The following is a 47159-nucleotide window of genomic DNA, read 5'->3' on the forward strand; positions in this document are numbered from 1 at the left end:
AACGAGCCCATTATGCGGGTGCGGGGGCCGCTACTGCAGGCCCAGCTGCTGGAAACGGCCCTGCTCACGCTCATCAACTTCCAAACGCTGGTGGCTACCAAGGCCGCCCGCATCCGCGAAGCCGCCGGGCCGAGCGACCAGGTTTTGGAGTTTGGCCTGCGACGAGCCCAAGGGTTCGATGGCGGCCTGGGCGCCAGCCGCGCTGCTTACCTCGGCGGCGGCGACGCTACCAGCAACCTGCTGGCCGGGCAGCGGTACGGCATTCCGGTACGCGGCACCCATGCCCACAGTTGGGTGCAGGCGTTTGGCGATGAAACGCAGGCGTTTTCGGCCTATGCGCAGGCCTTCCCCGACGACTCGGTGTTTCTGGTCGATACCTACGACACGCTGGAGGGCGTGCGCCGCGCCATTCACGTGGCCCGCGAGATGCGCGCTAACGGCCACGAGCTGGCTGGCATCCGCCTCGACTCCGGCGACCTGGCCTACCTTAGCCGGGAGGCCCGCGCCGTGCTCGACGAGGCCGGGTTTACGAAAACCCGCATTGTGGCCAGCAACGACCTGGAGGAAAACCTAATCACCAGCCTTAAGCAACAAGGCGCCCGCATCGATACGTGGGGTGTGGGCACGCAGCTCGTTACGGCCTACAACCAAGCGGCCCTCGGCGGCGTGTATAAGCTGGCCGCCCTGCGCAAAGCCGACGACTCGGGCTGGGACTTCACCCTCAAGCTCTCGGAGCAAGTAGCCAAAACCAGCATTCCGGGCATTTTGCAGGTGCGCCGCTACCTCAACGAGTACAGCAAGCCGCGCGCCGACATGCTCTACAATACCGCCGAGCCCCTCCCCGACCAACTCATCATGGTTGACCCGCTCGATGCCACCCGCCGCCTGCTCGTCAAGCCCGAAACCAAGTTTCGCGAATTGCTGGAGCCGGTTTTCCGCCAGGGCCAGCGCGTGCTCGAGTTGCCTACCCTCACCGAAAGCCGCGCGCACGCCCAGCGCGAAGTACAAAGCCTGGACCCCAGCATCCGCCGCTTTCTTAACCCGCATACCTACCCTGTGGGGCTGGAAAAGACGCTGTATGACTACCGTACGGAGTTGATTTTGGAGAAGCGGCCGGTGCGGGGAGCGTAGCGGCACGCACTTCTTGTAACGGAGAGAATAATTAAAGACCCGGCCCGGAATCAGATGACCTCCCCGTAACTGGTGATACCAGTGCGAGAAGGCCATCGAATTAGGGCCGGGCTGACGTTGCTTCTACCAAGCTGGCAAGCACGGCTGATTGCTTATTGGTGGTTGCAAAGCATCAATTCAAAGCCTTCAACCGATTGATTAAAGACGGGCGGTACCCTAATACTGCCTTTGCTTCGTCGGCGGTCCACCCCAGTTGCCGCACCACGTCGGCCCGGTCTTTCAGGCCGCGTAAGTAGTCAATATCTACTAGAAAGCGATACGGACGGTGCAGGTACTCTGTGTCGGTGTCTTCGGCTTTGTGCCGCAGGGCGTAACGACGTACCCGCCAAGGAGCAGTTTTCGCTACCGGTCCCTTAGCGGCTTCCTCCAACATCAACCCCGGCAGGTGGGTAAACACCCCGTTTAAGTTGGCCACGATATCGGCCAGCACCTTGCGCGGCCCCCATATATAAGTGGGGTCGTCGGGGGAAATGTACTCAAGCGGATTTTCCAGCGGCAACCGGCGCAGGCCCCGCAACAGAATCCCTCCATGGATACCTTTTTGGCGGTCACCAAAGGTCAGGTCTAGCCCGTCGGCATCGTTAAAAAACCATTTGCCGAACTCCATCTGCCCGCTCTTGCCGTGCGGATACGGGTCGAGATGGCCTTTGCGCCGGTAATAAAACTCCAGCTCTGTGATTTGATACCGCTGCTTGCCTACCCGCAGCAGCAGGTGGTTTTGCAGCAAATCGGCCATTTGTGCCATCATCAAATCCACATCCTCGGTTGCGGCGTCGTGAATTTGCTCCATCAAATACCGTAATTGCTCCAATGCTAATTTGTTGGGCCGTGTTTTCTGCGCGAGCATCAGGCAAAATTCGGAGGCGTAAGGCACACCAGCTTGCACCAGTTTGCGGGTATTGCTAAGCCGATGGGCAAGCCCGTCATACGGTAAATGCCATAAAATGTACCCTGTGCCACTGTCGCTGGAAATCGCATCAATGGCTTGGAGCATTTCATCCAAAGAAGCTTGGCCGGTCAACCAAAACTTATCCCAAACGAACTCTAAATACGTGCTAACAGCTAGTTGTAACTTGGGCAAAATTTGCTCAGCAGGCATATTAGCCAGCTTTGCTATTTGTATTTTTTCGTGAATAGGAGACGTTATTTCAAATAACATAGTTTGATAATGAGAAGATGGAATGCAATGATAAGCGCCCTTCACTGCTTTTCCTAAAAGTTAACCTCCCATTTCCTACGTGACTGCTTGTTGATTATAAATACATTACCCCAGTGCAAACTTATTGATAAATAATATTTTGATAATTTAATTATAAATCAAATTCGAAGATGTGGTTATCCAGCGCTGGACATCTGCCAATTGTAGAATAGAGCGTTCGCGCACTGTACCCGTTTGATTCTGGAGAAGCGGCCGGTGCGCGGGGCGTAGATGAGTCCCCAGTTAATTAAAGTTCCATTCTCACCAGAAATGGAAGCCTTGGCTATTCAGCTCAATCCTGTCTTTTTCATCGAGCCCCATGACCACATAATCTTCATGAGTTATTGTTCCGAGAAGAAGTATGTCTTTCTGATAAAACGCAGGGTCTTCTGAATCGTAATTATCCCAATCCTTGTACGTTTTGCTTTTTATCTCAGCAATTACCTCTGGTGTCAACAAAAAGCGGTGAGTAGCTGCATAAGGCCTATCAATATGCTGGGGCAAAGGCACTGCTGCAGCGGCTAGTACATCCGAAAAGGGTGTTTCTGAGAATAAACGGCTTACTTCCAAATGTGTCGCATTCCCAATAGTTCTATCCAGCAACGAATGCCACGCTTTTTCAGGGAGCTGGCCGAAGTTATCGTGACAATAGTATTTCATTTTCGTTGTTTAGCAACCCGCCCTACGCTCATCCTGAGCTTGTCGAAGCATCTCTACCGCAGTAGCAATCGATGCTGAAACAACGAAGTGGTAGAGATGCTTCGACAAGCTCAGCATGACGTTCTAATTAGATTCAGTGGATTACTAAACAGCTCACATCCATTGACAAGCAAGTGCTTACAAGCAATAGCACCTAGAAGGCGTACCGTAACTCCCCTGCGCCCACGCGCAACGTCACGCCGCTTTCAACTGTGAGGTAGCCTGCTACCTGCGCATCATACCCACTGGCTTGCAGCGAGGCCACCACCGCAGCGGCGGAAGATTCTTCCGTCACGAGAAGCATGCCGGTGCCCATATTCCAGTAGAGGTAGGCGGTTTCGGGGGGGAGGGCGCCGACTTCGCAGAGGCGCCGCATGGCGGGCAAGGGCTCAAATAGGTTATCAAGCATCGCGCCAAGGCCGTTTTTGAGGACGCGCTGGAAGTTGTCGGCCACGCCGCCACCGGTGATGTGGGCCACGCCATGCAGCGGCAGGCCGGCATCGAGCAGGGCGGCTACGCCGGGGGCGTAGATGAGCGAGGGCGCGAGCATGGCCTCGCCCCAGGTGGCGTATTGGTCGGCGTCGGTGCCGTCGTAGGGGGCTTCGTGCCAGTTTTCGCCGAAGAGGCGCTCCAAGGTTTTGCGGGCCAGGGAGTAGCCGTTGGAGCGGAACGAAGGCGAGCGCAGGGCCACCACCACGTGGCCGGCCTGGGCGGTTTTGCCACTCAGGGGCTGGACCAGGCTGGGGTGCAGCACACCGATGGCTGTGGAACACCAGTTGAAATTCATTTTGGCGCCGGGCCAGCCGCCAATGCGGTTGCCCAGCTCGGCGATTTCGCCACCGGTGATGGCCAGTTGAGCAAAGTTGGCGGCGTCGTGCAGGCCGCGCATCATCTCGTCCACCACGCCGTAGTCGAGGTGGTTCACGTCGATGATGTTGGAGAGGTTGGTGGGCACGAAACCGGCGGCAATGAGGTCGTCGGCCGTCATGGCGATGAGGTCGTAGCCAAGGGTGTCGTACTTGTTCAAGCGCTCGGCCACTTCGATTTTGGTGCCAATGCCGTCGGAGCTGATGCCGAGTCGCTCGGCTCCGAAGCGGATTTCATTGGAGAAGCCGCCGTCGAGGTCCTGGGCGGGTTCGCCGGGCTTGCCGCTGCGGTTGGCGAAGGTCTTCTTCGACCAGTTGTAGGCGTTGCGCGAGGCGGCGTTGCCTTCTTCGATGGAGTAGCCGGCGGGGTTGTTTTGGGTGTCGTTCATGCGGAGGGCCTCACCCCCAGCCCCTATCCGATTGAGACGGGAGCCGAAGCGGTGCGGGTGTTAAATTGATTTAACAGTTGATTGAATCAAGAATTGACTTGTGGTGATTCAGGTCTAATAGCAATGGCTTTAGGAACCCTATCGCGGTATATAAAACCACTTATGCTACCGTTATAGGTTTTTCCGTCGTACCGATTCTTTATGTATGGCCGCCCGCCATCACCGGGAGAGAATTCCGTCTTTAAATAGGCTTGCTCCTTATCATTTAATTCGCGCACAGCTCCATCAGATTCAACATATACAAATGGGAATCCCTGCTCTCTCCGCAATGGGACCAAGTACCTTAAATAACCGAACACTGCACCAACTACCGCTAGAACAATTATTATGGCAATTAAATAAAGTGATGCTGTTTTCAGGAATATGAATGGGTGTTCCAAACTAATAAATGCCCTGATAATAGCCATGCCAATAACCGATGCAAGCACATTACCAATGACCTTTTTCGCGAACCAGCCCATTACTAAAACCTAGCTTAATGCTCGGTGGGCTCGGGCGCTTTGGCGCTTACGGACAGGTTTTTCTTGCCTTTTTCGGGGCGGTGGCTGGCCCTCTCTTCCTGCACGTGGCGCAGATAGTGGGTTACGTCACCCGTTGGGTACTTGCCCGAGAAACAGGCAAAGCAGCTGCCGCCGTGGCCTTTTTCTTCGGAAAACAACTCTTGCAAGTCTTCTAAGTCTTGGTAGATAACCCGGTCGGCTTCGATGTAGTGGCAGATTTCCTCCTCGGTGTAGTTGGCCGCAATCAGCTCAGTACTCATGGCCATGTCGATGCCATAGATGCAGGGCGACACGATGGGCGGCGCGCTGGAGATGAAGTAAACCTCGGTAGCGCCGGCATCGCGCAGGAGGCGCACGATGCGGCGCGACGTGGTGCCACGCACAATGCTGTCGTCGACTACGGCCACTTTCTTGCCCTCTACAAACTCGCGGATGGGGTTGAGCTTCTTCTTCACCACGTCCTCGCGCCCCGCTTGGGTGGCCACAATGAACGAGCGGCCCATGTGGTTGTTTTTCACCAGAGCGCGGCGGTAGGGCACGCCAATGGCCTCGGCCAACCCAGAAGCGGCGAAGTAGCCCGATGAGGGCACATCAATTACCATGTCGGGCTTCAGGCCAGCGTCGGCTACTTTGCGGGCCAAGCGCTTGCCTAGGCGCACCCGCTCACGGGCCACCAGCCGGCCATGAATCGTGGAGTCTTCGCGCGCAAAATAAATTTGCTCGAAGGCGCAGAAGTTCTTCGGCAGCTCGTACGGGTTCTTGTAGTGAACCTGGTAGTTATTGTCGATGAATATGGCTTGGCCCGGACCAACATTCTCCACAAACTTAAAACCCAAGAAATCGAAGCAAGTGCTTTCCGAAGCAAAAGCATACACCGGCCCAGCAGACGTGTCACGCCGGCCCAGCACCAGCGGTCGGATGGCCAGCGGGTCGGTAAAGGCCAGCAGGCCGTGCCCTGCTATTAGCGTGATGGTAGCATAGGCACCCTCCACCAATTCCTGGGTGGTTTCCACAGCGTCGAAAATGTCGACTACCGAGAGGTGGTCGAGGTCTTTCACGCGCAGCTCCGAAGCGAAGGTGTACATGATAAGTTCGAGGTCGTTGGTGGTTTTGGGCAGCACGTGGTACTTCTCGTGCAGGCGCTTGGCCACGTCGCGGAAGTTGATGACGTTGCCGTTGTGCACCATGGCCAAGCCAAACGGGTAGCTCGTGGTGAAGGGCTGGGCGAGGTTTGAGTCGTTGGCGCCCTGCGTGGTGTAGCGCACGTGGCCGATGCCACTGTTGCCTTTCAGCTTCTTCAGGTGCTTCTTCTTAAACACGTCGTTGACCAGGCCCTGCCCCTTATGCAGGTGGAACGAGGTGCCGTCGAACGTGGCGATGCCGGCTGCGTCCTGCCCCCGGTGCTGCAGGGCGGTGAGGCCCACCACCATGTCGGCAACGACATCATCGGGGCCATGAAAACCTACTATTCCACACATATCTTTTTCCGATTACTTATTTCCAGAAGGAACGTCACGCTAAGCCTGCCGAAGCATCTCTATTGCGCAACTAATCCTGTTGATTGATTTACGATTGAGGTAGAGATGCTTCGGCTGAGCTCAGCATGAGGTTCTTTTTTGTAAGATTAATTCCGCCAGTGTTTGGGCATAAAGCCGGTGCTCAACGGCCAAGCCGCGGCGCTCGACTTCAGATAAAGTGTTGGCCCCGCGCAAATCCACGGGTTCCTGGGCGAGAATGGGGCCGGTGTCAAGGCCCTCATCTACAAGATGAACTGTAATTTTAGTTTCCTGCAGCTTGTTATCGAAGGCCCATTCATAAGCGTGCAGGCCCTGGTGTTGGTGAGTATCGGCGGGGTGAATATTGAGAATGCGCCCCGCAAACGGCTGAATGAAGGCCGGTGATAAGATGCGCATGTACCCCGCCAGCACCACAAAATCGGGCTGATACTGCTGCAGCAATGCGGCGGCTTCCGTATCAAAAGCTTCCCGCTTGCGGCCTTGGCTGGACAAGGAAGCTACTGGACAACCCTGGGCAGCGGCAAGTTCCAAACCGGGTGCATCGGGCTTATTGCTGAACACCACGGCCACTTCTGCCAAGTCTTTCAGAACCCCATGTTGGGTAGCCTGCACCAAGGAGAGCATGTTGGAGCCGCGGCCCGATATTAAAATGGCCAGGCGGGCCAACCTCCTCCCCCCAGCCCCCAGCCGGGCACGGCCCCTCTCCGCAGAAGGAGGAGTCTGGCGATTTTGCTCTTGGGGTTCAAAGGTGCTCATGGTCATTTCGTCGCTTCAATTTACGGCGCTTGCGCTTAACACCGGCGCCGGGCGTTGGGCAATGTCGGTGCGGAAATAGGCGTCTTGGAACGTGACCCTGGCGCAGGCCTCGTAGGCGCGGGCGGTGGCCGTTTCTAAATCGGGGCCGTGGGCGGTGAGCACGAGCACCCGGCCGCCGTTCGTTACCAACTGGCCCTCGTCGTCCAACTGGGTAGCGCCGTGGTAAGCACGGGTATGGGCCGGCAAGTCCTGCAAGCCAGTAATGGGAAAGCCTGTTGGGAATTTTGGCGCCGGGTAGCCACCAGAGGCCAGCACCACGCCCACAAAAGCACCCGGGCGCTGCCGCACGGTTTGCTTGGCCAGCGTGCCATCTAAGGTCGCTTCAATCAGGGTAAGCAGGCTGCTGTCCAGAGCGGGAAGCAATACTTCCGCTTCGGGGTCGCCGAGGCGCACGTTGTACTCCAGCAGCTTGGGGCCGCTGGGCGTGAGCATGATGCCGAAATACAGGAAGCCGTGAAACGCGAATTGCTCGTTTTGCAGTCCGCGCAGCGTCGGGTCCACAATGTCGCGGCGGATGGCGGCTAGCACGTTGTCGTTGGCGAAGGGCACGGGGCAGTAGGCGCCCATGCCGCCAGTGTTGGGCCCCTGGTCGCCGGCCAGCAGCTGCTTGTGGTCCTGCGAAGTGGCCAGCATCTTGATTTCGAGGCCATCGGTGAGGCCAATAATGCTGATTTCAGGACCGGTCAGCTTTTCTTCGAGCAGAAAGGAAAACCAACCCGTGAACTGCGTTTGCAGCTCGTTCAAGGCAGCTTCTGCTTCCTCAAGGGAGGAGCATACGTACACGCCTTTGCCAGCGGCGAGGCCATCGTACTTCACGACCACGTGCCCGCCCAGCTCGGCGGCTTTGGTGCGGGCGGCCTCAATGTTGTCGCTGCGGAACTGCCAGGCTTGCGCCGTGGCCACGCCGTGGCGGCGCATGAAATCCTTGCTCCACACCTTCGAGCTTTCCAGCCGGGCTGCAGCGCGCGTTGGGCCAAAAACCTTGATGTCGGACCCAGCAAAAAAGTCGGTGATGCCAGCGGCCAGCGGGGCCTCCGGCCCTACTACAATCAGCTTGGCATCGTGGGCTTGGGCGAAGGCCCGCACCGCCTCAAAATCGAGGGGATTGACGTCGGGGTGGCTATTGTGAATGCCGGCGTTGCCGGGCAGCACGTGCACCGTGGCCCCGTCGCGGGTCAGCTTTTCGGCTAGGGCGTGCTCGCGGGCTCCAGAGCCGAGGAGAAGAAGGGTTTTGGATTCAGTCAAGGGGATGGGAGCTTAAGCGGGCGATGGTTCTTAGCTAATGTCTTCGATGGAGATGATTTTGCCGTGTGCGAATCGGAAAACGGACTTGCCCTGCAAGTGCAGCGTGTCGCCAGTTTTTAAACCATTGGGGAAATCGACGGCCGCAACCGCACTATAGTCAACGGCTACTTCTGCCTTGTTGCCGGTTACCTGCCAGTCAATAATGCGCTGCTCCCGCTGGGAGAAATACTGGCTGGCCTCCTCGGCCTGGCGGCGAAATTCCTCTTTGCCGGTCGTGGTCAAGTTGACTTCGCCGTTGGAAATGTTCTTGAAAACTACCGCGTCGTGCAAAGGCACCAGCATCCTGCCTACATCAAAGCGGTTGTAGGCTTCGATGTAGGCAGTAACTAATTCCTTGAACGCGGCAAACTCCATCGATTTTTTGGTTTTTACAACACCCGAAACTCAGCGTCGGCCGCTCTTAGCTTGGCTTTGGTGGCTTTGATGTCCTGGCTCAGGCGCTCACGCAGGCGGGGCAGGTTCAGGGCGCGCAAAGCACCTTGAGCGGCATTGTCGGAGCGCACTACGGTGAGGTTGGGCGTGCCGCTGGGCATGATGACCGACGAGTTCAGGTTCATGGCCAGTTCGGCGTAGTCCTTATAGGGCGGGCAGCTAATGACGGGGACGTTCACGTTGGCCGCCAAGGCACCGCCGAGGCCATTGCTCAGGCCGGCCACGGCGATGATGACGCCAGGTTCCAGGCTGTTGTTCCAGACGTCTGCCATGCCGGCAATTTCCTCGCCGTTTTTGTAGGCCGAGGTCACGCGCAGCTGGGTGAAAACGTCATAGCCTTCGAACTGCTGGCGGATTTCTTCGCAGTGCTCTATGTCGGAGGGCGAGCCCATCACGATGTTCACCCAAGCGTCCTTCACCAAGCCGGCCTGTACCAGGTTGGCCAGCAAGCGGGCGCGGGCATCGTGGCGGCCGGAGCCGGGGGCATCGACTGCGGTGGTTTCAGCGGTGGGCAGGGCCTCGCCGGTGATGCGCTGGTAGATGTCGAGGTAGCGGCGGCTGGCTTCCTGAGCTACTTCCGGCGTGAGGGCGCGGGGGTACTGGCCGTCCTTTTTGTTGGCGATGAGCCATTGGCGGACGTACTCCTTGTCCATCTGCTCAGCCGTCTCAGGGTTACGGGTGTAGTCCTCGGCCGACCAGAAACGCGAAGAGTCCGGCGTGTGCATCTCGTCAATGAGAATCAGCTTGCCGTTGAGCAAGCCAAACTCATACTTGGTATCTACTAGAATAATGCCCTTTTCGGCCAACAGCTGCGAGCCCACGGCAAACAGCATCTGGGACTTCACGGCCATCTGGTCGTAGAGTTCCTTGGTCACCCAGCCTTCGCTCACCAGGTTTTCGGGAGTTATTTCGCGGTCCGATTCCTCCTTGGTGGTCGGCGTTACAATGGCATGCGGGAAGGACTCGTGCTTGGTCATGCCATCGGGCACCGTCACGCCCGAGAAGGTGCGCTGGCCGGCCTGGTAGCCGCGCCACATCGAGCCGGTCAGGTATTGCCGCACAACCATCTCCACTTTAATGGGCTCGGCCTCTTTCACCAGCATGGCGTTGGCATCCACGAGCTTGATAACGTGGTTGGGAATGATATGGGCCGTCTTCTCAAACCAGAAGTTCGCCAGACCGTTGAGCACCGCTCCTTTGTGGGGAATGGCCGTTTCCAGCACGCTATCGAAGGCGGAGAGGCGGTCCGTCACAATAATGAGACGGTCGCCACTGGGGGCACGGAGGCTGTCGCGAACCTTGCCGCGGTGCAGGAGGCGGAGTTGGGGGGAAGCGAAGTGGGTGAGCGTGTTCATTAGCAACTTTTAAGGAGACTAGTCCCGAGTGGCAAATTCCGCGGCGGGAGCGGCCGCGGTACGCGTGTGGGCAATGTGCTCCACGATGTTCTTGAAAATTTGAAGGCCCTCCCCTTCCTCGGAGGCGCCGGGGTTTTGGCGACGCCGCCGTGCCCAGTCGGGGTGGTTGTAGGCCGATAAAAACGCTTCTGGGTGCGGCATCAGGCCGAATACCTGGCCGGTGGGGTCGGTGAGGCCGGCGCAGTTCAGGGCGGCGCCGTTGGGGTTGAAGGGGTACACGCCGGTGCCGTCGCCGTTGGCGTCGAGGTAGCTCAGGCAGTTGAGGCCCGCGGCTTCGATGCGCTGCTGTACGGCGGCATCCGAAATCACGAGGCGGCCTTCGCCGTGGCGCACGGGCACTTCCATCTTGTCGATGCCTTTGAGGAAGGGTGTGTTGGACTTGGGGTTCACGCGCAGCGTCACCCACCGGTCTTCGTAGCGGCCGCTGGCGTTGTGGGTCAGCGTGACTTCGGGCGTCACCTCGCCGCTCAGGTTGGGCAGCAGGCCCAGCTTCACCAGCACCTGAAAGCCGTTGCAGATGCCCAGCACGAACTTGCCATCGGCGATAAATTGCTTGATGTCGTCGAGCAGCGTGCGGCCGTTGGCGCCGGTTTGGCGGTAGCGCAGCTTGTTGGCTAGCACCACGCCCGAGCCCAAGTCATCGCCGAAAGAGAAGCCACCAGGGAAGTTGAGCGTGTCGAAATCATGAATGCTCACCTGCCCATGCAACACCTGGTTGAGGTGCACAATGGTGGGTTCGGCGCCGGCCATGTGGTAAGCAGCAGCGAATTCCTCTTCGCAGTTAATGCCAAAACCGGTCAGAATCAGGGCCCGCACGGCACCAACCCGTTTGGGCTCGCCAGCTTGTGCCTCGTTTTGAACTTTATGTACTATCCGAGTGGCATCTTGTACCATCTCAAAAGGCTTTTGGGCCGGAGGAAATGAATCTTGTGCCATTATAGTGAAGTTGAATGTGAGATATTGGCCACGTCGCCCACGCCGAGCAGCTGATTTACAGCCCCGTTGGTCCATATACTCCGTAGCACATCAGAATCGGCCGAAATCACTTCCTGGCTGCCGTGGCAAACCACCAAGCGGGCCTCTTTGGTAACCACGCCGAGGCGAGTCGCCCGGTTGCCTAGTAGCTGCTCAAAGGCGACGACATCTTCAGGCGCCACCGTGGCGAGGAAGCGGGAGTGCGACTCCGAGAACAATTGCACTGGTAGCGCTAGACCCGTTTCAGGCAAGGCTATGCTGGCGCCGCAATTGTAGCCAAATGTGCATTCGGCCAGCGCCACGGCGAGGCCGCCGTCGCTCAAATCGTGGCAGGACTGAATCAGGCCTTGGTCGTTGGCCTGGCCCACTAGGGTATACAGCGCCTTGGCTTTTTCGAAATCAACTTTGGGCACATTGGCACCCAGTTGGCCGTGCAGCGCATAAAACTCGGACCCGCCTAGCTCGTCGTGGGTTTCGCCGAGCAGGTACACCACGTCGTCGGCCTGCTTGAAGTCCGAGGTTACGGCGCGGCGCACGTCCTCCATTTTGGCAGTCATGGAGTAGAGCACAGTGGGCGGCACCGAAATCTTCACACCATCGGCTTTGAAGTCGTTTTTCATGCTGTCCTTCCCGCTGGTGAGCGGGATGCAGTAGGCGGCCGTGGCGTCGCGCAGAGCTTCGCACATGCGCACCAGCTTGGCCAGCTTCTGTTTGCCGTCGGGGTTGCTGACGGGGTCATACACCGAATCGGGCACGCAGAAGTTGTCGTTCACTGACCAGAAAATTCCGTCGCCGGGCGTCAGGTTGGGGAGCTTCCCTCCCACTGCGATAATCTGGCGCACGGCCTCGTCAAACGCGCCGGCCGACATGTGGTAGGCGTCCAAGTCGCCGTAGCGCGGCAGGATGCCATTGCTCACGGCCACGCCCTCCCAGCTCTCAAAATTGAAGCGTACCACGGCAGCATCCTGCGGCGCCTGACCGGTCGCGCCCATCAGGGGCTTCACAATAGTGCGGCCCTTCACTTCGTGGTCGTACTGACGGATAACCGACTCGCGCGAGCAGATATTGAGGGAGCCTAGCAACTGGCCCAGCGTGGCCGTGTAGTCCGTAGCCGCCGGAATCTCCGGCTCGGCAGCGGCGGGCTTGGTCCACTCAGCTTCCAAGATTTTGCGCGGCACACCCTCGTGCAGGAATTCCATGTTCAGGCGGGCTACTGGCGCACCATCGAAGCGCACGTCTAGGAAACCGTCGGCAGTGAAGTGGCCGATATCAGTCAGCTCCACTTCCATTTCCTGGCCCAGAGCCAGCAGCTCGGCCATTTTGTTGGGCTCTACTACCAGTGTGAACCGTTCCTGTGATTCGCTCACGAAAATTTCCCAAGGCCGCAAGCCAGGGTACTTCAGCGGCACGCGCTCCAGTTCTACAACCGCGCCGCCCGAAATGCCCGCCAGCTCGCCCACGGACGACGAGAGGCCGCCCGCGCCGTTGTCGGTGCTGCACTTGAGCAGGCCGCGGCGCGAGGCCAGCATCAGGAAATCCATCGCCAGCTTCTGGGTGATGGGCGAGCCGATTTGCACGGCCGTCGCCGGGGCGGTTTCATCTAATTCAATGGAGGAAAACGTAGCGCCGTGGATGCCGTCCTTGCCCACCCGGCCACCGGCCATGATAATGCGGTCACCTGCATCAATGATTTTCTCCCAGGAGTCTTTGCCCGCGAACTGCATTGGCATCACGGCGCCGGTGCCACAGTACACCAGCGGCTTGCCGGCGTACCGGTCGTCGAACACAATGGCGCCGTTTACTGTGGGCACGCCCGACTTATTGCCGCCGTCCTCAATGCCCTTGCGCACGCCTTCCAGAATGCGGCGTGGGTGCAGCTGGCCAGTAAGCAGCGGCCCGTCATACTGCGGGTTGCCAAAGCAAAGCACGTTGGTATTGAACAGCAGCTGCGCACCGCCGATGCCCGTAGCCAAGGGGTCGCGGTTATTACCCAAAATACCCGTAATGGCCCCACCATACGGGTCAATGGCCGAGGGCGAATTGTGCGTTTCCACCTTCCACACGAAGAGCGAATTGGCGTTGATGCGCACGGCACCGGCGTTGTCCGAAAACACCTTTACCAGCCAGTCGTTGCCGTTGGCGCGGAGCTGGCGGTCTACTTCGGAGGTAGCGTCTTTAATGTATGTTTTGAAGAGCGAATCAACCTGCTTTTCCTCCCCCGTTCCCAGGTCTTTGTAGTTGATGAGGGCCGAAAACTCCTTGTGCTTGCAGTGCTCCGACCAGGTTTGGGCGATGATTTCCAGCTCGCAGTCTGTGGGGTCAGCGGGCAGGCCGGCGGCCTGACGCTCGGCCTGGGTTTCGGGGGCAGCGAAGTAGTCGCGCACAGCCCGCATTTCTTCCAGGTTCAGCGCGTAGATATTGTCCTTCGACAGCTGCACCAGCTCGGCGTCGCTGCGGTCGGTCAGCTTGATAATTTCGGTAATGGCCTCGGCGCCGCCACCAGGCCGGGGCGTGTAGTCGCGGATGCCATCGGCTACGCGGCCTACCTCGAGCCAGTTGATGAGTTTATTACCCAGCAGCTCTTCCGCAATGCGACGCAGGTCGTCGGCGGGCAGGTCGTTTTCGAGCAGGTAAAGGCGTTTGCTGAAGATGTGCTGGGTATGCGTATCCAGCGGCTCATTCAGGAGGTCGGCCAAGGCGTTTTGGGCGGAAGTGCCTTCGTCGTCGGTCACGCCGGGGCGGCGCGCTACCAAGATGTAAGTGGCGAATCCTTCAGCGGCGATTAGCTCATTCAGGCGCACGTCGTGCAGCACCGGGTCGGCGAGGCAGCGGGAGGCGAAATCACTCAGCTGCGTTTCACTGAGCGGGTAGCGCACCGTGTAGAGGGCGGCGCTGCGCACGCGGCCCGTGGTCAGGCCCAGGTGGCGAGTGGCAGCTTCGGCTACGCGCTGGCCGTCGCCATCGTGTTGGCCGGGTTTCAGCGTGAGCTGGATGGTGTGGGTGGTATCGGACATTATTTAAATAGGCAACGAAACAATCCAGCACGTCATGCTGAGCTTGTCGAAGCATCTCTACCGCTTCGTTGCATTAGGTATTGATTACTCTCGTGGCAGAGATGCTTCGACAAGCTCAGCATGACGACCTTTTCCTTTTCTAAACAAACGCTAACACACAGCGCCTAAAACGCTTTTTCTGGACGACTGCCAGGCTTTACTACCGGCTCGCCCGCCGCGCAGAGCGGACAGGCCTCCGGTGCAAAGGTCGCTGCTGATACTGAAAGCAGCGCGAAATGCGGGAAATCAAGTCCTCCCTTTCCGCCGGTGCGGTCAATCAGAGAAGCCACGGCCAGCACTTCGGCGCCTAGTGCGCGCAGCAGTTTAGCGACTTCCAGGGTGCTTTTGCCGGTGGTCACCACGTCTTCGGCGATGATGATTTTTTCGCCCGGCGTCACCGTGAAACCGCGGCGTAGGGTCATCTGCCCATCGGCGTCGCGCTCCGTGAAAATGCCTGGCACACCCAGCTGCCGGGCCAGCTCGTAGCCTATCACCACGCCGCCCATGGCGGGGCCTACCACCACATCAGCCTGCAATCCAGCTTCCCGAATTTGGATAGCTAGCGCGGCCGCAGCTGGCGCGGCCAAATCGGGCCGGCGCAGGAAACGGGCGCACTGCACGTAGGTATCGGAGTGCAGCCCCGACGACAGCCGAAAGTGCCCGCGCAGCAGCGCATCTTCCTGCACCAGTTGCTGCTCCAGCAAGCCAGCTGCGAGAACGGTGGAAGTATCAATATTAGGCAGTGAATTCATTTCTTGCAGATAATATCTATGCAAAAAGCCGCAGTAAAGCGGCTTTTTAGGTTAGGCGTGGTCCGGGCTTGCTACGGTCCGGAATTGGTTGATTTGCTCCATCAATTCGCGGGCGGCGGCTCCGGCGTTTTTGGCCTGCCAGATACTCCGTGAGGAATTTATCAACAGGCCGCTACCATCGGTGCGGAGGCCGGCGCGCAACGTGGCCGACAAGTCGCCGCCCTGCGCCCCAATGCCGGGCACTAGGAACCACTGCTCCGGGCAGGCGGCCCGCACTTTGGCCACGGTTTCTGGCTCCGAGGCGCCCACCACCAAGCCGATGGTCGAGTCGGCCAGCTCCTCGTCCATCAGACGGGCCAGGCGGGCAGCCCAGTCGCTGATGGAGCCGCCACGGGTCATGGCGGCGTCTTGCAGGCCATGCTGCGGCTTATTGGACGTTTTGGCCAGGGAAAACACCATCTTGCCGGGACGAGCAAAGGGCCGGATGGTGTCGTCGCCCATGTAGGGGTTCACCGTCACGGCATCGGCTCCGATGATGTCGTAGGCGAAGCTGGCGTAATGCTCCGCGGTGCTGGAGATGTCGCCGAATTTGCCATCCAGAATCACAGGGATTTCGGATGGGATGCGGCGCACGGTTTTTTCAAGTAAGGCAACTCCGTTTTCGCGGCTCAGAAAGAAGGCAAGGTTAGGTTTAAAAGCGGCGGCATAGTCCGAAGTTTCGGTTACTACTTCGTGCAGGCGCCGGATGACGGTCGCATCATCGCCCGTGGGGTCGAGTCCCACGCAGAGCAGGGAATTGAGCGTTTTAACGCGGGTGAGGAGCTTTTGCATCGGGACAGCGGGAATTGTGGATGAAAAAGAAATACGAATTGGGTTAACGGGTCACGGTTGCTTTACGGGCGACTTCCGAAGCCAACCGAGCAGAGAGGCCCGGCGACAACCATTCGCCACTGGCTACCTGCACCGCATTGGCTCCCACGCGGAGGTAGTCTTCCACGTCGCTGAGCGTGAAAATACCGCCCGTTCCGAAGATGGGCAACTGCAGCTTCTCGTCGTTGGCCAGCTCCCACACGCAGCGTAGGGCCAGCGGCCGCAGGGCTTCACCGGAAAGGCCGCCTACCAGCGGGGCATCGGCGGCGTTGGCAGGCAGGTGCAGCACTTTCAGGGTATTGGTGGCGGCCAGCGCGGTGGCACCGCCTTCCTGCGCGCCCAGGGCCAGGCCCCGGATGTGGTCGGGCCACGGTGGCAGCTTTACAATGACGGCCGCGTCGTCACGCAATTCGGTGCGCACGGCTTCGGTGGCTTCGCGCACGTGGCGGGCCGTTATGTCGGGCCCCGCGCCGGAATTCGGGGCCGTGATGTACACTTCTAAACCGGCCAATTGGTCGCCGGCCTCGCGCTGCAGGTAGCGCGCTATTTTGCGGAAGCCCGGCACACCGGGCGCCGTGATGCTAACAAATACCGGCACGCCGAAACGGCGCAGGCGCGGCAGGTGCTCCTGCACCAGCAGCTCGGCCCCTTCGGTGCGAAGGTCGGTGCGGTTGAGCAGGGTTTGGTCGGCTACTTGCAGTATGCCTTCGTCGCCGGGCAGGCCGGCACGGGGCTCCATGGTCACGGTTTTGGTAAAAATCGCGCCCAGGTGCTCGTAGCCAGGCCCGTCGAGCTCCCAAGGAGCCGTGGCCAAACACACGGAGTTCTGTAACGTAATGGCGCCGAGTTTCATAGGTTTTGCTTGAGTAAAAGAAACGAACTTCCCCCGTTGGCCGGAACCAACGGGGGGTGACGTTCGGCTGGCGAACCAGCTATTGGCTACTTAAATTACGTTATCGCGGTTAATCAGGAAAGGCACGCACTCGCACATGTCCGTCTGGCCGAGGATAACTGGGCAACGCGGGCCATGCCCACGCCAGCACCCGAGTGCAGCTGCACGTCGTGCTCCTCGTGGAAGCCGAGGTACCACTCGAAGTCTTCAATTTTCATGCCCTGGCGGATGAGTCCTTCTAGTATCGAGCTGGGTCGACTGGGGCAGGAACATCATCTTGCCGTCGTACCAGTCCAGAGTGAACAGGGTGTCGGTGTTCTCGCAAGCGCCGGTCACGCCCACAATGTGGGGCATGTTGTGAACGGTCACGAACCCTTCCTGCTCACAATACTTGCGGGCGCCGCGCATCATGGCGTCCCAGACTTTGATTACCGCCATGCGCTTGGGGTCGGTGCTCAGGTTGCGGTTGCCGGCGTGAGCCGAGGGGAGGGTGGCAACCGCCACTTTGGGAACGAGGGTGTTGGTGTCCATTTTTCTTTTGTGTGGGCGCTAAAAGAGAGTTGAGATTAGCTGGGGCAGCTGAACCGATTGGACATAAAAAAACCGTTTCGAATCACGAAACGGCAGCGGGGCAGCAACCAGAAAAAACAAACTGAAAAACGGAAAAACCCACGGAGAACAAGACCTTTTGGTCTCGCTGCGGAGCGTTCGTAAGCGTCCCGCACTTCATCAACTGGTGTTTGGATTGAAGCACGATGCAAAATTACGAAATCATTTCGCCGGGCAAATCCAGGGTAATGTTAACTTTTTATTGAGCCTTTTTTTTCAAATTTTTTTCGCGCTTCATTTTCTGCGAATCGGAAGAGATAGTCGGGATTTTCAGCAGGTATCGTGCTGTAAATCTTTTTATAACAAAATTTAATACTTGCGCTGCATTTGGGTAAAGCCGTAACTTTGACTCTTTATTTCGAGATAAAAAGCCCTTAGGCTTTCGGACACAAAAAAGCCCGTGGTACTCGCTTGAGTACCACGGGCTTTTTCAATTACAACGGCGTACGCCGCCGGGGTTGGCTCAGCTGGTAGGGCCGGTATCCACTTTGGCTTCAATGACGTCTTGCACGGCGATTGATACGGCCGACATGATGTTGTAGCCCGTGGCCGACTCAATCGAATTGACCGTGCAGCGGTAGGTGCCCCAGTCCGTGTTAATGGACTGGGAGTTGGGCATGTTCACAGCAATGATGCGGGTGCTAGTGCTCACTCGGCCGGCATCGCTGCTGCCTTCGGGAAGTACCACGATGACTTTCCAGGTGCGGGCGGGTACGGTCACGCGGCCGGCGTCGATGGTGGTGGCGTAGCCGTTAAGGCCATCGCCACCCTTGCCGTAGCTCCCGCAGATGATGTAGAGCTCCTTGCCCTCGCTCACTAGCTTGCGGCTGTAGTTCTCCAAGTTCGCCCAGGTTCTCTGGTTGTTGTTGGCGGCCTGAGGAATCATGTTGGTCATGAGGAACGTGGCCGAGTTGTCGGTGGTGGAACCGGTGCGGTCAGCGCTGGGGCACATGTGGCCGCGGTCGAAGCCTGAGCCGCTGTAGCTGCTACCGCCCACGCGGTACCAGCCGCTGGGCAGGGTGGCGTCAGCGCGGAAATCGTCCTGGCGCGGGGTGCTGCCCAGCCAAGCGCTGCTCAGGTGCCAGCTCACCCAGTTGGGCGTGCCGCGGTCGCGGTGATACGACATGGCATACTGGCTTTTCTGCATCAGGTAGTTCCAGTAGTAGTATGAATCGGCCACGGCGCCGCTAGGGTTGCCCATGGCCAGGTGGTTGTCGCGGGTGGCATCCTGAGATACCACAGCTGCGATGGGTACGGCGGTGGGGGTTAATTCCTGTTTTGAACACGAGGTGGCTATGGCCACGAGCAGCATCATGCTGCTGATTCGAGTAATAGCAAGCTTCATAGATGAATGGAACAGGAAAAAGTGGGGATGAATGGTGCCGACAAATTTCCTTGGCAGGAGTTGCCTCACCAATATGGCGTTGTTACGCAAATATTATTATAATTCTTGTTAAAATATCCGTATTAAATTGTATGTTTTCAAATAAAACAGGTTGAATAATTAAAAATTAATATGATTAGTCCTTGTGCTGTTGACCTTAATTTCCATTCTTTTCACGCCTTATCGTTGTATTGCCTACCCGGTGTCAGCATCGCAAACGAAAGCCCTGCTGGCAATGCCAGCGGGGCTTTCGTTTGCAGAAAAGTAAAGGTGACCAAGTGGTTTCCGAATTACCAGGCGCGAAGCAGTAGCAGCCAATAGCGCACCACCGCTACTACCCACGAAAAGACTTGGGTTCTGTCTACATCAACTTGACAGAGGCGATAGTAGAGTACGGCCATGCCCTGGGTTCCGGCGTAGCGTGTAGGTTTTGGCGCTGGAGGTGTTGACGGCGGCCTGCACCTTGCCCACGGCTCGAAACACCGCATCGCGGCCGGTAAAGCGCTCCACCACAAAGGCTGCCCGAAAACAGGCCAACCGTGAGCAAACAAATCCAAAACCCAGCAAAGGCGAGCAGCAAATAGTAGAAGCTTGCATGGCGAACAAAAAATATTTGGGTTTTAGGCGAAGCTTCTTGCCCAGGCATGCAATTCCGCGGCCATCCCGTGTCTCTTTGCTTCGGCAGTTAAGAACCAGGAACATAAGAATCGATGGTTATCGACGAGTTATCCCATTTTGAGAATTTATTCTAAAAACTAGAATCACATAGAAAACATGGTTAAACCCCAGCATTGGCGAGTCGCGTATATGCTCTGTTTCACCCTCGTTTTAGACAAAAACAGGGTTACCCGTCTATTTTTGTAATATAATATTCCCAATGGCGACCGAGTGTTAAGGTTCAGCTTAGACTGCCATTACTTGATTATTTATTGAGAAGAAGCTTCTACCCGAGTGTATCTACCATGACAGCTGTTCTACCTTTTAAAATCTTTGTAGTTGAAGACAACGCGTGGTATGGGGAATTGCTAGCACACCGTTTAGGCCAGAACCCCGGCCACAGCGTGCAGCGTTTTTCCACCGCCCGCGCCTGTCTCGACCAGCTAAGCGAGCAACCCGATTTTATCACGCTCGATTATTCGCTGCCCGACGCCAAAGGCGAGCAGGTGCTACAGCGGATTCGTGAGCGGCTGCCCAACGCCGAGGTTATTGTGATATCGGGCCAGGAAGACGTGAGCACCGCCGTGAGCATGCTGCGCCAGGGCGCCTACGACTACTTGGTGAAGGACGAACACACGCTAGACCGGCTGTGGAATATAGTGGGCAAGGTGGAGCAGCAAGTGCGCCTGCGCCACGACAACAACCAGCTGCGCAAACACATCGGCACCCGCCTTGGCCGCGAGCAGGCTATTTTGGGCGAGCACCCTTCTGTGCAGCTGGTGCACACGCTCATTGCCAAAGCGGCCCGCGCCACCATCACGGTGAGCGTGAGCGGCGAAATTGGCACTGGCAAAGAACTGGTGGCCAAAGCCATTCATTACCAGTCAAGCCGGGCGGCCCAGCCGTTTGTAGCTGTCAACATGGCTGCCATCCCACGCAAACTGGTGGAGAGCGAGCTGTTCGGGCACGAAAAGGGGGCTTTCACCGGGGCCAGTGCACGCCGGGTGGGCCGGCTAGAGGAAGCCAACGGCGGTACGCTGTTTCTGAATGAAATCGCTGACCTCGGCCCAAGCCTGCAAGCCAAGCTGCTGCGCGTGCTGCAGGAACGTGAGGTGACGCGCGTAGGGGGCACCCAGGCCGTGGAATTTGATGTGCGCCTGATTGTGGCCACCCACCGCGACCTGCTGGCCGAAGTGGAGGCCGGCCGTTTCCGCGAAGACCTGTACTACCGCCTGCTGGGCCTCCCCATTGTGCTGCCGCCGCTACGCCAGCGCGGCAACGACGTCTTGCTGCTGGCCAGGGCGTTTGTGCACAACTTTTGTATCCTCAACAACCTGCCGCTGCGCCAGCTCACTGATGACGCCTGCGCCCGGCTCCTAGCCCATCCTTTTCCGGGCAACGTGCGCGAATTGAAAGCCGTGGTGGAGCTGGCCACTGTGCTGGCCGACGGCGAGCAGATTCAGGCCGAAGACCTGCCGCTACGTGCGGGACGGGCCGAGAGGGACTCCACCCGCCAGCTTTCGCTGCGCGACCAAACCACGGCCATCGTGCAAAGCTGCCTCGACGAAATGGGAGGCGATGTGCTGGCCGTGGCGGCGCGGCTCCGCATTGGCAAGTCCACGGTGTATCGCATGATACAGCAACGGGAAGTACACATCGGCTAACATCAGAACTGTATGACTGCTACAGTGTTTATTTGTTACTAGCACTTCTCTTCTACCGCCTCGCTTCCCTTCATGATGCGCTCTTCTCGTTTTCCCCGCCTGGCTCGCCGGGCGGCCGTGCCGGCTGTACGCCGGGTGGCCGAACGAGCGGCCCGCCAAGCGCATGCCCACCCCCACCCCTCGCCGGAGAGTACCGCGCCGCCACCGGAACATGGCTTGGCCGACAAGGTGCCCCTAATCTTGTTCAGCTACAACCTGCGCCACCGCCAGTTGGTGCAGTGCAACCAACACTGCCAGAGCGTGCTGGGCTACAGCAGCCAGGAACTCTTGGCCATGGGCGCGTCGCTCGGCTGCCTGCTGCACCCCGACTCCCGGCAGCAGCTCCACCGCAACGATCTGGAAGAACTGTTGGCGGGCGGGCAGGGCCTAAGCTGGGACTGTCGCCTGCGCCACCGCGACGGCAGCTGGCGGTGGCTGCGCATTCGCCTGCGGGCCAGCGCGCACACCCCCACTGGGCAGGTGCTGGAAATACTGGGCAGTGCCGAGGACGTGACGCGACACCGCGCCGCCGTGGAGGAGCTGCGCCAAAGCCGGCACCTGCTGCGGCAGGTGCTCGACCTAGTGCCAAACCTCATTTTCATTTACGACCTGGGCCAAAAGCGCAACACTTACTCGAACCGTCACAGCGAGCAGGTGCTGGGCTATACCAGCGATGAGCTGCTAGCTTACGCTGAGAACTCCCTCCTGCCCAACCTCGTGCCGGCTCCTGCCTTGGAGCAGCTGCGCGAGCATTTCGACCGGGTGGCCCAACTGCCCGACGGCGAAACGCTGACGCTGGAATTTAGTGTGCGCCACCGCGACGGCAGCCTGCGCTGGCTGCGCAGCACGCACACCCCATTTGCCCGCAACGCCAAGGGACAGGTGAGCAGCATTATTGGCGTCGCCGAAAACATCACCGAGCGGCGCGTGTCGGAGGAGCGCAGCCAAGCGGCCACGGCGCACTTGGCCGAGCAGCACCGCCTATTCCGGCAGGTGATTGATGCGCTGCCGCACCCCATCTACTTGAAAGATGACCAGGGCAACTATTTATTGGCGAACAAGGCCGTGGCGGCCCTGTTTGGCCTGACGCCCGAAGAGCTGGTGCATTACGGCACCAGCCGCCCCCCCGCCCTGACCACTGCCGAAACTGACCACTACCGGGCCCAGGACCAGCAAGTGCTGACCACCGGGCAGGATTTGACCCTGCAGGAGACCCACACTTACCCCGGCGGCCAGGTGGCCTGGTTCAGCAGCGTGAAGCGGCTTTTTGTGCGGGCCGACGGCACGGCCCAGGTGCTGGGCATCGACAGCAACATTACCGAGCTTAAACAAACCCAGCAGGCTCTGGAAGCCGCCATTGCCGCGGCCGAGGTCGACGCGCAGGCCAAGCAGGACTTCTTGGCCAACATGAGCCACGAAATCCGCACGCCGCTGCACGGCATTCTGGGATTGACCGGGGTGCTGTCGAAAACCACGCTCAGCCGCAGCCAGCACGACTACCTGCGCCTGCTGGGCGAGTCGGCCGACCACCTGCTCATGGTGCTCAACGATGTGCTGACCACGGCCCGCCTCGGCGCCGGCAAGCTGAGCTCCGAAACCTCGCCCTTCGACCCCGCCGAGTTGCTCAGGGGCTGCGCAGCCCTGCTGCGGCCCCGCGCCCGCGAAAAAGGCCTGCGCCTGCGCCTAGTCAAGCCCGCCATGCTGCCCCTGGTGCTCGGCGATGCCCACCGTCTGCGCCAGGTATTGCTCAACTTGGTCAGCAACGCCATCAAGTTCACCGAAACCGGCCAGGTGATGCTGCGCTGCCGGACGGTAGCAGCGCCGCATTCCCAGACCGAGCCGCCGGGCACGGTGTGGCTGCAGTTTACCGTGGCCGATACCGGCGTGGGCATGACGCCGGCCACCCTCGAGAAAGTGTTTGAGCCGTTTGCGCAGGCCGCAGCCAGTACCGACCGCGAATACGGCGGCACGGGCCTAGGCCTGAGCATTTCAGAGGGCCTTGTCCGGCTGATGGGCGGCGTGCTGCTAGTGAGCAGTGAAATAGGGCAAGGCAGCACGTTTGCCTTCACCCTGGCTTTCCCGCCCGTGCCGGCTGCCGTTTCTCCTTACTCCCTGAGCACACCCAATGCCCACGTGGACGTCACCGGTGGGCGCATTCTGCTGGTCGAAGACAATCTGGTGAATAGCCTGTTGGCCGAAACCGTGCTGCGCAACTGGGGCTGGCAGGTAACCACGGCCGCCAATGGCCCGGCCGCCATTCAGCTCTTTGAGCACCGTCCGTTCGACCTAGTACTCATGGACATCCAGATGCCCGGCATGGACGGCGAAACGGCTGCCCGCTTCCTGCGCGAGCACCCCGAGCCCATTCGGGCCTCTACCCCCATCATTGCCCTCACCGCCCGCGCCCAGACCGGAGAAGCCGAGCGGCTGCAAGCAGCCGGTTTTGACGGCTATCTTGCCAAACCCTACCGCGAACAACAGCTGCTTGACACCATGCAGGATGTCCTGACCCGCCAGCAGGTGCTTGCCGAACCCACGCTCCCTTATTCTACCCCGCTTACCATGCCTTCTGTCAAACCCCTCTACGACCTAAGCAACGTGCGCCAACTGGTGCGGCAAGACGAAAAAATTGTGCGCCGCCTGGCCTGGGCTTTTATCGAAACCACGCCCGCTATTCTAACTGCCCTGGACGAAGCCCTAACCCGTGGCAACTGGGAGGAAGTAGGTGATGCCGCCCACCACCTCAAAAGCTCCCTCGATGGGCTGGGCGTCGAGAGCCTGCGCCTCGTTATCCGCGAAATTGAGAGCTACGGCGCCACGCCCCCCACGCCCAGCCACGCGGCCCAGCAAGTAGCCCTGGTGCGTGCCACGACCGAACAGGTAATGGCCGACCTGCGCACCGAATTCCCCGAACAGCAGCAACAGCAGTAGCCCATGGCTCAATCCGACCCGGCCACGCCTGTACCGGTTATCAGCACCGACACCATCGTCATTGGGGCGGGGCAGGCTGGGTTGGCCGCGGCGTATTACCTGCAGCAGCACAACGTTGACTTTCGTATTCTGGACGCTGCTCCCGCTGCCGGTGCGGCCTGGGCGGCCCGCTACGATTCGTTGCGCTTGTTTTCGCCAGCCTGGGCCAGCGGACTGCCGGGGCGGCCCTGGCCCGGCCCGGCCCGGCGCTACCCCTCCCGCGACGAAACCATTGCCTACCTGCGCGACTATGCCGCGCACTTCAAGTTCCCGCTGGAAACCAACAGTCACGTAACCCGCCTGGCTGCCGCGCCTTCCGGCACCGGCTACGTGGTGGAAACCACGTCAGGCCAAGGCTACGCCGCCCGGCGCGTGATTGTGGCCACCGGCCCCTACACCTCGCCCAAGGTGCCGGCATGGGCGGCTCAGCTGCCCGCCGCCGTGCTGCAGCTGCCCAGCCGCGACTACCAACGCCCAGCTCAGGTGCCGGGTAGCGGGCCGGTGGCGGTGGTGGGCAGCGGCAATTCGGCCCTGCAAATAGCAGCCGACCTGGCCGCAACGGGCCGCCCGGTGTTTGTTGCTTTTGATGAAAAGACGCCGGCCATGCCCAACAACGAGGTAATGTGGGCTTTTCTGGTCAGCACCGGTTTGCTGGGCGTTTCGCGGCACTCGGCGCTGGGCCGCCACATGTTCAGGAGCCCCGAGCCAGTGGTAAGCGGCGATTTGGCCAAGCTGCGGCGCTGGGCTAGTGCCCACTTCATTGGCCGGGCCGAGGCAGCCTTGCCATCGGGAGCCATTCGGGGCCGGCGGGCGGCCACGCCCCCGCTCGAGGCCGTGGTGTGGGCCACCGGCTACCGCCCCGACTATGACTGGATAGACCTGCCCATTATTGCCACCGATGGCAGCCCGCAGCACCACCGGGGCCTTACCAAGGCGCCGGGCGTGGCTTTCCTGGGCCTCAACTGGCTGGACAGCCGCCGCTCTGCCCTGCTCAATGGCGCCGGCCCCGACGCCCGCCGTGTGGTGACGGCGCTGCTCACAATGCCGTAATCTTGTTGAAACCCCGGCACGCTTTTAGGGGTTGAATAGGCATGATGCTGCTCCCCGCAAGGAGCTATTTTTTATCCACCCGCCTTTTCTCTAGTCTTATGTTTATTTTCATGCTCGGCCTCATAGCGGTCACCGTTTTCCTTGCCCTCAACACGGTATCGAACGTAAAAGAAATGCTGGCCCCCGTGCCGGTTCGCGTGAAGTAGTTTCTTCCGTTTTTTGCCCATAAAAAAAGCAGCTCTCGAGCTGCTTTTTTTATGGGCAAAAATCAGGGTCGTGTGCATATTAGCGAATCACTAGCTTGCAAATCTGGCTCGTGTTGTCGGCTTCCAGCCGCACGTAGTACAAGCCGTTGGCAAATTTACTGAGGTCAAGCATTTTGGTATACCGGTCGTTCATCTCCGTGAGCGTTTCGCGGTACATAACCGAGCCAATAACATTCAACACGCTCAACTCTACCTTTTTGCCTTGCAGGTTATTGATGGTTAAGTGCACAATGCCCGTTGTGGGGTTCGGGTACACAAGCAGCGTGCGGTCATCGCCCGGCTTGGTTTGGTAGCCAGGCCCGCTGCTGGTAGCGGCCGAGGCCACCGGCAACATGTTTATCCAGGGCCCAACGCTGAGGCTCAGGCAAGCAAATAATAGCAGTGAAAAAAGTAACCGTTGCATCATAGTAATAATTAGTGGGCGGCAGAAACAAGCGCAGGGCGCTAAGACTTAACGAATGCGGCCAATTTTAGTTGGCAAAGGTACAACTGAGGAGGCAGCACGCCTAAAAGTATATACTAAAAGTGCGATAAATCACCTCGGTTTCGCTTCTATCTTTCTCATTTTCTTGGCTTAAAGAGTGGATATCATACTTATTGGAGGAGGCTTGGCTGGCTTAGCCGCGGCCCTGGACCTGGCGGGCCGCGGGCACCGGGTGGCGGTGGTTGAGCGCAAGCGCTACCCGTTCCATAAAGTGTGCGGCGAATACGTGAGCAACGAGGTGCTGCCCTACTTACACCGGCTGCACGCCGACCCTGCCGCGCTGGCCCCGGCCGCCATCCGTAAGTTTATGCTGACCTCGCCGGCCGGCCGCAGCCTCACGGCCACCCTGGACCTGGGCGGATTTGGCGTGAGCCGCTATTCCCTGGACAACTTTTTGTACCGCTTGGCCGAGGCGCGGGGCGTCACGTTTTACTTGCAAAACACGGTAACCGACGTGGCATACGACACCACCACCGACCAGCACCGCGTGGCCCTGGCCGATGGCCGCGAGCTAACGTCCCGCGTGGTGCTGGGCACCTACGGCAAGCGCGCCAACCTCGACCGGCAGCTGCAACGCTCGTTTTTCACGCAGCGCTCGCCCTACCTCGGCGTGAAGTATCACCTGCGCCTGCCCGGCTTCCCGCGCGACCTGATTGCGCTGCACAACTTCGCCGACGGCTACGCCGGCATTTCGGCCATTGAGGAGGACAAGCTGTGTTTTTGCTACCTCACCTCGCGCCAGAACCTGAAACGCCACGGCACCATTGCAGCCATGGAGCAGGCGGTGCTGGCCCAAAACCCGCACCTGCGCGAGATTCTGGGGTCGGCCGAAATGCTTTACCCACAGCCGGAAGTCATCAACGAGATTTCCTTCGCTCCCAAGCAGCCCGTGGAGCAGCACGTGCTCATGTGCGGCGACGCCGCGGGCCTGATTACCCCGCTCTGCGGCAACGGCATGGCCATGGCCTTGCACGGCGCGGCGCTGGCCGCCGGCGCAGCGCACGACTTTCTGAGCAAGAAAACCACGCGGGCCGCGATGGAAACGGCCTACTCCAGGGCCTGGCACGCGCAGTTTGGGGCGCGGCTGCGGGTGGGCCGGGCAGTACAGCGGCTATTCGGCGGGCCGGTGCTCAGCGAAGTGGTGGTGGGCGGTTTGCGGCATTGGCCGGGTGCCGTGCAGGCCCTGATGCGCCGCACGCACGGCCAGGAGTTTTAACGAAATTGACAGCAGGCGCAGCAGGCCGGACCGCCCACTCGAATGAGGTGGCAGACCGAACGCCAGAATGTTATTATCCTGATTTTGCCTAAGCAAAGCGCAAAAGCGTTTGTTATACCGTAAGTAGTGGGACTGATGAGCCTGCCCTGCGTACATTCATCAGCCGAGATACCTGACTATTGACCAAATCTGAAATCGTAATTACTCCCGGAATGCCGAGTTATTTAGGTGCCATCGGCACAGCTAACCCTGTCCACCGCATAGCGCAGCCTCAGATTGCCGACTTCATGGCCCAGGCCCTGGCTTTCGGTGAGGGCGACGCGCGCAAACTTCGGGCGCTGTACCGGGTGTCGGGGATTGAGCAACGCTACTCGGTAGTGCCCGACTATGGCCGGGTCAATGGCGAATACACATTTTTCCCAAATACTCCCGATTTAGAGCCTTTTCCGAGCGTGGGCCAGCGCATGGCGGTGTACCGCCGCGAGGCCCTGCCGCTGGCCACCGAAGCTGTGCGCGACTGCTTGCGCCAAGTGCCTGACGTGGCCCCGGCCAGCATCACGCACCTCGTGACGGTAAGCTGCACGGGCATGTACGCCCCGGGCCTCGACATTGAGCTGGTGAAAGCGCTGGGCCTGCGGCCCGACGTGCGCCGCACCTGCGTGAATTTTATGGGTTGCTACGCGGCCGTGAACGCCGTAAAGCTGGCCGATGCCTTTTGCCTGGCCGATGTCAACGCCCGTGTGCTCATTGTGAGCGTGGAGCTGTGCACCCTGCATTTTCAGAAAAGCGCTGAGGAAGACCACCTCGTCAGCAACGCACTGTTTGGCGACGGCGCCGCCGCCTGTCTGGTGCAAGCGAAGCCCCTGCCCAATGGCGCGCCCAGCCTGGCCCTGCAAGCCTTTCACTGTGGCCTGGAGCCCGATGGGCACGACGACATGGCGTGGCACATCAATGACTTCGGGTTTGAGATGACGCTGTCGAGCTACGTACCGAAGCTGATTCAGCGCGGCATTGGCAGCCTCACCGAGGGGCTGCTGAGCAGCCTGCCTGTGCAGCTGGCCGATATCCACCACTTCGCCATTCACCCCGGAGGGCGTAAGATTCTCGAGACCATTGAAACCGCGCTGGGCCTGACCCGCGAGGATAACCGCCACGCCTACCGCGTGCTGCGCGACTATGGCAACATGTCGTCGGCCACGGTGCTGTATGTGTTGCGCGACGTGCTGGCGCACTCCTCCCCCGCCGACCACGGCGCCCCGGTGCTCAGCTTCGCATTTGGCCCCGGGCTAACCATGGAAGCTATGCTCTTACAGTTAACAGTCGGCAATAACCAATTAGCATTTAATCGGTTAGAAGAAATCAACGAGCCTGAAGGCGTACTTGCTGAAGCAGCACTGGCTGTTAAATGAGAATTGCTAAATGTTAAATGAGCGCGCTTCCGGCCCCGAGTTGATGGACGACCTGACGCTGGCCACCGACGCCCTGCGCCAGAACCTCGACGAGTTGGAAACCATCAATACCTGGCTGGGTGGCTACGCCCCGGTGCTGAATGCACTGCAGCGCCTGCGGCCGCAGTTTCCGGGCAACCGGCCCCTGCGCTTGGCCGACCTGGGCAGCGGCGGCGGCGACACCCTGCGCCACGTGGCCCGCTGGGCCCGCAAAAACGGGGTTTCAGTGGAATTGACGGGCATTGACGCCAACCAGTTTATGCTGGACTATGCTGCTACCAAAAGCCAGGGCTACCCCGAGATTAGCTACCAACGGTTCGATATTTTTTCGTCGGAATTTCAGGCGCAGCCCTACGACATTCTCACCTGCAGCCTGTTTTGCCACCATTTCAGCGACAATGAGCTGGTGGCGCTGCTGCGGCAATGGCAGCGGCAAGCGCAGGTGGCCGTGGTCATCAACGACTTGCACCGGCACTGGCTGGCCTATCACAGCATTAAGTGGCTGACGCGGCTGCTGGGCGGCTCGTACCTGGTGCAGCACGACGCGCCACTGTCCGTAGCGCGGGCTTTCCAGCGGCAAGACTGGGTGGGGCTGCTGGCCCGGGCCGGTATCACGCGGTATGCGTTGCGGTGGCGCTGGGCCTTTCGCTGGCAGGTCGTGATTTTTAGCTGAGTTCTGCTGAGGCTATCCCAAGTAAAGAGGATGCACTCTAAACGTCCCTATTCAACTGAGGAGGGGCGTTTTCGTCCCTTGTCAGGTAACTACCAGCACTAGGAGGCTCACAAACACCTCTAGTAAAGTCCTGCTGCCACCCGAAACGTGTTGGCGTGGGCTTCTACGATGTCGGCAATACGCTCGGAGTAGCCGCCGCCCATGCACACCACCACCGGCAGGTGGTGGCGGTGGCAGAGGCCGAGCACCATCTCGTCGCGCTGGCGGCAGCCGTCGCGGGTGAGGGCCAGGTGGCCCAGCTTGTCGGTGGCCAGCACGTCGACGCCCGCCAGGTAGAATACAAAGTCGGGCTGCACCTCGTCGAGCAGGCGCGGCAGGGTGCGGCCCAGCAGCGGCAGGTACTGGGCGTCGTCGGTGCCGTCGGGCAGGGCTAGGTCGAGGTCGGAGGTTTCTTTGCGGGCGGGGTAGTTGCGGGCGCCGTGCATGGAAAAGGTGAACACCCGCGGGTCGTGCTGAAAAATGGCGGCTGTGCCGTTGCCCTGGTGCACGTCGAGGTCTACGATGAGCACTTTTTTCACCGTAGGCACGTGCGTCAGTAGCCACGCCGCCGCGGCTGCCTGGTCGTTGAGCAGGCAGAAGCCTTCGCCGCGCGCCCGAAAGGCATGATGGGTGCCGCCCGCAACGTTGAACGCCACCCCGTGCGCCAGCGCCAGCCGCGCCGCCTCGATGGTGCCGCCCAGAATAGTGATTTCGCGCTCAAACAACGCCTCCGACCACGGGAAGCCCATGGCTCGCTCCTCCTGCCGCGTGAGCTGGCCCAATCGCAGCCGCTCGTAATAGTCGGCATCGTGCACGAGCAGGATGTCTTCGACCGCGGGCGGAGCAGCAACAAAAAAGTCGGCGGCCGTGGCCGTGCCCTCCCGCAGAAGCTGCTCGGGCAGCAGCTCGTATTTCAGCATGGGGAAGCGGTGGCCGTTGGGCAGTGGGTGAGCGTAGGTAGGCGCGAAGGCAATGGGAAGCATAAAACAATAACAGCAACGCGACCAAGTGGTCGGCAAGCGCTGAAAGAAACACGACCAGATGGCACTAGCCGTTTGCGCCTCAACGAAGGTGGCAACTAGCCCGGCAAGTGATGGAACCTTGTGCTCCGTGAGGCGCTTAGTATTATTAAATAGCAATCAAGCACAACTAAGTTTGCCTTTGTGCGCGCTGCATTGCTTCTTGCTGTTGCGAGTACGACCACCAGCTGCTGGCAAAGCTGAGGAAACCCCAGAGACATCAAAAAGCCCCGGCCGATGAGGTTGGGGTTTTCTTTTTGTGGGGGTAATACAAGCGTTGGGGGCGGTAATGCGCAAAGAGATTTACCCAGATTGACTTGGGTGGCAGAATTGATAGTTAGCGGGCTATATTCAATTTGGCAGAATGAGAACTGGCTGTGTAAAGCTTCAGGCCGGAAACTGGCGCTGGAAATGCAGCTTGAGGATGGTGTCTAGCTTATCCTTGGTGAGGGGCTTACTCACTAGGCCGGCGATGGGCAGGGCCTCGACGCGGCCGAGGTCGACGGAGCTCATGGAGGCGGTGTGCATTACGATGACCACTGCCTGTTGCTGGGCCTCGGGCAGGCGCTGGTAGGCCTCAACAAAGGCCATGCCGTCCATGCCGGGCATCTTCACGTCGAGCAATACCAGGACCGGGCTGCTGGGATGGGCGTCAGCTGCTAGGTCATCCAAGGCCACCAAGGCATCTGCGCCGTCGTTGACGGCCAGGTATCGGTCGGCTACACCGAGGTGTTGGAGCAGGCGTTGGTTGAGGTCGTTGGTGAGTTGGTCGTCGTCGACGAGCAGCACGCTGGAGAGTTTTTTCATCGAATTAGCCAGACAGGTGGCCAAGGAAGGAGGCAGATGGAGCCGGAGTTAGTTTAGCCCGGGGCGCACAAAATTAGGCCAACCCCAACCGTCAAGCCAATTCGATGAAAAAGGTGGTGCCTTCTTTTTCGCGGCTTTCCAGCCAAATGGCCCCGCCGTGGAGCTCCACGATTTGCTTGGCAATGAACAGGCCGAGGCCGGTGGTGATTTCGCCCTGCAGGCCAGCACGGCGGGTGGGGTTAAACTTGTCGAACAGGTTGCTGTGCAGCTTGCCGGGGATACCGATGCCGGTATCCTGCACCGTGAGGCGTAGTTTACCCTCGTGCTCGCGCACGCCGACGGTTACTGTGCCCCCGGCGGGCGTAAACTTTAAAGCGTTATGAAGCAGATTGTCGAGTACGCGGCCGAATTTTTCGGGGTGCAGACGGGCGTGCAGCGGCTCGGGAGTCAGGTCCAGGGTCAGCGTGATGCCTTTCTCCTGGGCCGCGAGACGGTGCGGCCTCAAATGGGCAGTGAGGTAGGCGTGTAAGTCGGTGGGGCGTTTCTGGAGGCCATTCTCGTCGAGGTCGCCTACGTACAACACGTCCTGGAGCAGGGCGTGGGCGTGGGCACAGGACGCCTGGATGAGGCCGAGGTAATGCACCATCTCCGGCGGGGGCGGGGCAGCCCCGCTCCGGCTGGCCATTTCGCGCTGCAGCAGGTCGGAGAGCAGCTCGATGTGGGCGATGGGGCTTTTCAGGTCGTGGGTGGCCAGCTGCAGGATGGTTTCCTGGGCGTCGTACAAGCGCTTAAGTTTCACTTCCAGACTCTTGCGGTCGGAAATATCCTCGAGAATGGTGTAACCCAGCTCGCCGCCTTCGTCGGGAAACAGCACCGAGTGCACCTGGCACCAGAAAGAGGAGCCGTCGGCGCGCACCATGCACGTTTCGAGCGTGAAAGCCGGCATTTTATGCTCCCATAGGCGCGTTTGCAGTTCCTGCCAGTCGGCGCGGTGGTCGGGGTGGGCAAACTCGAGGATTTTGTGGCCAATCAGCTCGTCGGGGTCAGTGAAGCCCAGCATGGTCACCACGGCTTGATTGACCTGGCGAATGGTGAGGTCGGGCGTGATGATTTTCTGACCCAGTGGGGCGTTTTCGAACACCGTGCGGAAGCGGACCTGGCTTTGCTCGTAGCGGTCGGGTTTGTCGGCGTCTGCGGACGGGCGTTCGCGAAGCTGACGAATCTCGGCGCGCAAGGCTTCGTTTTCCGCCTGAAGGGATAACTCGGCGGGTAATTGGGGGTCTTGCGGCATAGGGGCAGGAAAGGGGCCTTGAATATACGGCTCAGGCGTCATAGAAGGCGCCAAGCCACGACCCGGGCTGAGGCTACAGGCAGGGAGCCAGCCCACCGTATGGCAACCGGAACTGGGCAGAAAAACAACCGGGCGGGCGCTAGCATTCCTGATTGGTAAGCAAGCGCTGCAAGTCGAGCAGGCGGCGCTCTACTTGGGTCAGCACATCGGCGGGCACTGGAATCTGCACGCCGTGGCGGGTGAAGAGGTAGCGCACCAACGCCGTGAGCTCGCGCAACTCGTCCTGGAGCTGGGCACGCGTTTCCTCCCACTGCCCGGGGCCACCCTGGGCCAGGCAGGCGAGGCGCATGGCAATGGCCTGGCTTATGAGCGCGGCCAGGAGGTCGAGCACGCATTGCTCGCCGGCGCTGAAGGTGCGCGGCCGGCGGTCGATGATGCAGAGCGTGCCCAGCAGACGCTGGTCGGGCAAGTGCAGCAGAGCCCCAGCGTAAAAACGCAGCTCGTTGTTCTCGGCAGCGTGGAGGGCCTCCACAGGCACGGTGGCGCTGGTTTCGAGGGCCAAGTCGTGGTAGACCACGGCGCGGGCCTGCTCGATGGCTGTGGCGCACAGGGCCTCCACGCGGGGCTGTCGGTCGTTGCCAGCCATGCCGTGGTTGACGGCGTAGAACACCTCGGTTTCCTCAACTACACCGATAAGGGAGATGGGCAAGCTAAAGACCTGGGCGGTGAGGGCCACAAACTCGTCGAACACGGGCTCGACGAGGGTGGGCAGCACGTCGTGGGCGCGCAGGCTGCGCAGCCGTGCAGCCTCGTCATGGGGCCGCTGAGAAGCAGGGGTAGCGGGCATGTAAGGGGCAAGTATAAAGGCCACAAACGTACGCACAAACCTGATGGTCAGTCCAGGGCCCTACCTTTTTTTATTTAGGTCACCCGGGTGGGTTCAGGCCACTTCGCTCACCGTGGCTTCCGAGTTCACGCCAAAGGCTTCCAGCAACTGGTGCAGCAGCAGCTCGTCGATGGGCACGCCGTGGAAGGGTTCTTCGGCCAGCACGGCATCGAGCAGGCGGGCCACGGCGGGCTGAGCCACGTTGCCGAGGGCCATGCGCCAAGCAGCAAACCGCCGGGCAGGACCCAGGCCTTCGCTAAGGGTGGCGACCTGGGTGTGGCGCGGGTCGCGGAGGATGCGGGCATACAGGGCCTGTACTTCGGTCTGGGGGCCTTCGAGCACCTGCACATAGCGGCCGTTACTGTAGAGCAACAGGCCCGTGATACTGGCTTCGGCGTTCCACTCGCGGGACTGGTCGAGCAGGCGCTGCAGGTCGGCTTCGGTGGGCAGGGTGGTGGCGCGGCTGCGGTAGAGCAGCTGGTAGGGAGCGGCTACGAGCAGAGCAAGAACCTCGTCGAGGATGAGCCCGCCGTCTTTGTACCGGTCGAGGAGCTGGCGTTCGTAGCGGCCGGGCGCGAGCAACGTATTGGCAGTGAGGGCTAGCACCCACGCTACGGCGCGCTGTCGCTGGGCAGCAGTGGTGAGGGTGGGCTCTGGCATGGGCTATACTTACGCCGGTCACCAGCCCGTAGATACACGTAGATTGGAGCGATAAATACGTAGTCAGGTGGGGGTAATGGAGCAACCGGCATGTTCTAAGAAGGGTATGAGTTAGCAGCAGCCGCTACACGCGGCGGCTGGCCGGGCGTGGCCTCAAGCGCCTGATGAGATGTAGCCGAAATGCTCCTGCAGTACCTCGGTGACTTTGGCGGTGGTCAGGGGCTTGGTGAGATAACCGGCAATGGGCAGGCCCTGCATCTGCTCAACGTCCCTGGGGCTGAGTGAGGTGGTGAGCATGATAATAACCACGGCCGGGTTGTCGGTGGGCGGGCGCCGGGCGTAGGCCTGCAGGAACTCAAAACCGGTTCATAAGCGGCATTTTCATGTCGAGCAGAACCAGGGGCGGGCAGGTGGGCCGGGTAGCGGGCGCGCAGTGGGTATGCAGCAGGTCGAGGGCCTGCTGTCCGTTGCCAGCCACCAGCACGGTGTCAGTCACGGCCATACGCTGCAGCAGGGCTTGGTTCAGGAAGTTGGTGATATCGTCGTCGTAGACGAGCAGAGTGCAGGAAATAGCAGCCATGAGCGGTAGGAACGAGAGTAGAGAAGCTATTTACGCGGCGGAGGCTGCCTGGGGTAAGTAGACAAAGAAGGTGGTGCCGGCGCCGAGCTGCGAGTGCACCTCGATGCGACCGCCAGCGTTCTCGACCATGCGCTTGACCATGTAGAGGCCGATGCCGGAGCCGTCGACGTGGTCGTGGAAGCGCTGAAACATGCCGAAGAGCTTTGGGAGCTGGGCCGGGGCAATGCCAAGGCCGTTGTCGTGCACTTCGAGCACGGTGAAACCCGGCTGCATATGGGCCCGCACGTCCACGCGCGGGGCGCGGTCGGGCGAGTGGTACTTGACGGCGTTGCTGAGCAGGTTGTAGAAGATGCTGCGCAGGTTTTTTTCGGAAAACTGCACGGGCGGCAGGGCGCTCACATCAACAACCAACTTGGCTCCGGTTTCCTGCAGCAACGGCAGCAGGTCCTGCCGCACGTCCTCGACCACGGCGGCCAAGTTGACTTGGGCTGCAGCGGGGGTATGCTCCTTCTGCAGCTTGGAGACGTCGGTGAGGTGGGCAATGGTGCGCTTGAAGCGCTCCACCGACTCGAGCATGCGCTTGAGCGTGGAGCCTAGCAGCGCCGCTTCGGTGACAGCGGGGGGTAACTCTTCCTGCAGCAGGTAGAGCAGGCCTTCGATGTTGGAGATGGGCGCCTTGAGGTCGTGGGATGCGGTGTAGATGAAGTTGTCCAGGTCCACGTTGGTGCGCCGCAGCTGCTCGTTGGCCTGCTTAAGGTCGGTGATGTCGATGGCCGAGCCCACGTAGCCGTAGAGCTCGCCGCCAGGCAGGAAGCTCGGCGCGCCCTGGGCCAGCAGCCAGCGGTACTGCCCGTCGTGCCGCCGCATGCGGTGCTCGAACACGTAAGTTTGGCGTTGCTCGATGGCCTGTGTGAGGGTGCGCTTGGTCAGTTCCAGCTCGTCGGGGTGCAGGTAGGGGCTCTAACCGGTGGCGGAGTAATCTTCCACGGTTTCCAGCCCCACAAAGTCGAGGAAGGCGCGGTTGATGTAGCGGATGGACGAATCGGGGTGCACGGCCCACACCAGGTGGGGCGCTGCATCGGCCATGGTGCGGAAGCGGGCTTCGCTTTCCTGCAGGGCCGCCACGTAGCGCTTCTGCTCGGTGATGTTGCGGGCCACCACCAGCAGGTGGGGCTGGCCGTCGAGTTGCAGCCCGGCTGCGCTGACTTCGACGGGGAACACATACCCGTCTTTGCGCCGGTGCAGGGTTTCAAACAGGGGAATGGCTTCTTGCTGGGCCTGGGCAAACAGTCCATCGAAAGCTTCCTTTTGGTAAATGGGGTCGAGGTCGGGCACGCGCAGGTGCTGCATTTCCTCGACCGAGTAGCCCCAGGCCTCTAGGGCGCGCTGGTTTAGGTAGGCAAAGCTGCCGTCGGCGCGCATTAGAATGAACGGGTCGCGGGCCTGGTCGGCCATGAACTTGAAGCGCTTGAGCTCCTCGCGGTTTTCTTCCTCGCGCTGGCTAGCTTGCACCTGCTCGGTTACCTCAATCGCGAAGTTCAGAATGCCGTTGATGCAGCCTTGCTCGTCGCGCCGGGCCTGGCACACGACGGTGAAGTAGCGTTCTTCCAACTCCCCTGGCTCCCCGTTCTCGGTATGGCGGGCTACGGGAATGAGCGCGGCTTGTTGCTGCTGCGTTACTCCGGTCTCGTACACCCGCCGGAGCAAGCGTTCCACGTGTGTGCCCGCGAGCTCGGGCAGGACCTCCAGCAACGGCCGTCCTAACAATTGCCGACCGGGCAGCAGGCGCTGGTAACTGTCGTTCACAAACTCGTAGGTCCAGTCGGGCCCTGCGAAGGTGCAAATGCCGATGGGAGCCTGCTCGAACAGGGTGTAGAACTTGCGCTGCTGCGCCTCGCGGCTCTGGCGGGCGCGTACCTGCTCGGTTACGTCGTAGGCGAAGGTGGAAATGCCCACGATGCGGCCAGCCTCCCGCAGTGCCTGGTAGGTGAAGGTGAAGTACATCTGTTTCGGCGGGCCCTCGGGCTGGGCAATGAACAGCGGCAGTTCCTCCCCGAAGTAGGTCTCGCCCGTTTGGTACACGCGGTCGAGCAAGGCCACCACGCCACTGTCCACGGTTTCGGGTAGTACCTCGGCCACCGAACGACCGAGAAACACGCGACCGGGGAAGAAAGCCTGGTACGCTGCGTTGATGTATTCGTAGCGGTGCTCGGGGCCGCGCTGGATGCAGATGGCAGCAGGGGTTTGCTCGAATATTTGGTAAAACGTTTCGCGTTCCTGCACCTGGCGTTGCGTGGCGGCCAGCACCTCGGCCTGCAGGCCCTCGGCCCGCTGCTGGGCCTGCACCAGCTCCGTCACCTCGAAGCCGAAGATGAGCACGCCGTCGGTGCGGCCCTGCTCATCATAGCGCGGCTGCTGCACGTAGTTGAAGTACCGGTCCTCCAGCACGCCGTCGTCGGTGCGCGCCAGGGGCACGTGCAGGGCTTGCTGCAAGGTGGCTTTGCCGGTGTCGTACACCTGCCGCATAGAGTGGTAGGCGGCGTGGTCGGCCAGTTCCGGCAGGGCGTCGAGCAAGGGCTTGCCTAGCAGCTGGCGCTGGGGGAAAAACTGCTGGTAAATGGGGTTCACCAGCTCGAAAACCTGTTTCGGCCCGGCCAGGATGCAGATGGCCGCCGGCGCCTGCATAAACAAGCGCTCCAGGCGCTGGCTTTGCGCCCGCACTTGCTCGGTGCGCTCCTGCACCCGGGCTTCCAGCTCCTGGTTGAGCTGCTCGACCTGCTGGCGGGCGCGCACCTGCGCGGTGACGTCGGTGCCCACGGTGAAGATGCCGCTCACGCGGCCGTCGGCGTCGCGCTGGGGCTCGAACACCATGTTCCAGTACACCTCCTCGGGCCGGCCGTGGCGGAGGAGGGTGGTGCGCTGCTCGCTGGCGGCGTGGGGCGTGCCGGTGGCGAACACGTGCTCGAAAATAGCCCGTACCTCGGGCGTGGCGGCCTCGGGCAGGGCCTCGAACACGGGCCGGCCGAGTACGGCGTCGAGGGGGCGGTCCCAGATGGCCAGCGTGGTGGCGTTGGCCGTTTCCACCACAAACCGGGGCCCGCGGTATACGGCCACGGCCACGGGGGCCTGCTCGAGGAAGTGCCGGAACTCGGCCCGTTGCTGCCGGGCGTCGGCCCGGGCTACTTGTTCGCCGGCCTGGCTGTCGCTCAGTTGCCGCTCGGCCCGGCGGCTGGCGGTGATGTCCTGCACCGACTGGATGATGAACTGGACCTCTCCGCTGGCGCCGAGCACGGGCGTGTGACGCGGCCGCCAGTGGCGCTCCACAAAGTGGCCAGGCTGGGCCGGGTCGGGCACGTCGTAGTGCTGCAAGGCCATTTCGTGCGGGCGTTTAGTGACCATGACCTGCTCCAGTGAGGCGCGCACGTTGGCCACGGCGTTGGCCTCGGGGTTGTCGGGGTTGTCGGGAAAGGCGTCGAAGATGAACTGGCCCACAATGACCTCCCGCTGCGTGAGGGTGGCGGCCAGGTAGTCGTCGCTGGCGCCCACAATCACCCACTCGGGCGAGAGCAGCAGGGTGGCGCCGGGCTGGGCGTTGAAGGCGGGCAGCAGGTCGGGAAGGGGCAGAGGCATCAAAACGGCAGTGAGGTCGGAGGTCGGGATACGAAAGTTGAATTAATATGACTGTGCAGCTAAGAAAAGAAACGAGCGGTCCAACTGGTCCGCTCATGTTGGCTTTGGATGCTCTGTAAATAAGCTGTTAGAATTCCTTATCAACACAAAGAAAAACAGAAGCAATTGGCCCTTAGGGCAGCTATGGAACTTTTTCTATGTGGGTTCGCAGCCGGATGCCGCGGCGGCCAGCTACTGCTGCTTGTTGGTCCGATACCCGGCCAGAAGGACGCACCAACCGGGACGGTTCCGATTGTGCATCACCACCTAATGCGTGTATCTCCCAGGCGCAGCCGCGGCAGTCGCGCCAGTTCAGGAAGGTATACCGGTCGTTGATTTTGGGGGCGTCGGCGTCGTGTTCGAGGAGCTGCGCAAAGCCTACGAAGTAGATGTCGTGCAGTTTAGGGGTGTTAAGTTTAGAGCATTCACGTTAAGTGAAAAACAACTTTTACCACCAGTCGAGGCGACAACCGGGGGTAAAACCGCGAGCCTCACAACAAGAAAGCCCCCACTGCAAATGCAATGAGGGCTTTCGTGAGGCGTATTGGGCTCGAACCAACGACCTCCACCGTGTCAGGGTGGCGCTCTGAACCAACTGAGCTAACACCCCAGGCTGTGGCTACGTACTACCTGATAGCCGCCTCAAAGGTAGCGCTCCGGCGCACTGGCGGCAACCGTTTTTTCGCCTTTGCTCAGCGCCCCGGGCAACTTTCTGGCCCGGGCAAAGTATAGTTGCGAAAAGGGATAGTAATCTTATCCTGGGCATCGGCCTCATTTCCTCATCTTCTTTCACTCATGAAAAAAACTCTTCTGTTTTTATTACTCGCCGTAACCGGTTCTACGGCAGCATTTGCACAAGCACGGCCGGGTGGCAGCCTCTCTTCTAAGGACTATACCGGTGGCGGAGTCACCGAATCGCGCAACACAGGATTTGGCGTCAAAGGCGGCATAAACGTGAATAGCCTGCGCGGCGACGACGTGCAGAACGTGACCCGAGACGCCCGCAACGACTTTCACGCCGGGGTATACGGCCAGTTCGGCTTTAATGAATTCTCGTCGTTGCAAGCCGAACTGCTGTACTCGCGGCAGGGCTTCGATGCCAACACGGGCGTGGGCGCTAGCGCGGGAGCGCAGCAGCGGTACCGCATGGACTACCTTATGCTGCCCATCATGTTTGTAGGCAACGTGACGGAAACCCTCAGCTTTCATATCGGGCCGCAAGTGTCGCTGCTCACCAACATCATGCGAGGCGATGAAGACTTGGACATCTCGTCCAACGGTTTTAACTCATTCGACTATGGCGGAGTCGGCGGAGTGGAAGCCCGCCTGGGCCCGGCACGGCTCGGCGCTCGCTACAACCTGAGCTTGGGCAAGCTATTTGAGGACGGCGGCTCGTCGACCACTATCAACCCCAATTTCTCCAACGCCAAAATCTACAATAACCTCTTCCAGATTTACCTGGGCATCGGTTTCACCCAATAAGCATTTCCTTTTCCTTTTCCACATTTTCATCCTCAAAAAAGGAAGTCTTTTAGGCTTCCTTTTTTTGTGGGGTTCCACACCCTGCCGGGGTACTGCCCATGCCCGAAATTGCTTCTCTCTTTCTAGCCAGCGAATTGCTCATCGGCAGGGGCCTGGCCGTGCTGGCCGCCTGGGCCCTGCTCAACCTTGTGGTGAGCGGGTATTTCGTGGCCCGGACCGACCGCCGCCACGAGCCCTACTACTTCCACGGCATGAACGTGAGTTGGGGCTTGGTGAATGCGGGGCTGGCCTGCTGGGGCGTGCTGCACCTACACTTTACCGCCCCAGCCGGCTTGCAGCTGGGTGAGCTAATCCAAAACCAGCTCCTGAATGAAAACCTGTTTGTCTTCAACACTGGGCTGGATGCGGCTTACGTGATGACCGGTTTCTACCTGTGGGCCTTGGCCCAGGTGCCCGGGCAGGCTCGGCCCGCCCGGCTGCGGGGATTTGGCCGCTCGCTCTGGCTGCAGGGAGGCTTCCTGCTTGTTTTTGATGCGGTGATGTGGGGCCTGCTGCATGGGCAGGGCCAGAGCTGGCTTGGGCTGCTGGCTTGATTAGCCCCGCGAGGCGCCCGCTCACGGCGCCTTGCCTGCCATGCCCCATTGCTTTCCGCTTTGTTTGGTTTAAGTGCTGATGCTGAAGTAACCAAATAACTAAAAGTGGTCATGCTGAGCTTGCCGAAGCATCTTTAGTGCAGCAGTAATCTAAATAACTACGTTGGTTGCGCGGTAGAGATGCTTCGGCAAGCTCAGCATGACGTTCTTTATGACACGAATGCTTTTGCACCAGCACTTAGAAGCTCCCGTTGGTTTTACTCATCAAACCAGTGAATGGTAAACGTGGTGCCTTCGCCCACGGTGCTGGCCACGTCGAGGTGCCCACCGCGGCTCGTGATGATGCGCTGCACCAGGTACATGCCCACCCCGGCGCCCCCAATGTGCGGGTGCTGGCGGGTAAAGGGCTGAAACACCGGCGCCGGCGCCTCGGGCACTACCATCCCCAAGCCATTGTCCTGCAAGGTCAGGGTGGGGCGGCCGGCACTGGCCAAGGCACTTTGCACCGTGATAACCGGCGACCGCTGCGGGTCGACGAACTTGAGGGCGTTGCTGAGCAGGTTGTGCAGGATGGAACGCAGGTTGGCCCGGCCGTAGGTGAGCGAGGGCGCGGCTTCAAAGTTGAGCTCCACGGTGGCCCCCGTTTCCTGCACCTGGGCACGCAGGCCCAGCAGCACTTCTTCGGCCACGCTGCGCAAGTCCAGGGGCTCGGCGGGCGCCGAGAGGCCGCGCTGGTCCTGCACGGTGGCGGCCAATTCCTGCAGCGTGAGGTCGAGCTGGCTCAGGGCGCCGTCGAGCATGTTCTGGATTTCGGCTTCATCGGGGTCTTTGAACGTGGCAGTGCGGCGTAGCTCATCAAACAGGCCGCGCAAGTTGAGCAGGGGCTGCTTGAGGTCGTGCGAGGCGGTGTAAACGAAGGTGTCGAGGTCGCGGTTGGTGCGGGCCAGCTCGTCGTACTGGGTTTGCAGCACCTCGCGCAGGCGGTGCTGGTCGTCCACGTCGGTGCAGGCGCCAAACCCAACGCGGGCCGCGGGTGTCGGTGAGCTGCCGGGCCCGGATGATGTGCCAGCGGTACACGCCGTCGTGGCGGCGCATGCGGAATAAGCCTTCGTAGGGCTCGCCGCTGGCAATGCTGTGCACCCAGCGGCGGGCCGCGCCGGCTTGCTCGCTGGGCTCGAGCAGGTTTATCCAGCCGGTGGGGCCCAGCTCGTCGCGCGTGAGGCCGGTGTATTCGCCCGTATACTGGTTGTAGTAGTCGATAAAGCCCTCGGCCGTGGCGGTCCAGATGAGTTCTGGAATGCTGTCGGCCAGGAATCGCAGTTCGGCTTCGCCGCGGCGCAGGGCCTCGGCCAGTTCGCGCTGGTCGTGGATTTCGGTGAGGGCGCCGTGCCAAAACACGGGCTTGTCGGGGGCGTGCAGCTCGGGCAGGGCCCGGCTCAGCAGCCAGCGGTACTGGCCGTCGTGCCGGCGCAGGCGGTACTCGTAGTTCCAGCCCGTGCCGGCGGCGCAGGCGGTGTCGGATTGGTAAAGCACCCGCAACCGGTCGTCGGGGTGAATGAGCAGGGGCCAAATGGCGTTGAGGTCGGCCGTGGGCGGCTGGCCCGTGAAGTAGTACCACTGCGGACTGACGTACTCAAACTTGCCCTCGGCGTTGATGGTGAACGTGATTTGGGGCACCGTTTCCGTCAGCACCCGCAGGCGGGTGTCGAGTCGACGGGTTTCGATGGCCAGCTCGTGGGCACGCTGGCGCGCTTCTTCCTGGGCGGTCACGTCCACGGCAAAGAGCAGCAGGCCGCTCACGGGGCCGCCGCCTTCGCGCACGGGCTCCAGGGCCACGTCGTAGTAGCTGGGTGCCATGGGCTGGCCGTCGGCAGTAGGCCGCACCAGGCGGTAGGCCTTGGCTACAAAGGCCCGGCCCAACTGGTAGACCTGCTGCATGACTTCGAGCAAATCGGCCGGGATGACGCCCGGGTGCTCGGCCACCAGCCGGCCCTCTTGCGCCTCCTCCCCTATCACGGCGCGCATGGCGTCGTTCACGAAGCCAAAGCGGAGCTCAGGCCCTTGCAGGGTGGCCACCCCCGCGGGCATGTGCTCGAGGATGTCCTGTAGTTTCTGCTCACGCATCGTTCATTTGCTTCAGGGAGCGCCGTTGCCCATTGCGGGCCGCAGCGTCCGGGGTGTTATGGCCTGGCAGCCGGAAGCTTGCCTTATGCATGGGCAGGCTCGACAGGGTCGGCGGGCACCGAATCAGGGCCGAACACGGCCAGGCGCATCAAGTCCACCATCATGGCGTCGGCAATGGTGAGCGTGCTTGGGGGTTGCTGCAGGTGGTGGGGCAGCTGGAATTCTTGAAGGGCCTCGAAGCCGCTGGCTTCCATAGGGTGGAACGCCATCGACCAATCCGAGAAGCTGCGGGTGGCGATGGTTTTGCTCACCAGCCTGACCACGTTGGAGTGGCGGCCGTCGCTGGCAATCTTATCAAATAACGGTTCGAGAACGGCCGCGTCGCCCTCGATGAGCTGGGCAATGTTGCCGTGGCTGTAAAACAGGACCCCGGTAATGTTGTGGCGGACGTTGTCGCGGCGGCACTGGTCCAACAGCACTTGCAGGTCCTGGTCGGAGAGCGGACACACCGCGCGGCTCATATAAAAGATATGAATCATACAGAAAACAAAGGCCCTGAAACGAAACCGCCGTGTAATACGAGCTAATGCGCTAAGCGGTGCAATAGCCCACGATAATATGTCGCAATATACGCCCCCTCAAAAAGAGAAGAAGCTTCCTTGGCATCGGGAGCAGGCTTTTGGCACACTGGCGCAATCCTTTTTTGCAATCAGTTTTTCTTCTTCAATTGGGAGGGGCGTTCGTCGGCGCGACGCCGCAAAGGGTCGATTGAAGCAAAGCCGCGGCCACCTCATGACGGTCAAAATCACCAACTGCGCCGCCCTGGCCCCGGGGCGCTGGTCGACACCACTACCCCCGGCAGCAACTAAGCCCGAGCCAGGCGGCCACCGGCCTGCTGCCTCTGTGGCCCGGCCCACTTTCTTAGTGAAAAAGGACCGGACCACTGCAGGCAACTCTTCATTTTTCTGGCTACCTTACTAGCTATGAAGCACATTTTCCCAGCTTTCTTCTCTTCGCGTTGGTGCTTGCTGCTGCTGGCGCTCTGGGCACCGTTGGTAGCCACGGCAACGCACATTGTGGGTGGCGAGCTAGACTTGCAGCACAAAACCGGCAGCACCTACACGCTCACCCTCAACCTGTACTTCGACGCCATCAACGGCAACCCCGGTGCCCTGGACCAACAGCTCCCCGCCAGCATTTTTTCCAAAGCCAACAACCAGCGCCTCACCAACCTGGTGCTGCCACTCAAGAGCAACACCTTCGTGAGCTACACCAGCCCGGCTTGTGCCGTGGGCTCGCTGAGCACCCGCAAGCTGGTTTATAGCAGCGACATCACGCTCGACCCCGCCATCTACTCCAGCCCCGCGGGCTACTACGCGACCGTGGAGCGCTGCTGCCGCAACAACAGCATCAGCAACATTGTGGCACCGGGCAGCGCGGCGCAGGCATTCTACCTGGAGTTTCCGGCCGTGATGCGCAACGGGGCCGCGTTTATTGACTCCACGCCGAAAATCTTCCCGCCCCTGGGCGACTACGCCTGCCGCAACGAGCTGTTTTACTACGACTTCGGCGGACAGGACCCCGACGGCGACTCGCTGGCTTACGACATGGTGACGCCCCTCAACGGCTACTCCTCGGCCACCAACCCGCTGATGCCGCAGCCCGGCCCGGCGCCTTATTCCCTCATCAGCTGGAACTCCGGATTGAGCACCACCAACCAGATTCCGGGCAGCCCGTCTCTGGGCATCAACTCCCGCACCGGGCGCCTTACGGTGCGGCCCAGCAACCTGGGCTTATTCGTATTTGGGGTGCGCTGCTCGGAGTACCGCCGCGGCGTGAAGATTGGCGAAACGCGGCGTGACTTCCAGCTCTATGTGCTGAACTGCCCCACCAATACGACCCCGCAAATGCAAGTGCGCGCCACGGGCAGTTCGACCATGTACCGCCCGGGTCTCGACACCCTGCGCCTGGTGCCCGGCGGCAACCGCTGCCTGACCATCCGCTTCACCGACCCCGACCCCAACACGGTGCTGACGATGAGCAGCCGCCCGGTCAACTTCACGGGGCTGCTGCCGCAGTTCACCACCACCAGCACCGGCACGGTGCGCGCCGCCGGGGCGCCCGACACCCTCACCACCACGCTCTGCTTTCCGGAGTGCATCGACACTCGCGGCCAGGTGTACCTGCTCGATGTGATAGTGGCCGACAACGGCTGCAGCCTGCCCCGGCGCGACACCGTGCGCGTGGCCTTCACGGCCACGCAGCCGCCCAATGCCGCGCCGGTGCTCACCAGCACGTTCCCACCGGCACCCCTGCCCGTTTCCGACGCCACCCCGGCCGTGATACGCCTGCCGCTCGGCACCCGCTACACGGCCACGCTGGCCGGCACCGATGCCGACCGCCACGCACTGGCCCTCAGCGCCACGGGCCTGGGTTTCGACCTGGCCAGCATGAACATGAGCTTCACCGCTCAAAACGGCCCTGGCCAGGCCGCTGGCACCTTCACTTGGGACCCTTCCTGCGAAGCCGTTCCCTCCGGCGGATTGCTGGTGCGGTTCCGACTGACCGAAACCGGACCATGTGTCCCCCAGAATCGGGAACGGCTGATTCGATTTGAGGTGATGCCACCCGAAGAGGAGGTGGCCTTCCGTCCGCCCAACATCATCACGCCCAACGGCGATAAGCTGAACGACTTCCTAATCATGCCCGACCTGCCCGCCGACTTCTGCGAGCGCAAGTTTGCCAGCATCCAGATTTTTTCGCGCTGGGGCCAGCGCGTCTATGAGACGGCGGAACGGGGCTTCCGCTGGGGCGGCCAGGGCGCAGCGGGTAGCTACTACTACCTCGTCACGTACACCGACGGCCGCAAGTTCAAGGGCTGGGTGGAAGTGAAGCCCTAGAAGCTGTTTGCATTAATTTTTTAGGCCCTCAAAACCGGGTAGAGACGCAATTATGCGTCTTTACGCCGTACTACTGATTTCCCCGCAGGCCCGCTACCAGCCGCTGCATCTGGTGCTGCTGAAACGGTGACAGGGAATGCACATCTGAGAAATTGTACCGCACCACCACCGCGTTGGCATTGTCGGTGAACTGGTCCAGAAAGCCCGGCACCAGCCGCAGCATGGCCAGCACCTCGTAGCTCTCATACACGAGGTAGGTGCGCCGGCTGCTGCCGTGTTGCAGCCGCTCTTTTTTAGCCACGTCGAAGTAGCCCGTCAGCGGCGAGGAGTTGAAGGCAAACACCTTTTCTATCCGCGCGCAGGTGAAGCCCGCGTGCTGGGCCAGCCCTCCGCCCAGTGAGTGCCCGGCGGCAAAAATGCGTTGCTGGCCGCCATACGCTGAGTCCAGCTTGGCTACTAATATTGGCGTCAGGGCGCGAGCCTGCTCGTACTGGTCCCAAACCCCGGGCGTGTTGGTGAGGGGCCGCACGTTGGCGACCCAGTCGGCAAATTCCAGGTAGTTGGTTCCCCGAAACACCAGCACGGCCAGCGGCGGAGAGCCCGGTGCCGTCCGCACCCACACGTCATACACCAGCCCGCTGGCCAGGCGTTGCCTGGCAGGGACTGCCAGAGCGTATCGGAACGCAAACGGCCGCCAGCCGCGCCGCGCCAGCTCGCGCCGCTCTGTGGCATACCTGGCGGTATTTTGGTGGTAGTCGGGCCGGTGGTTAACTGATTTTACTCCCGAATACACGATGGCGCTAAGCATTGCCATGTCGTTCACCAGCAGATAATCCGGGTCGTAGAGGCTGGGCGTCAGGTGGGCCTGGGCCATTTCTTCCACGCTGCGGGTGTATTGCTTGGCCTTGATGCGCACCACTGCTTTGTCGTGCGGCTGGCAGGCCGGGCTAATCAGTACGCTAAGGCAGAACCCGAGCATTTTAATAAGAGCCTGCTTCTGCAGAAGCCTTCTTCGCATAAAATTCAGGGACGCCTTAAGGTTAGGCCAATGTGTTTCCAGCAATAAACATTGCGGTGATACAGAAGGCAATTATAGCAACAACCTCCTGGCAAAAGCAGATTTGCGCTTATTATGCACGCCCGCTTTTCGTAGCGCGAACTTTGTAGTTCGAGTCTCAGAACGAGCTAGCGGCGTGGGAACGCGAACTACAAAGTTCGCGCTACTGCCTGTCCTACTTTATAAGAAGCGACATTCGGGCTATGGCCTTTTCAGCAAATTCACGAATGATGTAAGTCCAGCTCCTGTTTTAGGAGAGTGGCTGCACCAGGCAGGCACTGAGGTGGTCTAGCTAAGCCGGACAGAATTGGGACGTTGTTTGAAGGTGGGTTTCGAAGTGGTTGGGGGCAAGGTACCCGAGCGCAGAATGCCGCCGCTCGGCGTTGTAGTAGGCGATGTGGTGGCTGATTTCGAGCCGGGCTTCGGTCAAGCCAGGGAAGCTGCCGCCGTCGAGCAGTTCGGCTTTGAAGCGGCTCCAAAACGATTCGGCGTGGGCGTTGTCGTAACAGTTGCCGCGTCGGCTCATGCTTTGCCGGGCACCATGTTTGGCGACTAAGTCTTTGAAGCGGGTCGCCGTGTACTGGCTGCCCCGGTCGGCGTGCACGACGAGTCCAACGGGTGGGCGGCGCACGGCCAGGGCCCGGCGCAACGCCTCGCTGACC

Annotated in this window: 42 protein-coding genes and 1 tRNA gene (1 of these 43 cut by a window edge); 10 read left to right on the forward strand and 33 right to left on the reverse strand. The window is 60.5% G+C overall.

What is annotated here, in order from left to right:
• Nucleotides 1-1131: the 3' portion of a nicotinate phosphoribosyltransferase gene (locus tag ACP7AJ_RS09005; protein WP_426059861.1), read on the forward strand. Its footprint begins 360 nt before the window's first position; the window shows 1131 of its 1491 coding nt (coding positions 361-1491); its start codon lies off the left edge, out of view; it ends in the stop codon at nt 1129-1131.
• 172 nt (nt 1132-1303) lie between these two features.
• On the opposite strand, the gene ACP7AJ_RS09010 is transcribed toward ACP7AJ_RS09005, so the two are convergent.
• The 17 genes from ACP7AJ_RS09010 to ACP7AJ_RS09090 all read right to left on the reverse strand — a co-directional run bounded on the left by ACP7AJ_RS09010 (nt 1304) and on the right by ACP7AJ_RS09090 (nt 18884).
• Complete coding sequence (locus tag ACP7AJ_RS09010) at nt 1304-2350, reverse strand: hypothetical protein (RefSeq protein WP_426059862.1); 1047 nt, start codon at nt 2348-2350, stop codon at nt 1304-1306.
• Nucleotides 2351-2650: 300 nt separating this feature from the next.
• Complete coding sequence (locus ACP7AJ_RS09015) at nt 2651-3049, reverse strand: hypothetical protein (protein WP_426059863.1); 399 nt, start codon at nt 3047-3049, stop codon at nt 2651-2653.
• Nucleotides 3050-3242: 193 nt separating this feature from the next.
• Nucleotides 3243-4343, reverse strand: a complete 1101-nt coding sequence (locus ACP7AJ_RS09020; RefSeq protein ID WP_426059864.1) for an AIR synthase-related protein — start codon at nt 4341-4343, stop codon at nt 3243-3245.
• Between the two features lie 86 nt (nt 4344-4429).
• Nucleotides 4430-4864, reverse strand: coding sequence for a hypothetical protein (locus tag ACP7AJ_RS09025; RefSeq protein ID WP_426059865.1), 435 nt, complete (start codon nt 4862-4864; stop codon nt 4430-4432).
• A gap of 14 nt (nt 4865-4878) precedes the next feature.
• Complete coding sequence (purF, locus tag ACP7AJ_RS09030; protein ID WP_426059866.1) at nt 4879-6381, reverse strand: amidophosphoribosyltransferase; 1503 nt, start codon at nt 6379-6381, stop codon at nt 4879-4881.
• A gap of 120 nt (nt 6382-6501) precedes the next feature.
• The gene (gene purN, locus ACP7AJ_RS09035; RefSeq protein WP_426059867.1) at nt 6502-7176 is read right to left on the reverse strand and encodes a phosphoribosylglycinamide formyltransferase; all 675 of its coding nucleotides are present in this window, start codon (nt 7174-7176) and stop codon (nt 6502-6504) included.
• A 15-nt stretch (nt 7177-7191) separates the two neighbouring features.
• Complete coding sequence (gene purD, locus ACP7AJ_RS09040) at nt 7192-8481, reverse strand: phosphoribosylamine--glycine ligase (RefSeq protein WP_426059868.1); 1290 nt, start codon at nt 8479-8481, stop codon at nt 7192-7194.
• Between the two features lie 30 nt (nt 8482-8511).
• Entirely contained in the window at nt 8512-8895 is a 384-nt protein-coding gene (locus tag ACP7AJ_RS09045; protein ID WP_426059869.1) for a nuclear transport factor 2 family protein, read from the reverse strand.
• Nucleotides 8896-8909: 14 nt separating this feature from the next.
• The gene (locus tag ACP7AJ_RS09050; protein ID WP_426059870.1) at nt 8910-10328 is read right to left on the reverse strand and encodes a phosphoribosylaminoimidazolesuccinocarboxamide synthase; all 1419 of its coding nucleotides are present in this window, start codon (nt 10326-10328) and stop codon (nt 8910-8912) included.
• 18 nt (nt 10329-10346) lie between these two features.
• Nucleotides 10347-11324 carry a phosphoribosylformylglycinamidine synthase subunit PurQ gene (locus ACP7AJ_RS09055; RefSeq protein ID WP_426059871.1) on the reverse strand — a complete coding sequence of 326 codons (978 nt, stop codon included), beginning with the start codon at nt 11322-11324 and terminating at the stop codon, nt 10347-10349.
• Nucleotides 11324-14377 carry a phosphoribosylformylglycinamidine synthase subunit PurL gene (locus ACP7AJ_RS09060; RefSeq protein WP_426059872.1) on the reverse strand — a complete coding sequence of 1018 codons (3054 nt, stop codon included), beginning with the start codon at nt 14375-14377 and terminating at the stop codon, nt 11324-11326. Before ACP7AJ_RS09060 ends, ACP7AJ_RS09055 begins: the two co-directional genes overlap by 1 nt.
• A 164-nt stretch (nt 14378-14541) precedes the next feature.
• Nucleotides 14542-15168 (reverse strand): orotate phosphoribosyltransferase, encoded by a 627-nt coding sequence (pyrE, locus tag ACP7AJ_RS09065; protein ID WP_426059873.1) that lies wholly within the window; start codon nt 15166-15168, stop codon nt 14542-14544.
• Between the two features lie 51 nt (nt 15169-15219).
• Nucleotides 15220-15999: an orotidine-5'-phosphate decarboxylase gene (pyrF, locus tag ACP7AJ_RS09070; protein ID WP_426059874.1), complete on the reverse strand. Its 780-nt coding sequence runs from the start codon at nt 15997-15999 to the stop codon at nt 15220-15222.
• A gap of 43 nt (nt 16000-16042) precedes the next feature.
• Complete coding sequence (locus ACP7AJ_RS09075) at nt 16043-16891, reverse strand: dihydroorotate dehydrogenase (protein ID WP_426059875.1); 849 nt, start codon at nt 16889-16891, stop codon at nt 16043-16045.
• Between the two features lie 113 nt (nt 16892-17004).
• Nucleotides 17005-17148, reverse strand: coding sequence for a hypothetical protein (locus ACP7AJ_RS09080; RefSeq protein WP_426059876.1), 144 nt, complete (start codon nt 17146-17148; stop codon nt 17005-17007).
• Complete coding sequence (locus tag ACP7AJ_RS09085) at nt 17138-17461, reverse strand: hypothetical protein (RefSeq protein WP_426059877.1); 324 nt, start codon at nt 17459-17461, stop codon at nt 17138-17140. Before ACP7AJ_RS09085 ends, ACP7AJ_RS09080 begins: the two co-directional genes overlap by 11 nt.
• Before the next feature lie 541 nt (nt 17462-18002).
• Nucleotides 18003-18884 (reverse strand): DNA/RNA non-specific endonuclease, encoded by an 882-nt coding sequence (locus tag ACP7AJ_RS09090; protein WP_426059878.1) that lies wholly within the window; start codon nt 18882-18884, stop codon nt 18003-18005.
• A 1001-nt stretch (nt 18885-19885) separates the two neighbouring features.
• Between ACP7AJ_RS09090 and ACP7AJ_RS09095 the strand changes: the two genes are divergently transcribed.
• The 3 genes from ACP7AJ_RS09095 to ACP7AJ_RS09105 all read left to right on the forward strand — a co-directional run bounded on the left by ACP7AJ_RS09095 (nt 19886) and on the right by ACP7AJ_RS09105 (nt 25303).
• Nucleotides 19886-21244 carry a sigma-54-dependent transcriptional regulator gene (locus ACP7AJ_RS09095; RefSeq protein WP_426059879.1) on the forward strand — a complete coding sequence of 453 codons (1359 nt, stop codon included), beginning with the start codon at nt 19886-19888 and terminating at the stop codon, nt 21242-21244.
• Nucleotides 21245-21316: 72 nt separating this feature from the next.
• A complete protein-coding gene (locus ACP7AJ_RS09100) occupies nt 21317-24214 on the forward strand; it encodes a PAS domain S-box protein (RefSeq protein ID WP_426059880.1) in 2898 nt (965 codons plus the stop codon).
• A 3-nt stretch (nt 24215-24217) separates the two neighbouring features.
• Nucleotides 24218-25303 carry a flavin-containing monooxygenase gene (locus ACP7AJ_RS09105; RefSeq protein WP_426059881.1) on the forward strand — a complete coding sequence of 362 codons (1086 nt, stop codon included), beginning with the start codon at nt 24218-24220 and terminating at the stop codon, nt 25301-25303.
• A gap of 285 nt (nt 25304-25588) precedes the next feature.
• Here the strand turns inward: ACP7AJ_RS09105 and ACP7AJ_RS09110 are convergent, their stop codons facing one another.
• The gene (locus ACP7AJ_RS09110) at nt 25589-25975 is read right to left on the reverse strand and encodes a T9SS type A sorting domain-containing protein (protein ID WP_426059882.1); all 387 of its coding nucleotides are present in this window, start codon (nt 25973-25975) and stop codon (nt 25589-25591) included.
• A 175-nt stretch (nt 25976-26150) separates the two neighbouring features.
• Here ACP7AJ_RS09110 and ACP7AJ_RS09115 point away from each other — a divergent pair, with 175 nt between their 5' ends.
• From ACP7AJ_RS09115 to ACP7AJ_RS09125, 3 genes are all read left to right on the forward strand, one after another.
• Complete coding sequence (locus tag ACP7AJ_RS09115) at nt 26151-27269, forward strand: NAD(P)/FAD-dependent oxidoreductase (protein ID WP_426059883.1); 1119 nt, start codon at nt 26151-26153, stop codon at nt 27267-27269.
• Between the two features lie 212 nt (nt 27270-27481).
• Nucleotides 27482-28678 (forward strand): type III polyketide synthase, encoded by a 1197-nt coding sequence (locus tag ACP7AJ_RS09120; RefSeq protein WP_426059884.1) that lies wholly within the window; start codon nt 27482-27484, stop codon nt 28676-28678.
• A 10-nt stretch (nt 28679-28688) separates the two neighbouring features.
• Entirely contained in the window at nt 28689-29390 is a 702-nt protein-coding gene (locus ACP7AJ_RS09125; RefSeq protein WP_426059885.1) for a methyltransferase domain-containing protein, read from the forward strand.
• Nucleotides 29391-29509: 119 nt separating this feature from the next.
• On the opposite strand, the gene ACP7AJ_RS09130 is transcribed toward ACP7AJ_RS09125, so the two are convergent.
• The 10 genes from ACP7AJ_RS09130 to ACP7AJ_RS09175 form a co-directional block, all read right to left on the reverse strand.
• Entirely contained in the window at nt 29510-30412 is a 903-nt protein-coding gene (locus ACP7AJ_RS09130) for a histone deacetylase family protein (RefSeq protein WP_426059886.1), read from the reverse strand.
• 423 nt (nt 30413-30835) lie between these two features.
• Nucleotides 30836-31255, reverse strand: a complete 420-nt coding sequence (locus ACP7AJ_RS09135) for a response regulator (protein WP_426059887.1) — start codon at nt 31253-31255, stop codon at nt 30836-30838.
• 91 nt (nt 31256-31346) lie between these two features.
• Nucleotides 31347-32546 carry a PAS domain-containing sensor histidine kinase gene (locus ACP7AJ_RS09140; RefSeq protein WP_426059888.1) on the reverse strand — a complete coding sequence of 400 codons (1200 nt, stop codon included), beginning with the start codon at nt 32544-32546 and terminating at the stop codon, nt 31347-31349.
• A gap of 139 nt (nt 32547-32685) precedes the next feature.
• Nucleotides 32686-33393, reverse strand: a complete 708-nt coding sequence (locus ACP7AJ_RS09145) for a GAF domain-containing protein (protein ID WP_426059889.1) — start codon at nt 33391-33393, stop codon at nt 32686-32688.
• 93 nt (nt 33394-33486) lie between these two features.
• Entirely contained in the window at nt 33487-34092 is a 606-nt protein-coding gene (locus tag ACP7AJ_RS09150) for a BLUF domain-containing protein (protein WP_426059890.1), read from the reverse strand.
• A 153-nt stretch (nt 34093-34245) separates the two neighbouring features.
• A complete protein-coding gene (locus ACP7AJ_RS09155; RefSeq protein WP_426059891.1) occupies nt 34246-34389 on the reverse strand; it encodes a hypothetical protein in 144 nt (47 codons plus the stop codon).
• A 58-nt stretch (nt 34390-34447) separates the two neighbouring features.
• Entirely contained in the window at nt 34448-34672 is a 225-nt protein-coding gene (locus ACP7AJ_RS09160; protein WP_426059892.1) for a hypothetical protein, read from the reverse strand.
• Nucleotides 34673-34702: 30 nt separating this feature from the next.
• Nucleotides 34703-35623, reverse strand: coding sequence for a PAS domain-containing sensor histidine kinase (locus ACP7AJ_RS09165; RefSeq protein WP_426059908.1), 921 nt, complete (start codon nt 35621-35623; stop codon nt 34703-34705).
• A gap of 9 nt (nt 35624-35632) precedes the next feature.
• Nucleotides 35633-38302: a PAS domain-containing protein gene (locus ACP7AJ_RS09170; protein WP_426059893.1), complete on the reverse strand. Its 2670-nt coding sequence runs from the start codon at nt 38300-38302 to the stop codon at nt 35633-35635.
• Between the two features lie 574 nt (nt 38303-38876).
• Nucleotides 38877-38951 (reverse strand) — tRNA-Val (locus ACP7AJ_RS09175).
• 185 nt (nt 38952-39136) lie between these two features.
• On the opposite strand from ACP7AJ_RS09175, the gene ACP7AJ_RS09180 reads away from it, so the two are divergent.
• The gene (locus ACP7AJ_RS09180) at nt 39137-39823 is read left to right on the forward strand and encodes a porin family protein (protein WP_426059894.1); all 687 of its coding nucleotides are present in this window, start codon (nt 39137-39139) and stop codon (nt 39821-39823) included.
• Nucleotides 39824-39921: 98 nt separating this feature from the next.
• Nucleotides 39922-40416, forward strand: a complete 495-nt coding sequence (locus ACP7AJ_RS09185) for a DUF6992 family protein (protein WP_426059895.1) — start codon at nt 39922-39924, stop codon at nt 40414-40416.
• 257 nt (nt 40417-40673) lie between these two features.
• Here ACP7AJ_RS09185 and ACP7AJ_RS09190 read toward each other — a convergent pair whose 3' ends face one another.
• From ACP7AJ_RS09190 to ACP7AJ_RS09200, 3 genes are all read right to left on the reverse strand, one after another.
• Nucleotides 40674-41216, reverse strand: coding sequence for a sensor histidine kinase (locus ACP7AJ_RS09190; protein ID WP_426059909.1), 543 nt, complete (start codon nt 41214-41216; stop codon nt 40674-40676).
• A 55-nt stretch (nt 41217-41271) separates the two neighbouring features.
• On the reverse strand, nt 41272-42540 hold the full coding sequence (locus ACP7AJ_RS09195) for a PAS domain-containing protein (protein ID WP_426059896.1): 1269 nt from the start codon (nt 42538-42540) through the stop codon (nt 41272-41274).
• Nucleotides 42541-42623: 83 nt separating this feature from the next.
• A complete protein-coding gene (locus tag ACP7AJ_RS09200; RefSeq protein WP_426059897.1) occupies nt 42624-43079 on the reverse strand; it encodes a BLUF domain-containing protein in 456 nt (151 codons plus the stop codon).
• Between the two features lie 444 nt (nt 43080-43523).
• Here ACP7AJ_RS09200 and ACP7AJ_RS09205 point away from each other — a divergent pair, with 444 nt between their 5' ends.
• Nucleotides 43524-45440, forward strand: a complete 1917-nt coding sequence (locus ACP7AJ_RS09205; RefSeq protein WP_426059898.1) for a gliding motility-associated C-terminal domain-containing protein — start codon at nt 43524-43526, stop codon at nt 45438-45440.
• Nucleotides 45441-45510: 70 nt separating this feature from the next.
• Here ACP7AJ_RS09205 and ACP7AJ_RS09210 read toward each other — a convergent pair whose 3' ends face one another.
• Nucleotides 45511-46419, reverse strand: a complete 909-nt coding sequence (locus tag ACP7AJ_RS09210) for a hypothetical protein (protein ID WP_426059899.1) — start codon at nt 46417-46419, stop codon at nt 45511-45513.
• A gap of 370 nt (nt 46420-46789) precedes the next feature.
• Nucleotides 46790-47159 (reverse strand): integrase core domain-containing protein (locus tag ACP7AJ_RS09215; protein ID WP_426059900.1); only part of this gene is annotated, 370 nt, incomplete at its 5' end.

This window comes from Hymenobacter sp. B1770, assembly GCF_049896385.1.
In the GTDB taxonomy this organism is placed as follows: Bacteria; Bacteroidota; Bacteroidia; order Cytophagales; family Hymenobacteraceae; genus Hymenobacter.

Excerpts from the sequence above, each read along its gene's own strand:
- ACP7AJ_RS09025 (WP_426059865.1), bottom strand. The coding sequence starts at position 4,864 with ATGGGCTGGTTCGCGAAAAAGGTCATTGGTAATGTGCTTGCATCGGTT.
- ACP7AJ_RS09170 (WP_426059893.1), bottom strand. The coding sequence starts at position 38,302 with ATGCCTCTGCCCCTTCCCGACCTGCTGCCCGCCTTCAACGCCCAGCCC.
- purN (WP_426059867.1), bottom strand. The coding sequence starts at position 7,176 with ATGAGCACCTTTGAACCCCAAGAGCAAAATCGCCAGACTCCTCCTTCT.
- ACP7AJ_RS09110 (WP_426059882.1), bottom strand. The coding sequence starts at position 25,975 with ATGATGCAACGGTTACTTTTTTCACTGCTATTATTTGCTTGCCTGAGC.
- ACP7AJ_RS09050 (WP_426059870.1), bottom strand. The coding sequence starts at position 10,328 with ATGAACACGCTCACCCACTTCGCTTCCCCCCAACTCCGCCTCCTGCAC.
- ACP7AJ_RS09015 (WP_426059863.1), bottom strand. The coding sequence starts at position 3,049 with ATGAAATACTATTGTCACGATAACTTCGGCCAGCTCCCTGAAAAAGCG.
- ACP7AJ_RS09020 (WP_426059864.1), bottom strand. The coding sequence starts at position 4,343 with ATGAACGACACCCAAAACAACCCCGCCGGCTACTCCATCGAAGAAGGC.
- pyrE (WP_426059873.1), bottom strand. The coding sequence starts at position 15,168 with ATGAATTCACTGCCTAATATTGATACTTCCACCGTTCTCGCAGCTGGC.
- ACP7AJ_RS09055 (WP_426059871.1), bottom strand. The coding sequence starts at position 11,324 with ATGGCACAAGATTCATTTCCTCCGGCCCAAAAGCCTTTTGAGATGGTA.
- ACP7AJ_RS09180 (WP_426059894.1), top strand. The coding sequence starts at position 39,137 with ATGAAAAAAACTCTTCTGTTTTTATTACTCGCCGTAACCGGTTCTACG.
- ACP7AJ_RS09190 (WP_426059909.1), bottom strand. The coding sequence starts at position 41,216 with ATGCTCGACGGCGCCCTGAGCCAGCTCGACCTCACGCTGCAGGAATTG.
- ACP7AJ_RS09045 (WP_426059869.1), bottom strand. The coding sequence starts at position 8,895 with ATGGAGTTTGCCGCGTTCAAGGAATTAGTTACTGCCTACATCGAAGCC.
- ACP7AJ_RS09205 (WP_426059898.1), top strand. The coding sequence starts at position 43,524 with ATGAAGCACATTTTCCCAGCTTTCTTCTCTTCGCGTTGGTGCTTGCTG.
- ACP7AJ_RS09100 (WP_426059880.1), top strand. The coding sequence starts at position 21,317 with ATGATGCGCTCTTCTCGTTTTCCCCGCCTGGCTCGCCGGGCGGCCGTG.
- ACP7AJ_RS09120 (WP_426059884.1), top strand. The coding sequence starts at position 27,482 with ATGCCGAGTTATTTAGGTGCCATCGGCACAGCTAACCCTGTCCACCGC.
- ACP7AJ_RS09105 (WP_426059881.1), top strand. The coding sequence starts at position 24,218 with ATGGCTCAATCCGACCCGGCCACGCCTGTACCGGTTATCAGCACCGAC.
- ACP7AJ_RS09010 (WP_426059862.1), bottom strand. The coding sequence starts at position 2,350 with ATGTTATTTGAAATAACGTCTCCTATTCACGAAAAAATACAAATAGCA.
- ACP7AJ_RS09200 (WP_426059897.1), bottom strand. The coding sequence starts at position 43,079 with ATGATTCATATCTTTTATATGAGCCGCGCGGTGTGTCCGCTCTCCGAC.
- ACP7AJ_RS09085 (WP_426059877.1), bottom strand. The coding sequence starts at position 17,461 with ATGGACACCAACACCCTCGTTCCCAAAGTGGCGGTTGCCACCCTCCCC.
- purF (WP_426059866.1), bottom strand. The coding sequence starts at position 6,381 with ATGTGTGGAATAGTAGGTTTTCATGGCCCCGATGATGTCGTTGCCGAC.
- pyrF (WP_426059874.1), bottom strand. The coding sequence starts at position 15,999 with ATGCAAAAGCTCCTCACCCGCGTTAAAACGCTCAATTCCCTGCTCTGC.
- ACP7AJ_RS09080 (WP_426059876.1), bottom strand. The coding sequence starts at position 17,148 with ATGAAAATTGAAGACTTCGAGTGGTACCTCGGCTTCCACGAGGAGCAC.
- ACP7AJ_RS09125 (WP_426059885.1), top strand. The coding sequence starts at position 28,689 with ATGTTAAATGAGCGCGCTTCCGGCCCCGAGTTGATGGACGACCTGACG.
- ACP7AJ_RS09095 (WP_426059879.1), top strand. The coding sequence starts at position 19,886 with ATGACAGCTGTTCTACCTTTTAAAATCTTTGTAGTTGAAGACAACGCG.
- ACP7AJ_RS09060 (WP_426059872.1), bottom strand. The coding sequence starts at position 14,377 with ATGTCCGATACCACCCACACCATCCAGCTCACGCTGAAACCCGGCCAA.
- ACP7AJ_RS09155 (WP_426059891.1), bottom strand. The coding sequence starts at position 34,389 with ATGCTCACCACCTCACTCAGCCCCAGGGACGTTGAGCAGATGCAGGGC.
- ACP7AJ_RS09160 (WP_426059892.1), bottom strand. The coding sequence starts at position 34,672 with ATGGCTGCTATTTCCTGCACTCTGCTCGTCTACGACGACGATATCACC.
- ACP7AJ_RS09090 (WP_426059878.1), bottom strand. The coding sequence starts at position 18,884 with ATGAAGCTTGCTATTACTCGAATCAGCAGCATGATGCTGCTCGTGGCC.
- ACP7AJ_RS09130 (WP_426059886.1), bottom strand. The coding sequence starts at position 30,412 with ATGCTTCCCATTGCCTTCGCGCCTACCTACGCTCACCCACTGCCCAAC.
- ACP7AJ_RS09075 (WP_426059875.1), bottom strand. The coding sequence starts at position 16,891 with ATGAAACTCGGCGCCATTACGTTACAGAACTCCGTGTGTTTGGCCACG.
- ACP7AJ_RS09195 (WP_426059896.1), bottom strand. The coding sequence starts at position 42,540 with ATGCGTGAGCAGAAACTACAGGACATCCTCGAGCACATGCCCGCGGGG.
- ACP7AJ_RS09150 (WP_426059890.1), bottom strand. The coding sequence starts at position 34,092 with ATGCCAGAGCCCACCCTCACCACTGCTGCCCAGCGACAGCGCGCCGTA.
- ACP7AJ_RS09210 (WP_426059899.1), bottom strand. The coding sequence starts at position 46,419 with ATGCTCGGGTTCTGCCTTAGCGTACTGATTAGCCCGGCCTGCCAGCCG.
- ACP7AJ_RS09140 (WP_426059888.1), bottom strand. The coding sequence starts at position 32,546 with ATGCCGCAAGACCCCCAATTACCCGCCGAGTTATCCCTTCAGGCGGAA.
- ACP7AJ_RS09145 (WP_426059889.1), bottom strand. The coding sequence starts at position 33,393 with ATGCCCGCTACCCCTGCTTCTCAGCGGCCCCATGACGAGGCTGCACGG.
- ACP7AJ_RS09135 (WP_426059887.1), bottom strand. The coding sequence starts at position 31,255 with ATGAAAAAACTCTCCAGCGTGCTGCTCGTCGACGACGACCAACTCACC.
- ACP7AJ_RS09185 (WP_426059895.1), top strand. The coding sequence starts at position 39,922 with ATGCCCGAAATTGCTTCTCTCTTTCTAGCCAGCGAATTGCTCATCGGC.